This is a genomic window from Paraburkholderia fungorum, from assembly GCF_046026025.1.
Classification (GTDB): Bacteria; Pseudomonadota; Gammaproteobacteria; order Burkholderiales; family Burkholderiaceae; genus Paraburkholderia; species Paraburkholderia fungorum_E.
The window spans coordinates 286,215-343,885 of record NZ_JAQQFL010000002.1; the positions used below are offsets into that span (position 1 = coordinate 286,215).

Below are 57,671 nucleotides of genomic sequence, written 5' to 3' on the forward strand. Positions count from 1 at the left end.
AAGCCATCCAGCAGCCCGATAAGGCTATCGAGCTCGACTTCAAATTCACTGCTCATATCCTCGGCGACGAAGCGGCCAATATCAGCGACATCCGACGCCGTGGCGTTAGGGGTCATCGTTCTCAGCGCGATGAAGAGCGAGCTAAGCTTCGAATAGTTGTCGACCCCGCACGCGCGGAGATCCTGCAGGCGCTTGAGGACAGCGCCGAGCTTCTTAGCGGAGGTGCTCATGATTGCACCTCGCCTGCGATCGTTTGATGAGCGAGGCGCGTGAACACGCGATCGATCCGGTCAGTCTCGGCGTCGGCGAGTTCTCGACCGACCGACGCCAGATCCTCGATTGCCCCGTCAGCGTCGCACGCGAGCCGTGCGATCGCTTCAAAGAGATACGAGACACGGTCGAGCACACGCATCGTTTGATCGGCGGCATCTCGCGCGTCGCAAAACGACTCGTAAGCGTATTGGCCATGCGTCGACGGCCGATCGCCACTCGCGAGGTTTGCAATGTCGATCAGCGCCCCGCCAGCGGCGTCCAGTGCGCTTGCCAAGTCCGGAGCGAGCACGGCAGCACGCAATCCGTCGGCGACGATCTTCGAAACAGATGCGGCCTGTTCGGCGCGATCGGGGCCCGACTGCCCGAGCAACTCGAGCAGTGCCCGCGGCATCCGTTCGTGCGCGAGGCCTTCGGGTTGCGGAACGCCGTCGTCCCAGGCGACGGCCGCTGAACCATCTGGATACACCTTGATTGCGGTTCCGACGCGGCCAGCGTGCACGCTGCGCACACGGTCGCCTTTGTGAAGAGCGGTGAGGGAATTCGGGAGAGATGTTTGCACAGGACGTGCATGGATATGACGCATGATGCGACCTCTTACGTGAGCGGTTATCCCGCATCCCATCGCCAAATGGGGTGAGCGGGCACAAGGCGGGGTTGGCGAACCGGTCACGTAAGCACCCGGCAGACCCGAAGGTCTCCCCACCAAGGCCCGCCCATTGAAAGAGGCGCGCGAAGGCGATACGCACAAAAAAGCCGCTCTGCGCGGCTGTGCGCTTACATGGTCCAGGTCGCCAAACCTGATCGCTGTTGTTTCAGCGACGGTTTCAGGATAGCGCCGTCGGTTTACCCGCGTCAACAGGTTTTTTGAGGGCATCATGCACCTCCCGTCGGCAATTCGCGACCAGCCAGAGCCAACCCGCGCATTACCTCAGCGAGGTGCTCCGGACGAATGGAGACGCCGGCGCGTGACGGTAGGTAGTCGCCAGCCTCATCGACGAACCAGACGCGCAAATCGATGTAAGGGCGCCCTTTGAACGTCGTGTGCGTGATGCGCAGCCTCTCGCGGGCGTTCTTCTGAAGGTCGAGCACTGGCACGTCGCCGTGACGCAATTCGGCAGCGTTAATCATGCCGGCTCTCCCTGCAGCACCTTACGCAGTTCGCCGACGTTCCAACGAGCCGAGCCGCCGATCTTGCGAGGTTTCGGAAGAGCGTTCTTTCGAGAACGTTCCCAGACGGTGGAAATGGTGCAGCCGCAGAGCGCGGCTACGGTATGGACATCAACACCGGCCGCATTCGGCAGCCTGTCGAAGTTGCTAAGCTTGTCTGCTGATTTCATCCGTATCGACTTGATAGACGCCCGGGATTGGGCGGGTCGACACGTATTAAATATGGATCAATCCGAAGGACATAGGCGTATGCCCGGCAAACGCATGCGCGTGCCAACAATACGCGCACGCGTGCTCGCTATTCGTGTGCGTTTGCTCGGCACCCGCGTGGTCAGCTAGCCGAGCGCTTCAGCTCGTCGCGGATCCATTCGTAGACCGTATCGAAGACGCGATCCTCGCTCAAGTCGCGCTCTTTTGCCTTTGACAATTCGAGTGCTTCAGGTGCTAGAGCCTTTGCTGCCTGGCGAGGAGACGACCATAGGTTTCCTTTGAATTGCTCAATCACCCACTCGCGGACTTCGCGGTAGCGATCGCCCCTAGCTCGGCCACCTTTGGCCGAGATGTGGGCTTTTCGTCGAGTCTCAGACGTGCGGGCGTCGCGCTCGCACTCAATGTAGGACGCCAAGCCGCTTGCCATGGAAATCGATTCGCTGGCGCGCGCGATATGCTTGACGGACTGGGTGGCTCGATTGTCCTTTAGCAAAGAAATGGCTTCGTCGAGCTGACCAAGAGCCTGTGCTCCCAGCAGCATGGGAACGATCGGCTCGAGCATCGTGCGTTCCTGCGATAGATCGAGGCAGCCGACGAAGGGATCAGGAAGATACTCGTATGCATCGCGATCGCTCAGGTATGAGAGAAGCAGGATCGGCAATCCAAAGCCCGGCGAAAAGTCATCGCCGGCCTCGGCCATCATCAATTCATTCCCACGCTCCTCAACCAGTCGCACAAACAGAGAAAGCTCGGCAATCTGCTCGGGAGTCGCTCGCGCTTCAAGTCCGTACCACTCAGGCTGGCAAAACTTGAGTGCTTCTGCAACCATGCCCCCAAGGCCTAACTCGTAAAGTTCCTTCTCGCCTGCCTGATCCTCGTCGAAGCGCGGAATGTATTTGTACATGCTGCCCTCTAGCAAAACACCATTTGAAATGCGTGCTGACCGGCCACGGTGCCCGCCTCTGATCCTGCTGGGCTAAGCACAGCAGACCGGCTACGCGTGCTTGTGCAGCGGAATGACGGCGCCGGGCTCTCGCGGCGTCGCGATGAAATCGGCCCAATCGATCATCATGCGTCGACGTTTTTCCAGTACATCACCTCGCCAATAGGCTGCCTCGGTCGCGTCGCCCTTGAGGTGGGCGAGCGCGACCTCCGCCAGTTCGCGCGGATAGTTCGTGTATTCGCTTGCCCAATCCCGAAAGGTCGATCGGAATCCATGCGCGGTGACGCCGAGCTTTTGCCGCCGCAAGAGCATCGTCAACGTCATGTCGGATAGCACGTTGCCGCGGACGCCTGGGAATATGAAGTCGTCGGGATCGCCGGCCGGAAGTGATTTGAACAGCGCTATAGCGGCCGGCGACAAGGGTACGCGGTGTTCCTTCTTCGCCTTCATGCGCTCCGCCGGAACGGACCAAATGCCCCGATCGAGGTCGAACTCGCTGCGCCGCGCGAACCGTGCCTCGCCAGAGCGCGCCGCCGTGAGAATGACAAATTCAAGACAGCGTGGTCCCATCCCTTCGGTGGCTCGCAACGTCATCATGAAGGTTCCCATCTGCTCAATCGGTAGTGCTGGGTGATTGCGAACGCGTCTGGTCTTGCTGGGTGCAGAGAGGATCTTGTCGAGATTTCCCTTCCAGGCGGCGGGGTTGATCCCCTCCTCCCGGAAGCCTTTCACGCGAGCCCAGTCAAGGATCGATTCGAGACGACCGCGAACGCGCGACGCGGTTTCTGTTTTGGTCGTCCAAATGGGCTCGAGTATCTCGACGACGTGCGCTCGCGTCACGTGCCGAACCTGCAGCTTCCCGATGATCGGGTTGGCGTATTCGCGCAGAGTGTATTTCCATTGCTCCGCGTGCTTCAGATTGCTCCACTCCGGCGATTTGGCCTTGATGAAGCGGCGAGCTGCTTCCTCGAAGGTCACTTCCATTGTCTGATCGGCGCGGAGGCGACTGGCGGCCTCTTTGCGCGCGAGCACCGGATCGACGCCATCGGCGATCTCGTTCCGTTTCACCTGGGCCATTTCCTGGGCCGCTTTCAGTGAGACGCCGGGATACGCACCTAGGCCTATCTCACGGCGCCCCTTCCCTACCGTTACCCGCAGCACCCACGAGCGCGCGCCGCTGGGGGTAATTTGCAGCGCAAGGCCGGCGACATGGCCGACCGCATGCCTGCCCGGCGCGGACAAACGCGACACGGCCAGAGCTCCCAGTTCTTTCGCAATTTTCGGCATTGGCGCTACCCACCAAAAGACCCACCAAAGAATTTACGACTGAACCGGACTATTTGCAACGAATTTGGATGGTTTGGATTTCAGGCGATGCGCTCAAAGCCTTACTGCATATGGCTTTGAGCGATCTATTCTGGACAGTTCCGGACGGAACCTTTTAGATAATCTGGCGGAGCGGACGGGACTCGAACCCGCGACCCCCGGCGTGACAGGCCGGTATTCTAACCAACTGAACTACCGCTCCAGATTTTTGCACCGTGGCTTGTGAGCCTGGCTCACTCACCACCTGCACCGCTCATACTACTCACCAAGCGACGCTGATGTTGCTGGCGTCCCCTAGGGGATTCGAACCCCTGTACTCACCGTGAAAGGGTGATGTCCTAGGCCTCTAGACGAAGGGGACAACGTACTGCTTACACATTTAATGAAAAAGCCCGTTCAGGTTTGTATGAACGGGCTTTGTCTGGCGGAGTGGACGGGACTCGAACCCGCGACCCCCGGCGTGACAGGCCGGTATTCTAACCAACTGAACTACCACTCCAGTTTGCCTATCATGACTTGCGAGCGTTGGTTTTTTCTCTGCAAGCTGCGCTGCTTTACTGCTACCAAGCGACGCTGATGTTTGGCGTCCCCTAGGGGATTCGAACCCCTGTACTCACCGTGAAAGGGTGATGTCCTAGGCCTCTAGACGAAGGGGACATAATCTTTTCAGATCTGTCTTTATCTTGCTGCTAACTCAGCCTAACTTTCGGCTAATTTCGTTTCGTTTGCAGCAAAGACCGATATTCTAACTACGTTACAACTGTTTGTGAAGTCTTTTTTGCTACAAGCTCCAGACTTCGGAACCACTTCACTCTGCTCTGATGGTGGAGGTAAGCGGGATCGAACCGCTGACCTCTTGCATGCCATGCAAGCGCTCTCCCAGCTGAGCTATACCCCCCTTGCAGAACAGAAACGAGATTTTAGAGGCCAATTTGCGCTTTGTAAATACCCTTTGAGCAATTGCATGCGACTTTTTTCGCAAGTCGCATGCAAACCCTCTCAAGGCAGGCGCGAATACGCTCAAGCCAACGCTTTTTCGATACGGCTCACGACAACATCACGGCCAAACAGCATCAGCACGCTGTCGATCGACGGTGTGTGCGTCGTGCCCGCCACCAGCAGACGAACCGGCATGGCCAGTTGCGGCATCTTCAGCTTGTGTGCGCCGAGCGTTGCCTTCAACGTTGCAGCGATCGCCTCCTTGGTCCACTCCACCGTCTTGAGCGATGCAGCCAGATCGGCAAGCGCCGGACGCACAATATCCGTGACGTGCTGCGCGAGCGCCTCGGCTTCAGGCGCCGGCACGCGATAGAACATCGCGGCGTTCTCCGCGATCTCCTTCACCGTGGACGCGCGGTCCTTCAGCAACCCCACCACCGAAGTCAGATCGGCGCCTTGCGCAATAGCGGCTTCGTCGATGCCGAGTTCGGCGAAGAAAGGCTCGGCGAGCGCCGCGAGGCGCGCGTTGTCCGCTTCCTTGATGTAATGCGCATTGAGCCAGTTCAGCTTGTCGTGGTCGTACTGAGCCGGTGACTTGCCCAGATGCTCCAGATCGAACCATTCGACGAACTGCTCACGCGTGAAGATTTCCGCGTCGCCATGCGACCAGCCCAGACGCGCCAGATAATTGACCACCGCTTCCGGCAGAAAGCCGGCGTCGCGATAACCCATCACGCTCATCGCGCCGTGACGCTTGCTCATCTTCTCGCCCTGCTCGTTCAACACGGTCGGCAAGTGCGCGTAAACCGGCGGTTCCGCGCCGAGCGCACGCAGGATGTTGATCTGGCGCGGCGTATTGTTCACGTGATCGTCGCCGCGAATCACGTGGGTGATGCGCATGTCCAGATCGTCGACCACCACGCAGAAGTTGTAAGTCGGCGTACCGTCCGGGCGCGCGATCACGAGGTCGTCGAGTTCCTCGTTCGAGATTTCGATGCGGCCCTTCACGGCGTCGTCCCACGCAACCACACCCGTGAGCGGATTGCGAAAGCGCAGCACGGGCTGCACGCCCGCCGGCGGCTCCGGCAAGACCTTGCCGGGTTCCGGACGCCACGTGCCGTCATAGCGCGGCTTTTCACCGGCCTCCCGTTGACGCTCGCGCAGTGCGTCCAGTTCTTCCGTAGACATGTAGCACGGGTACACGAGCCCCGCGTCCTGCATCTGTTTAAGCACTTCGCCGTAACGGTCCATGCGCTGCATCTGGTAGAACGGGCCTTCGTCGATGTCGAGGCCGAGCCACGCCATGCCGTCGAGAATCGCGTCGACAGCTTCGGTACTGGAGCGCTCGACGTCGGTGTCCTCGATCCGCAGCACGAAGGTCCCTTTCATCTTGCGCGCGAACGCCCACGGATAAAGCGCGGAGCGAATGTTGCCGAGGTGGATGAAGCCGGTGGGACTCGGTGCGAAACGGGTACGGACGGAGGTGGTCATTAGCGGTTACTCGGAAGACAGGCGCCGGCGCCGTGACAGACATTGCCAGTAAAGCGCGGCAGCGGAGCGCGCCCGTGCAGCAGAAAACGCCGTGCACGGACACGAAGGAAATAAATGCGCGAGCCGAATTATACCTTCCGAACCCGCGTTGCCTGCCCTCGTCCGAATGGCCAACGGCAGCACAACGGCAGCACACAAGACGCACGGGAAGCATGCTTCAAGCCGTCCGGGAATTTCCTCTGCAACGTTTCATTACCGGGCCGACGCGCACCCTGAGCTTTGATTTATGATGTGCGCGCGCTGCGAGTGGGGATAGAACCACAGCGCATGGGATCGCCGCCGGCGGCCCGTCCGTTTGACTATCCGCCTGATCGCGGCACAGGTTGCGCCGTTTGTTCCGATCGCGCCGCCCATGCCGTTGCTGGAGAACCCGTTGAAACCGTCATCCCCTCGCCTCGCCCGTCGCAACTTCTCATTGGCGGCCGCCTCCGCGGTGCTGGCCGCCTGCACCACAACCGGCAACGGCAAGACCGACAGCACGCCGGTTGCCGCTACGCCCACCGCCAACACGCCGCCGCTCGACAAACCGCAGCGGCCGATTCGCGTCGGCCTTGCGCTGGGTGGCGGCGCCGCGCGCGGCTTCGCGCACATCGGTGTGATCAAGGCGCTGGAAGCTCGCAATATCCAGGTCGACCTGGTGGCCGGCACCAGTGCGGGCTCGGTAGTCGGTGCGCTGTACGCCTCGGGGATGAACGGCTTTGCGCTGAACAAGCTCGCGCTCTCCATGGACGAAGCGTCGATCAGCGACTGGGCCATGCCGTTTCGCACACGCGGTTTTCTGCAAGGCATCGCGCTGCAAAACTACCTGAATACGACCCTCAACAACCGTCCGATCGAGAAGATGGTCAAGCCGCTCGGCGTGGTTGCCACGGACCTGAAAACCGGCCAGCCGATCCTGTTCCAACGCGGCAACACCGGCGTTGCGGTGCGCGCTTCGTGCAGCGTGCCGTCGATTTTCGAGCCGGTGAAGATCGGCGGGCATGAATACGTGGACGGCGGCCTGGTGAGTCCGGTGCCGGCCTCGTTTGCGCGCAAGATGGGCGCGGATTTCGTGATCGCGGTGGACATCTCGCAGCGCCCGGAAAGCGGCCTCACCGCCAGTTCTTTTGATGTGCTGATGCAGACCTTCACGATCATGGGCCAGACGATCAAGACCTATGAGCTCGACAAGTACGCCGACATCGTGATCCGGCCGAATCTGGCCGCCATGAGCGGCAGCGATTTCTCGCAACGCAACGCCGCGATTCTGGCGGGAGAGGAAGCTGTAGCGAAGATAATGCCCGAGTTGCAGCGCAAGCTGGCCGCGAGCCGCGCCACGGCTTGACCGGCCTCGCAGGCAACGCCGGTTAAGCCGACCGGCACGCTCGGGCTGCCGTCACGGGCACAGCGCCGATGCAGGCTGGAGGGTACGGCGCGGAGGATTCACCGACATCCCGGCAAGCGCCCGACACCAGGCGCTCAAACGCAAAAAGCCTGCTTCAAACGAAGCAGGCTTTTTTCACACCAGAACTTTCAGCGCGGGCCGATCGGTTACTGATTACCGCCGATCGAAGCATTCACGCGCTTGCGCAGATCTTCACCATCCTGATAGGAGGTCTCGATCCGGCGTGCACCCGTGAAGCGTTTTTCCCAGTAGCCGCTATCCATATCGTCGACACGGATCGTGCTGCCCGTGGAAGGCGAATGCACGAACTTGTTGTCACCGATGTAGATGCCGACGTGCGAGAACGTGCGGCGCATTGTATTGAAGAACACCAGATCGCCCGGCTTCAGGTCGCTGACGCGAACCTTCTCGCCGACGCGGCTCATTTCCTCAGCGCGGCGCGGCAGCGCCATACCGAGCGTGTCCTGGAACACGTAGCGAACGAAGCCGCTGCAATCGAGGCCTGAATCGGGCGTATTACCACCCCAACGGTAGCGAACGCCGATCATGTTCAGCGCGCCGACCACCACGTCGCCCGCTTTGCCGGCCATGCCGGACAGGAACGATTTGGCACCGCCGTCGCTGTCGGGAGCGGCCGATTGCGAACCCAGAGGGGACAAAGAATTCGACCCGCTGGGGGTCGAATATGAGGCATTCTGATTAAAACTGCTTACTTCGTCGGCGAACGCGCCGGGAGCTGCTGCCATCAAGACGCCAATGAACATCCCGGCGACGACGCGCGTGCAAGCCTGGGTTAGGTTTCTGTGCTGCATTGGTCGGTATTTTTTGCCTAAAAATCAGTGGGCTACGAAAAAAAGTTTGGTCGATACTAGCCAGTAAGTATTCGTGTGTCAAAACAAATAGAAAAATACAATCGAGACACGCACCCAATTGGTGAAAGAGTGCAAAATCAGTATTCAAGCGCCGCTTTCAGCAGCTTTCGAGTGTAAGGGTGCGCCGGTGTCGCAAAAATCTGCTCAACGTCACCGCTTTCGACGATCGAACCGTTTTGCATGACCGCGACTCGATGCGCCATTGCCCCGATCACGGCCAGATCGTGACTGATGAAAATGAAGCCGAGGTTGTACTTCTGCTGCAATCCGGCGAGCAGTTTCAGCACCTGCTGCTGAATCGACACGTCGAGCGCACTCGTCGGCTCGTCGAGGATCAGGATGCGCGGCTCCAGCACCAGTGCACGCGCGATTGCAATCCGCTGACGCTGGCCGCCAGAGAACTCATGCGGATAGCGGTACAGCACCGTGCGGTCCAGACCGACTTCGCGCAGCACCGACACCACCTTGTCGCGCCGCGCCTCCTGGCTCATCTGCGGCCGATGCAGCGCGAGTCCTTCGCCGACGATCCGCTCAATGGTCTGGCGTGGCGACAGCGAACTGAACGGATCCTGAAAGACGACTTGCATATTCGAGCGTAAGGCGGTCTGTTCGGGGCCGCGATAGCTGCCGAGCGCCCTGCCCTGAAACTCGATCTCGCCGTGCGCCGTGCGTTGCAGACCGAGCAAGGCCATCGCCAGCGTCGATTTGCCCGAGCCCGATTCGCCGACGATCCCTAACGTCTCGCCTTGACGCACCGACACATTTGCACCGGCGACCGCGCGAAAATGCCCCGAACGAAACCAGCCGCTCAAACCCGGCAGTTTCGTTTTGAAGTCGACCGAGACATCGCGCGCTTCGAGCAGCACGGGTGAAATCGGCAGCACGGGGACCACCGTGCGCTCCGGACGGCTCGCCAGCAGGCGTTGTGTGTAGGGATGCTGCGGCGCCTCGAACACCTGCTCGACAGGCCCGCTCTCCACGAGTACGCCCTTTTCCATCACCGCGATGCGTTGCGCGAAATGGCGCACCAGATTCAGGTCGTGCGTGATCAGCAGCACGGCCATGCCACGCTTTTCGGCTTCGTCGCGTTGCAACTCCAGCAGCAGTTCGACGATCTGTGCGCGGATCGTTACGTCGAGCGCCGTGGTCGGCTCATCGGCCAGCAACAGACGGGGGCGGCACGCAAGCGCCATCGCGATCATCGCGCGCTGCCGCTGACCGCCCGAGAGCTGATGCGGATAGCTGTTCACGCGCTTGCCAGGCTCGGCGATGCCCGTGCGCCCCAGCAGCGCCACGGCGCGCTTACGCGCCTCGTTCGCCGCGACGCCATCGTGCACGACGATCGTCTCCGCAATCTGGTCACCGACCGTATAGAGCGGATTGAGGGCCGTCATCGGCTCCTGGAAGATCATCGCGATGTCCGATCCGCGTATGCCGCGCATCGCACGCTCGCTTTTGACGAGCATATCCTCGCCGTCGAAACGGATCGTGCCGCTCACCTGCGCATCGCTCAACAGACGCAGGATCGACAGCGCGGTCACACTCTTGCCCGAGCCCGATTCGCCGACCAGCGCGACCCGCTCGCCGCGGTGAATCGCGAGCGTTACATCGTTTACCGCGACGGTCTCGCCGAAGGCCACGCGCAGACGATCGATCTCCAGCAGCGGCGGCGTCGCGCCTTGTTTGACGTCTTTCTCCACCATGGCGCTCACTGGCTGCCTCCCGCGCGCATGGCGTCGGCGATGCGGGTGTCCAGCGCATTGCGCAGCGCATCGCCCATGAAGGTCAGAAGCAATAGCAACACGACCAGCACACCGAACGTGGACATCGAGATCCACCACGCGTCGAGATTCGCCTTGCCTTGCGCGAGCAGCTCGCCGAGGCTTGGCGTCGGCGACGGCACGCCGAGGCCGAGAAAGTCGAGGCTGGTGAGCGCGAGAATCGAGCCGCTCATGGTGAACGGCAGGAACGTGATCACCGGCGTCAGGCTGTTCGGCAAGATATGCCGCCACATGATCTGCCAGTTCGACAGGCCGATCGCCCGTGCCGCGCGCACGTAGTCCTGCTGGCGATTGCGCAGAAACTCCGCGCGCACATAGGCCGCGAGGCCGACCCAGCCAAACAGCGACAGCAGCACGATCAACAGAATGAAGCCCGGCTCGAATATGGAAGCAAAAATGATCAGAAGATACAACTGAGGCATGGCGGTCCAGATTTCGATCAGCCGCTGCCCGACAAGGTCGATACGTCCTCCGAAATATCCCTGTACCGCGCCGGCGGCAACCCCGAGTACCGTACCAATCAGGGTCAGCACCAGACCGAACTCGACCGACACGCGAAAACCATACAGAAGACGCGCGAACAGATCGCGCCCGCGGTCGTCGGTACCGAGCCAGTTGTCCGGCGACGGCGGCGCCGGGTTCGGCTGCTTCGAGAAATAGTTCAGCGTGTCGTAGTAGTACCGGTTCGGTGGATACACCGCGAAATTACCCGGCGCGTCAAAACGATGCTTGATATACGGGTCGAGATAATCGGCCGGCGTCGGGAAGTCGCCGCCGAAAGTGGTCTCCGCGTAGGTCTTGAACAACGGAAAATACAACTGCCCTTCGTAGCGCACAACGAGCGGTTTGTCGTTCGACCACAGCGGACCGGCAAGGCTCGCTGCAAACGCGACGACGAAAATGATCAGACTCCAGTAGCCAAGCCGCTGCTGGCGAAAACGCTGCCACACGCGTCGCGCAGGCGTTGGCGAGACGAATGCGCGAACCAGTTCGGTGCGTGCCGTCGCATCGGCTGAAAGGCGGGCTCGATTCATCTGCGCTCCAGTTGTTCGAATTGGATGCGGGGATCGACCCACACATAGCAAAGATCGGAAATCAGATTGGTTGCGAGACCGATCAGCGTGAACAGATACAACGTGCCGAGCACGACCGGATAGTCGCGCCGCACGACCGATTCGTACGACAGCAGGCCGAGTCCGTCGAGCGAAAACAGCGTCTCGATCAGCAGACTGCCGGTGAAAAATGCAGCGATGAACGCCGACGGAAAACCGACGATCAACGGCAGCATCGCGTTGCGAAACACGTGCTTCCACAGCACGCGCTTTTCGGACAAACCTTTGGCGCGCGCGGTGAGCACGTACTGTTTGCGGATCTCGTCGAGGAAGGCGTTTTTCGTGAGCATCGTGACGACAGCGAAGCTGCCCACCACCGAGGCCGTGATCGGCAACGTGATATGCCACAGGTAATCAAGGATCTTGCCGCCCAGACTCAATTGCGCCCAGTTGTCCGAGGTGAGATTGCGCAGCGGAAAGAGCTGCAGGAAGCTGCCGCCGCCAAACAGCACCAGCAACAGCACGCCCAGCACAAAGCCCGGAATCGCATACCCGACCAACACCACAAGGCTCGTCGCGACATCGAAGTGCGAGCCGTTGCGCACCGCCTTGGCAATTCCAAGCGGCACCGATATCAGATAGGTCAGGAAGAAGGTCCATAAGCCGATGCTGATCGACACCGGCAACTTCGAAACGATCAGCGACCACACGCTTTGGTGACGGAAATAGCTCTGGCCAAGGTCGAATGTCGCGAAGCGTTTCAGCATCAGGACATAGCGTTCGAGCGGCGGTTTATCGAAGCCGTACAGCACTTTCAGTTGCGCGATCTGCTGTGCATCGACGCCGGCATGCGCGCGCAGACCGAACGGCGCGCCGTTCTCCGCGCCTTTGCGCAACTCGTGCTGCATCTGTTCGACCGGGCCGCCCGGGACGAACTGGATCACGGCGAAGGTCAGCGTCAGCACGCCGAGCAAGGTCGGGATCATCAACAGCAGGCGTTTGAGGATGTAGCTCCACATGGCGTCGGTTCCGGTGCGAAGGCAGTGAATGAATGACGCTTTAATGCGCCTCAGATTGCGGCTGCGGCTGCGCATACCACCACATCGTCGTGATCCAGCCTTCCGCGCCATAGTACAGAGGCAAGGTTTTGGGCCACGCGAGACCGCGCTTGAACGCCACCCGGTGCGTCGCGCTGTACCACTGCGGAATCACATAGTAGCCATGCATCAGCACACGGTCGAGCGCGTGTGTCGCGTCGATCAGTTGCTCCTGCGTCTGAGCATGCACGAGCGCGCTCAGGATCGCGTCGACGGCCGGCGACTTGAGTCCGATTATGTTGTCCGAGCCCGGCGTGTCCGCAGCCTTGCTGCCGAACCGCTCGATCTGCTCCGAACCGGGCACCTGTACGTCCGGCATGCGGATCGTAGTCGTGTCGAAGTCGAATGCATCGAGACGTTTCTGATAAACCGCAAAGTCGGAAACGCGAAAGGTCGCCTTGATGCCCAGCTTCTGCAGGTTACGGATCATCGTCGCGACGATTGGCGCCATTGCTGCTTCGGAACTGGAGTCGTCGAAAATTTCGAATTCGAATGGCTGGCCCTGGGCGTTACGCAACGCATTGTCGCGGTAGGTCCATCCGGCCTGCTGCAACAAGGCCCGTGCCTGAAGCAGATTGGCCCGCAACGAACCCGGCGGATCCGTGTCCGGCTGCGTGGGCGGCGGACCGAATACCGCCGGATCGAGTTTTGCGCGCCATGGCCCGAGAAGCGCGAGTTCACCCGGCGACGGCAGACCCTTCGCCTGCAAATCCGTGTTGGCAAAGAAGCTGTCGATGCGGGTGTACTGATTGAAGAACAACTGGCGGTTCAGCCACTGAAAATCGAACGCGAGATCGAGCGCCTTGCGCACTCGCACGTCCTGGAACAACGGCCGGCGCAAATTGAGTATGAAGCCCTGCATGCCGGTGCCGTTATGTTGCGGAAATTCGCGTTTGATCAGCTCGCCGCTGTCGAACTTCTTGCCGATGTCGCGCCGCACCCAGTTGCGCGCAATGTATTCGACCATGGCATCGTATTCGCCTGCCTTGAACGCTTCCAGCCGCGCGACGCTATCCGAATACAGCTTGTAGACAATCCGGTCGAAGTTGTTCGTACCGACCCGCACCGGCAACGTCGCCCCCCAATAATTCGGATCGCGCCGATACGTGATGGTGCGCCCGTTATCGTACTGATCAATCAGATAAGGCCCGCTGGCAATCGGCTTCTCGAACGCCAACTGATCGAATGCAATCCGGCTGCCGTCCGGTTTCACGCCCCACTTGCGCGAGAACACCGGCATGCTGCCCACCAGCAGCGGCAACTCGCGATTGCGTTGATGGAACTCGAAGCGGATCGTCTGCGGATCGACGACTACGGCGCGTGTGATCTCGCCGAAAGCCGACGCGAACTGCGGCGCGGCCTGCGGGCTCTTCAGCGTGTCGAGTGAAAACTTGACGTCGTCCGCGGTGACCGGATAGCCGTTCGAAAAACGGGCGCGCGGATTGATATGGAAAGTGGTCGACAAGCCGTCGGGCGCAATATTGATGTCGTCGGCAAGCAGCCCATAGGCGCTGGCCACTTCGTCGCCGCTGCCGACGGTCAGGCTTTCGAACAGCATCTCGAGGCCCGGTGCGGGGTTACCGCGCAGCGTGAACGGATTGAATTTATCGAAACTGGTGAGCCGGCTCGGATTGGCCATGACCAGCGTGCCGCCTTTGGGCGCATCCGGGTTGACGTAGTCGAAGTGCTTGAAATCCGCGGGATACTTCGGCTCGCCGTATTGCGCGATCGCATAGACCGCCTGGGCCTCGGGCGCCGCGAGCAGACCGGCGAGGACGAAGACGCCGCACAGCGCACTGGCGCATCCCGAGCACCAGCGACGTGGCACAACCGAAAGACCAGCACGCGATAGCCTGTGAATCACGCGACACCAAAGTGCACGAGGCGTTTGAACCCATCGCGAGCCAGTTGTCATAGGGGTCTTGGTGGTCAGTGGGCAATTGCAAGGTGAGAGAATTCTACCCAATAAACTCGCGCAATCCGCACATCTCATCGGCATGACGTTCACGTGTGGGGTGAGCAGACCTCATTGGGGAAATTCATGGTTGACAGGTTTCGCGAGCGCAATAAAAAACCGCCCAGATCCGGGCGGTTTTTTTTCGATGCGGCAGCCACGTCGACTGCGGCTTCTTGACGACTCAATGCCAGCCGCGGCGATTGTCGTAGTGGTCACGGCCATAATCGTAGCGGCCCGGGGGATGACGGCGGTACCAGTCGTCACGCCCCCAGTAACGGCGGCCGTCCCAGTAGCGGTCGCCGTGCCAGCCGATCACGATCGCCGGACCGCCGTAGTACACAGGAGCCGGTTGGTAGATCACGGGCGGCGGAGGCGGAGGCGGCGGTGCATAAATCGGAGCCGGCGCCACGTAGACCGGCGCGGGGATACCGATGTTGACGCCTACGCTGAGCCCGCCGGCCATTGCAGCACCCGACGCAGCCAACCCGAGAACCCCGATCAGAAATGGAACAATACGTGCGGACTTCATTGATCACCCTTTTGAAGAATGTGTTGTTGGCCGAAATATAGCGCAAGGCAACCGTCCGCGTATTTCAACTTTGTAATAACTGATGCATAACATCGCACTGTTGGCCGCCCGGTTACGTCTCGTTACATTGGACAAAGGTTTGGTGAAAAAGTAGCGGCGATGTAATTGAGCCGCCTCACTATGAGACGCCCACAAGTCGCGCATAAGTCGTCCATCTGCCGGCAAGTTGCCCCTCGTTTCCCCTCGCCGCTGCGGGACAATTCTGCCCGCCGTGCTCGCACGCGCCAGGTCATCCAGTTGCCGACTCCTCGATCACTTTTGCGGGTGAGGCGCCGCCAGTGCATCCACATCAGTAGGATATCGAAATATTTTTTCGATACACAACGCGCCCAGACAAGCACCGAAACCCGCCTGCTCCACCCCACTCGCTCACGTTGCCTTTCCCGCGCTTCCGCGCCGCCGCTCCCCGTAGACGACGCACTTCGGATCGTAAGACCACAGGGCGCGGCAAAGCGTTATCCGTTGCCAACCACTCCCCCGCCGCGATCGCCACGACACCCCGCCCGGTTCATTCGCCCAGACCACCAAACGAACATTTGATGTTCGAAAGAACATTTTGATCATTTTCCATGGTCACCGGTCGTCCGACCTCAATATCATGCAAACCCCCCCAAGAGAGCCAAATTTAACGAATATTTCAAGAAACTCAACCACTTAAACCATGGTTTTCCCTGGTGCAACGGCGCTCAACCAGTGATACGATGACTGACACTAAATGTCGATAAATGTTCGAATTCGCGCATGCCAGCCGCCCTGCGGCCAGTCAGCGGACACATTGGGTACGGAGACAGATTTTGAAAACAATCATTGGTTTGCGCTGGTGGATCATCGCCCTCGTGTGTGCCGGGACGATCGTCAACTACCTGTCGCGCAACGCCCTCGGTGTGATGGCGCCTCAGTTGACGCAGCTGTTGCACATGAGCACCAAGCAGTACTCATACGTGGTCGGGGCGTTCCAGGTCGGCTATACGATCATGCAGCCGGTGTGCGGCCTGATCATCGATCTGATCGGTTTGCGTCTCGGCTTTGCGCTGTTCGCCTGCCTTTGGTCGCTGACGGGCGTACTGCACGGCTTCGCAAGCGGCTGGCTCTCGCTGGCTGCCTTGCGCGGACTCATGGGATTGACGGAGGCCGTCGCCATTCCGGCAGGCATGAAGGTGGTCGCCGAATGGTTTCCCAATCGCGAGAAATCCGTGGCGGTGGGTTATTTCAATGCCGGCACGTCGCTCGGTTCGCTGCTTGCCCCGCCGCTCGTCGTCTTCCTGTCGCTGCGATATGGCTGGCAAAGCGCGTTTGCGGTGACCGGTGCGCTCGGCTTCGTCTGGGCCGCCGTCTGGTATGTGCTGTACCGCTCGCCGGCCGATCACCCCCGCATCGGCGAGGCCGAGCGTGAGGCGATTGTCAGCGGACAAACGCCCGGCGCGCCGTAACGGCGCAGCATCCGCGAAGTACTGCGCACGCGCCGCTTCTGGGCAATCGCCCAGGCGCGTTTCTTCGCGGAACCCGCGTGGCAGACCTTCAGCTTCTGGATTCCCCTTTACCTCGCGACGCAACGTCACATGGATCTGAAGCAGATCGCGATGTTCGCGTGGCTGCCGTTTCTGGCAGCCGACCTCGGCGGCCTCTTCGGCGGCTACCTGTCGCCGTTCCTGATGAAGCATTTCCGCATGCCGCTGATCGCGTCGCGAATCGCGGGTGTCGTGCTCGGCGCGTTCATGATGCTCGGACCGGCATGCATCGGCCTCGTCGCCTCCCCGTATCAAGCAATCGCACTGTTCTGCGTCGGCGGCTTCGCGCATCAGATGATCTCGGCGCTCGTCAACACATTGGCCGCCGACGTGTTCGACCCCGGCGAAGTCGGCACCGTCGCCGGATTTGCGGGGATGTCCGCGTGGATCGGCGGTCTGGGCTTTTCGTTGCTGGTCGGCGCGCTGGCCGATTCGATCGGCTACACGCCGCTATTCGGCGCCCTCGGCGCGTTCGACCTGATCGGCGCCACGTTGCTGATCATTCTGATGCGCGGCGTCTCGCGCGACGCGCGTCCGCATCAAGTCGACAACAATGCCAGCCCGGCTGCGTGACCTCACTCGAAGACACATCATGCGTTCACTGACGAATCTGAAACACCCGCCGCGTTTTTCGCTGTCTTCTCATGCCGGCAATCACATCGTTCTCACCGCGCAGGAAAACTGCCGGATCGAACTGTTCGTTCTCGCCGAAGACATCATCCGGGTACTCGTGCTGCCGGACGGCGAAACGCACGGCCCGCGAACCTGGTCTATCGCGCCGGGCGCAGACGACGTTCCGCTCGAAGGCCGCGAGCGCCGCGACGTAAGCGATTTCACACCCCCCAGGTTTGACGTATCGGCCGACGCTGAACACGTTGTCGTCGAAACGGCGCGCATCCGTTTGACGATTACGCTGGACGGCGGATTCTGCGCGTGGGACATCCTGCACGACGCCGCGTGGCATCGCGCGATGACCGATCGGAAGACGCAGGCGTACAACTTTGGCTGGTGGGACGAGCGTGTGTATCACTACGTCGAGCGTCGCAAGGATGAAATTTATGTCGGCCTGGGCGAGCGCGCCGGTTCGCTCAATCGCGCGGACCAGTCCTACGAAATGCGCAATATCGACGCGATGGGCTATAGCGCACGCACCACCGACCCGCTCTACAAGCACATCCCTTTCTACGTGACGTGGCAGCCGCACACGTCGACGGGCTTCGGCCTGTTCTACGACACGCTTGCCGACTGCCGCTTCGACATGGGCCGCGAGCTCGACAATTATCACGGTCACTACCGGCACTTTGTCGCCGAGCATGGCGATCTCGACGATTACTTCATCGCGTCGGCGGGTACGCCCTTGCATGCAGTGCGCCGCTTTACATGGCTGACCGGGCGCCCGGCCTGGATGCCGAAATGGGGACTAGGCTACTCCGGCTCGACAATGAGCTATACCGATGCGCCCGACGCCCAGCAGCGCATGGGCGAATTCATCGAACGATGCAGCGAACACGACGTGCTGTGCGATTCATTTCATCTGTCGTCGGGCTATACGTCGATCGGTGCGAAGCGTTATGTGTTCAACTGGAACCACGAGAAGTTTCCCGATATCGACGGCTTCGTGCGGGGTTATCTCGAGCATGGCGTGCGTCTGTGCGCGAACATCAAGCCGTGCCTGTTGCAGGATCATCCGGCGTTCGACGAAGTGGCGCGCGCCGGCTTGCTGATTGCGTCGAGCGACGGCGATCCGGCATGGGTGCAGTTCTGGGACGAAGTGGGCGCCTATCTGGACTTCACGAATCCCGCCACCATCGACTGGTGGAAAGCACGCGTGAAAGACAGCCTGTTGAAGCACGGTATCGCCGCAACCTGGAACGACAACAACGAATTCGAAATCTGGTCGCCCGACGCGATCGCTCAGGGTTTCGGCCAGCCGTATCCGGCACGCGAGGCAAAGGTACTGCAAACGCAGTTGATGATGCGTGCATCGCACGATGCGCAGCGCGAATACGCGCCCGAGCGTCGACCGTTCCTCGTGTCCCGCTCGGGCGGCGTCGGCATGCAGCGCTACGTGCAAACATGGTCCGGCGACAACTACACCTCGTGGGAAACGCTGCGCTTCAATCTGAAGATGGGCCTCGGGCTCGCCATGTCGGGCGTGTCGAATAGCGGTCACGATATCGGCGGATTCTCGGGTCCGGCCCCGGGTCCGGAGTTGTTCGCCCGCTGGGTCGCCTTCGGCATCTTTCTGCCGCGTTTCAGCATTCACTCCTGGAACGACGACGGCACGGTCAACGAGCCCTGGATGCATCCCGAAGTCACGCCCCAGGTGGCGGATCTGATCAAACTGCGCTACAGGCTGATTCCCTACCTGTACGAGTTGTTATGGCAATCGCACAGCGCCTACGAGCCTGTCTTGCGTCCGATGTTCGCCGAGTTTCCGCACGATCCGCGCTGTCTCACGGATGGCGACGACATGATGCTGGGTTCATCAATGCTGGTTGCACCGGTGGTCGAAGCGGGTCAGTCGACGCGTGAGGTTTATCTGCCGGCCGGCACGCATTGGGTGTCGTACTGGAGTGGCGAGGTGTTCGCAGGCGGTCAGACGGTGAACCTGCCTGCCCCACTCGAGCGGCCGGTGACCTTGCTGCGTGCGGGCAGCGTGATTCCGTTGAACATCGCGGAACAACACTTTGGCCGTCCCGCCGACGAACGTGCGTTCATCGGCGTGCCGCACGCCGGCACGGGCGTCGCGCGCGGCGGTTGCGTCGAGGACGATGGCGAAAGCGAAGCCTGGCGTGCAGGCGCGCAAGGCCGCTGGCGCGTCGCGATTACAAGCGACGCGAGCACGTTGCACATTTCGATCCTGCGAGAAGGCTGGGTCCACCAGCCGCAGCAAGAAGTTCGGCTGTTCGTGCCCGCAAGCGAAGTACGCACGGCCGTCTGCATCGACGACACCCTGGTCGCCGACCACACGGTCGACGGCTGGCGGTGTCTGACGATTTCCATCGCCCACTAACACAGCATGCATCACTGACCCGAGCTGGCCGTAAGTGCAACGCTCAATATCTATTCCGGAGACCTGCTAGCCATGAACTCATCAAAGCGCGCGCGAACACGCGCACTCGTCCTCTCGTGCCTGCCGTTTGCGGGCGCCGTGCTGTCAACCGGCGCGTCGGCGCAAAGCAGCGTGACGCTGTATGGGGTTGTCGATAACGCCTTCGCCTATTCCAGCAACCAGAAGGGGCACTCCAACTTCTACATGAGCCAGGGCAACCTGCAGGCAAGCAAGTTCGGCCTGCTCGGTGCGGAAGACATTGGCGGTGGCACCAAGGCGATTTTCCGGCTCGAAAGCGGCTTCAACTCGCTGACCGGCGCGCAAAGCAGCTCGGGCTTCATTTTCAATCGACAGGCGTACGTCGGGCTGAGCAACGACAAATACGGAACGGTGACACTCGGCCGCCAGTACACACCTTACTTCCAGATGGTCGGATCCCTCGGGCCAACAGGTGTACTAACGGGTGCGACAGGCGCTCACCCGGGTGACCTCGATTCACTCGACACCACGTTGCGTCTTAACAATTCGGTGACCTACCTGTCGCCGAACCTCGCCGGTCTGCAATTCAGCGCGCAGTACGGTCTCGGCGGTGTGCCGGGTAGCGTGGCGAGCGGCAGCCAGTTCAGTGCGGCGGCTCGCTACGACTACCAGCCGTTTGCGATCGCGGTGGGTTATGTGAAGCTGAAAGACATCGCCACGAGCCAGGCGCTCGGCACTTACGCCGTCAACTCGCCAGTGAACAGCGGCTATGCAACGGCACGCAGTGCGCAGTTGTTCGCTGCGGCGGCTCGCTACACGCACCAGGACCTGATGGTCGGCCTGAACTATTCGAACGTGCAGTACGCACCGGGCTCCGGTTCGCTGTTCACCGACGAGGGTGTGTTCAATACGTACGGCGTAATTTCCACGTACCGGATCACGCCGGCCGTGACTGTCGGCGCAGGCTACAGCTACACGCAGGCAAGTAAGGCGAATGGCATCAACGATGCGGCGCGCTATCACCAGATCTCGCTCGAGCAGACGTACAACCTCTCGACCCGCACCACGGTGTATTTGCTGGAGGCGTATCAACACGCACGCGGCAAGACGTTGGTTGCGGCGGGCACCGGGACGGGCATTACCGACGCAGTCGCGGTGGTCGGCGACTCGCAGAATACGACGCCGTCGTCAGGGCCGTCGCAATTCGTTGGCATGGTGGGACTACGGCACGCATTTTGATGCCGGTACCAGGTTGGGTGCCGCTGCTGAATGAAGGAAATTCTGCAGCGGAAAAAACAAAACCCCGCAGAGCCTAGACTCTGCGGGGTTCTCTCTACCACTTCTGGCGGAGACGGAGGGATTCGAACCCTCGATCCAGGTTTTGGCCCAGATGCTCCCTTAGCAGGGGAGTGCCTTCGACCTCTCGGCCACGTCTCCCAAACTTTCGGTTGCGCAGGGAGTCAGCGCAACGAAGCCAAGATAATAGCGGGCCGAACCGCGAAGGTCAATGTCTACCGGCCATTTTTTGTGCCAGTTTTGTCACCGACGACGCAATTTATTCACATTGGCCGGGCACACCGTCGAGCATTCAGAGATCAAAAGCTCCGGCCTCTCCCGGCTCATGCAACAAATTACGCTTGATCCAATTCGAACGCTTTATGCAGCGCGCGCACGGCGAGCTCCATGTACTTCTCGTCGATCAGCACCGAGATCTTGATTTCGGAGGTCGAGATCATCTGGATATTGATGCCCTCTTCCGACAGCGTGCGGAACATCGTGCTCGCGATACCCACGTGCGAACGCATGCCAACGCCGACCACCGACACCTTCGACACCTTCGGATCGCCCAGCACCTGCTCAGCCTGCACGTGGCCCTTCACCTGGCTCGTGAGGATGTCCATCGCGCGCTGATAGTCGCCGCGGCCGACCGTGAACGTGAAAGCGGTTTTACCTTCGACGCTCTGGTTCTGAATGATCATGTCGACGTCGATATTCGCGTCCGCCACCGGGCCGAGAATCTGATACGCGATGCCCGGCTTGTCGGGCACACCCATCACGGCGATACGAGCTTCGTCGCGCTGGAACGCGATGCCTGAGATGACTGCTTTTTCCATGGTCTCGTCTTCTTCAAAAGTAATCAGGGTGCCCGACTTCATTTCGGTGTCGAGCGGGATGAGCGGATCGGTCAGGCTCGACAGCACGCGCGTCTTCACCTGATATTTGCCGGCGAATTCCACCGAGCGGATCTGCAGCACCTTGGAACCCAGGCTTGCCATTTCCAGCATTTCTTCGAACGTCACGCGATCGAGGCGACGCGCGCCATCCACCACGCGCGGGTCGGTCGTGTAGACGCCGTCGACGTCCGTGTAAATCAGGCACTCGTCGGCTTTCAATGCGGCAGCGACTGCGACAGCGGACGTATCCGAACCGCCACGGCCGAGCGTGGTGATGTTGCCCTCAGGGTCGATACCCTGGAAGCCTGTGATCACCACCACTTTGCCCGCGTCGAGATCGCGCAGCACGCGCTCGCCGTCGATTTCGCTGATGCGCGCTTTCGTGAACGCGCTATCCGTTTTGACCGGCACTTGCCAGCCCGCGTAGCTGACCGCGTCGACGCCGGCTTCCTGCAGCGCGATGGCGAGCAGTCCTGAGCTCACCTGCTCGCCGGTGGCTGCAATCATGTCGAGTTCGCGCGGGCTCGGCTGGCCCGTGATTTCTTTCGCGAGACCGAGCAAGCGGTTGGTTTCGCCGGACATCGCCGACGGCACGACGACCATCTTGTGGCCGGCCTTGTGCCATTTCGCGACGCGCTTGGCGACGTTCTTGATGCGCTCGACCGAGCCCATCGAAGTGCCGCCGTATTTATGTACGATGAGTGCCATTGTCGTTCTGAACTGGAGGATAAACCGCGCTGGCGCGCTGGAGACGACCGCACAAAAGCACAGGGAGCGCAACGTCTTGTGAACGACGGCAAAGTGTGTGGCGGCGTAAATGCAGCACGCGTGCAGCACGCGCGGATTTGCCCGGAAATGATCGCTAGTGGCTTACCGGATACGACGGATCACGCTCGCAAACCGGCTATGGCGACGACAGCGAAGGCGAAATCGGGTCGGGCAAACGAGTTAAATTACCCGATCGAGCGCAAAAAGACAAGCCGAAATGCCCGTCGAATGGTCCATATTTTCGGCTGAAAAGGCGTATCCGGCGTGGTTTTGCGCCCTTTAGCGTCATCTTCCGCAGATTCACCGGATAGATAAACCGCCTGTCCGACTGGCCGGTCAGGCGATCAGCAAATCGTCGCGCCAGATGATCCTGACGCGTTGCTCCGTCGCATCGACATGCGCCGGCAACGCTGCGCGGTTCAGGCCGAGCAAGGGCACGAACAGCAGATCGTCGCCCACGTAAAGCAGCGGCACGTCGCGCTTCCATGCGGGAATGCCGCGCTCCTGGAACAGATTCTTCAGCGTGCGGCTCGGGCTGCCTGGTGCCGCATGAGTGCGCATTCGCTCGCCGCCGCTGCGCGAGCGCGCGCTCAACAATGCGCGGCGCAAAACGCTCACGGGAAGCGTATCGGGATCGTTCGGTGTCGGGTCGGTATGGCCACAGACATCGACATCGGCATCGGCCGCACCGGAAACAGCGCCGGCAGCGTCGCCCGGATTCGCCTCGACCGCGGCAAACACAAAAGTGCCCCGCCACTGCGGCAAACGCCAGATCGCTTCACCCTGCCACGTGAATTCGCTGACTGCGCGCTCGGTGAGCGCGGTTTCATCGGCGGCTTCGCTGCTATCACCCGCTTCCCAATAGACAAGGCCGCGATAACTGCGCAATGCCTGCCCGGCATGATCGATGCGCAGCCTATGGCCCTCGCCGGCCTCCCCGACTTCGCGCAACTGACGCAAGGCGTCGGTAAGGCGCGCGGTCGATGCCGCGACGAGACCCCTGCTGCGCATCCAGTAGCGCAGCAGGTTGAGCGCACGATCGTCGTCGAGCGCGAGCAGCGCGTCATGCGATAACGCACGGCCTTCATCACACCCTGCCGCATCCAGATCGATGCGCGCCAGATCGTCGAGCAGACGTTGCGCGGATGCCGCATGCGTCGCCGTGCGCGCAAGGGCGTCGCGAAAACCAGGAAAGTGGACGGCCAACGCCGGCGTCACCTCGTGGCGCAAAGCGTTGCGCGCGTAACGGGTGTCCGCATTCGATTCGTCGTCGATCCAGCGCAGCGCGCGTGCGCTCGCATACTGCTCGAGTTGTGCGCGCAACAGATGCAGCAAAGGCCTCACGCGCACTGCGGCCGCACCGGCCGGCAAGTATTCGGGTGCCATCGCGGCAAGACCCGCGAGACCGGCGCCGCGCAGCAACTGCAACAGCACGGTCTCCGCCTGATCGTCCGCATGTTGCGCGAGCCATAGCGTGTGGACGGCGCGTGTTGCGCACATGGCGTCCAGCGCGCGATAACGCGCAGCGCGCGCCGCGGCCTCGACACTCACACCCGCGTCACGCGGCACCTCGACGCGCTGCGCCGCGAATTCAACGCCGCGTTCCTGCGCAGATCCTTCGCAGTGCGCGAGCCACTCGTCGGCATACGCGCTCAAGCCGTGATGCACATGCAGCGCGACGCAACGCGACGCTCCCGCGACGCGCACCACAGCATCGAGCAGCACGCTCGAATCGACGCCGCCACTGAACGCCACCGCAATGCGCGCGTTCGCAGGCAACGCGGACAGCGCCACGCCGACCGCCTCGAGAACGAGGCGGTCGGCGGGAGAATCGGCGGTGAGAGTCACGTCGCTAGCGCGGGAAGCGCGAAGGACGAAAGAAAACGCGCGCGGGTTCAAGCACCCGGCGTCGTTTCCTTGAACTTGCCGTACGCCATCAACCGTTCGAAACGGCGTTGACGCAGGTCGGTGATGCTCATGCCCTGGAATTGACGCAGCGAATCGGCGAGCGCGCGGCGCAACATGGCGGCCATGCCCTTCGGATCGCGATGCGCGCCGCCGAGCGGCTCGTTGACGATCTTGTCGATCAGACCGAGCGCTTTCAGACGATGCGCGGTCAGGCCGAGCGCTTCCGCGGCTTCTGGCGCTTTTGCGGCGCTCTTCCACAGGATCGATGCGCAGCCTTCCGGCGAAATCACCGAGTAGGTCGAGAACTGCAGCATCAGCACGCTGTCGCCAACTGCAATCGCAAGCGCGCCGCCCGAGCCGCCTTCACCGATGATCGTGGCGATCAGCGGCGTCTTCAGTTCAGCCATCACATACAGATTGCGGCCGATCGCCTCGGACTGGCCACGCTCTTCGGCGCCGATGCCAGGATACGCGCCCGGCGTATCGATGAACGTGAAAATCGGCAAGCCGAACTTCTCGGCGAGACGCATCAGGCGTTCAGCCTTGCGATAGCCTTCCGGACGCGGCATGCCGAAATTGCGCAGCGCGCGCTCCTTGGTGTCGCGGCCCTTCTGATGACCGATCACCATGCAGGCCTGGCCGTTGAAACGCGCGAGGCCGCCGACGATCGACAGGTCGTCCGCATAGTTGCGGTCGCCGTGCAGCTCGTGGAAATCGGTGAACAGCTCGCTCACGTAATCGAACGTGTACGGGCGTTGGGGGTGTCGGGCAATTTGCGAAACCTGCCACGGGGTGAGGTTCGCGTACAGATCTTTGGTGAGCTGTTGACTCTTCTTGGACAGCCGCTCGATCTCTTCCGAAATATCGACGGCCGAATCGTCCTGCACGAAGCGCAATTCTTCGATCTTCGCTTCGAGTTCAGCGATCGGCTGTTCGAAATCCAGAAAGGTGGTCTTCATTGGTTGTAATCCTTGGACTTACCGGCAGCGCGTATTCTAACCGCGCTCGCCGATGTCAAAACCATCTCGCAACTATCGATTTTTAACAATTGATAGTTTTCTGAAACAGCATCGTTTCTTGTTCTTCAGTTTCAGTAGTCGATCGGCAACGGATCGAGACTACGCCACATATACCAGGTAGCGACGGTGCGCCACGGCTCCCAGTTTGCCGCAACCTCACGCGCTTCGCTGCGCGTAACCGGCTCGCCGCTAAAGTAGTTGACGCTGATCGCGCGGATCAGACCGAGGTCGTCGAGCGGCAGCACGTCCGGGCGCGACAGATTGAAGATCAGGAACATTTCCGCGGTCCAGCGGCCAATGCCGCGGATCTGCGTCAGTTCGGCGATCACGGCTTCGTCGTCCATCGAGGTCCACTTGCCGACGTGCAACGCGCCCGACACGAAATGCTGCGCGAGATCGAGCACGTACTCGGCCTTACGCTTGGATAGGCCGCACCCGGTCAGCTTGTCCTGACCGAGCTTGATGAACTGCTGCGGTACAAGCTTCGGACAGGCTACCTCGACTTTCGCCCAGACCGCCTGCGCGGACGCCACCGAAATCTGCTGCCCGACCACCGAACGCGCGAGCGTGACGAACGGATCGCCACGGCTCAGCAGATGCACCGGGCCGAACTTTGGAATCAGCTTCTTCAGAATACGGTCACGCTTGACGAGGTCAGCGCAGGCTTTGTCCCAATACGCCGGACGCGTAACCTCAGGCGTGAGGCCGGCGATCTGCACGGGCACCGCGACTTCGGCCGCACCCGCGGCTTCGCCACCGGCACCCGACGACGCGCGCGTCTTGCGCACGACTTCGCCTTCGTGCCCTTCGTGTGCCATGCGCGCGAGCTGCTGCACGTCGCCGGCGAGTTCGGCAGGCAACGCACCATTGCTTTTCGCACGCGGCGCCTTGGCCCGCTTCGAAGCGGGCGCGGGCGCCGACGCGCCGTTCAGCGCGCGTTTGACCGCGGCTTTCTTCGTTGCACCTGCCGCCGCCGTCGACGCTGCGCCCGCCGTAACGCGCGCACCTGTCTTCGCCGCCACCCCGGCGGGTTTCGGCGATGCTTTCTTTACCGCGCCGCTGTCCGCACGAGCCGACGTTCGTGTCGACTTTGCTGCGGCTGCCGCGTTTGTTTGAGACGTGGCTCGTTTAGCCGGCGTCTTCGTGGCCGTTGCCATCCTGCCTCCTGCCTGGCGAGTCGATCAGAGGAAACGTCGAGGTGCGCTCACACGCGCCGCCACTCGGTCAACCCGCCGGGTTTGTCTTCAAGTGCAACGCCGGCCTCGAGCAATTCGGCCCGGATCCGGTCTGCTGCCGCATAGTCTTTCGCCTGCTTGGCGGCCACGCGCGCGGCGATCTTCGCTTCGATCGCGGCGGGCCCGAGCGCGCCTTCTGCGGCGGCGCCCGCAGCCTGCTGCAGGTAGGCACGCGGCTCCCGGCCGAGCAAGCCGAGCAAAGCGCCGAGCAGGCGCAATTGACGGGCCAGCGCGGGGTCGCGCGTGCGGTTCACTTCAGTTGCCAACTCGAACAACACCGACACTGCAACCGGCGTGTTGAAGTCGTCGTTCATTGCTGCCTGGAAACGCTGCGCATGCGCTTCGTTCCAGTCGAGATCCGCGCTGTCCGGCGTGACGTCTTTCAGCGCGGTGTACAAACGTGTGAGCGCACTGCGGGCGTCGTCGATATGGACGTCGCTGTAGTTCAACGGCGAACGGTAATGCGCACGCGCGATGAAAAAACGGACGACCTCGGCATCGTACTGCGCCAACACTTCGCGGATCGTAAAGAAGTTGTTCAACGACTTCGACATCTTCTCATTGTCGATCTGCACGTAGCCGTTGTGCATCCAGTAATTGACGAAGGTTTGTCCGGTCGCAGCTTCGCTTTGTGCAATCTCGTTCTCGTGGTGCGGAAACTGCAGGTCCTGACCGCCGCCATGAATGTCGAAATGTTCGCCGAGCAACGTGCAGCCCATGGCCGAGCATTCGATATGCCAACCCGGACGGCCACGCCCGTACTTCGATTCCCAGCCGGTGTCCGCCGGCTCCTCCGGCTTCGACTGCTTCCACAGTACGAAGTCGAGCGGGTCCTGCTTCGCGTCGTTCGCGGCGACACGCTCACCGGCGCGCAGATCTTCGAGCGATTTGCCCGACAGCTTGCCGTAGCCCGCGAACTTGCGCACCGCGTAGTTCACGTCGCCGTCGGCCGCCTGATACGCGTAGCCGTTCGCCTCGAGCTTCTCGATCATGCCGAGCATCTGCGGGATGAAATCGGTGGCGCGCGGCTCCAGATCGGGACGCGCGATGCCGAGCGCATCCGCGTCTTCATGCAACGCGTTGATGAAGCGATCGGTAAGCGATTTGATCGTTTCGCCGTTCTCGACCGCGCGCCGGATGATCTTGTCGTCGATATCCGTGATGTTGCGCACGTAGGTCACGTCGTAACCGAGCGTGCGCAACCACCGCTGCACGATGTCGAACACGACCATCACGCGCGCGTGGCCGACGTGACAATAGTCGTATACGGTCATCCCGCAGACGTACATCCGCACGACGCCATCTTGCAGCGGCACGAAAGTTTGCTTGTCACGCGCGAGCGTGTTGTAGATGCGCAGTGATTCCATAGAGAACGGTGCGTGGGCCGAAAGAAATCCGCAATGGGTTCGTGCTGTTTCGTGCATGACGCGCCCCGCGAGAAGACGGCGGGTGCGTTCCGTACTGCAACAGACAGAGCAGCAAACCGGTGCACCTGGTGCGGCGTTCAGGCTGCGCTCAGGTTGCAATCAAGGCGGAGACGACCACGAGTGGCGAAAAGACAGTTTGCGGTTCGACGGAACGCGCAGACCTTTTGTTAGAATGGGTCGGAGTATAACATCCAGACCTGAGCCTATGAAACCTTCCAGCGGCCGTGCGCGCAGCGCTGCGACCCTCGCCGCGACGGCATTCTGCGCCGTCGCCCTCACGCTCTTGCCGGGTGCCGCCGCGTACGCGCAGAAAACCTCCACGCTGCCGCAAGGCCCCGCCGTGCGTGACAACACGCCGGAGATCGACACGTCGATTGCGCAGAAAAACTGGCAAGCCGCGCTCACCCAGCTCGACGCGCGCATCGCCTCGAATCCACGCGACGCGCAAGCAAAATTCAAGCGCGGCACGGTGCTGGCCCATCTGAATCGCGACGACGAGGCGATCACCGCATTCACCGAACTCACCCAACTGTATCCCGAGCTGCCCGAGCCGTATAACAACCTGGCGGCGCTCTATGCGAAGCACGGCCGTTATGCCGAAGCGCGCGCCGCGCTCGAAACGGCGACCAAGGTGAATCCCGGCTACGGCCTCGCGTATGAAAATCTCGGCGACCTGTATTTGCGCATGGCCAACGAGGCCTATCGCCGCGCGCAGAGCCTCGGCAAAGCGAGCGCCACGACCACGCAACGCCTCGCGGATATCCAGAACGTCATTTCACCGCCCAAGGGCAAAACGCCGGTGAAGAAAGCCGCCGCACCCGTCGAGGCCAGCGCCCCGCGCGCTACCCCGGAGATGACGCAAACGCCGAGCTTCCAGTACGGCGGCGCAAATGGCTCGCTCGCCATGCCGCCCTACATGGCGCCGTCGCAGTAACACGGTCATCGTTTTCGGCAACACGTTTTTTCCAACCCTGAGGATCTTCATGAAATGGTTGATGTTGGCGCTCGGCAGCGCCGCCCTGATCGCAAATGCCCCCGCCTTTGCCCAGTCCGGTTCGCAGGCCGCGCATCCGTCCGTCCTCTTCAAGACCACGGAAGGCGACATCCGTGTCGAGTTGTATCCTGAGAAGGCGCCGAAAACCGTCGCCAACTTCCTCGACTACGTGAAATCCGGCCAGTACAGCGGCACGATTTTCCATCGTGTGATTCGCGGCTTCATGATTCAGGGCGGCGGTTATACCCAGAGCTTCGCGGAGAAGCCCACGCGCGCGCCGATTCCGCTCGAAAGCCGTAACGGTCTGAAGAACAGCGCCGGCACGCTCGCCATGGCGCGCACCAGCGATCCGAATTCGGCCACCGCGCAATTCTTCATCAACACGGTGGACAACGCCGGCCTCGACTATCCGAATCCGGACGGCAACGGCTACGCGGTGTTCGGCAAGGTCACGGGCGGCATGGACGTCGTGAAGAAGATCGAAGGCACGCCGACCACCACCCGTGGCCCGATGAGCGACGTGCCAGCAAAGCCGGTCGTGATCGAATCGGCTACGGTTGTCGGCAAGTAACAGAACACAGCAGAAAAAAGCAGAACAAAAAAGCAGCACCCGGCACGCTGCATAAGAAGTCAACGATAACTCTACGCACCCGGCGCGGCCCGTCGTCATCGCATCTCACATGACGGGCGGCCACGCCTTTTACTCACCCCGATCATCAAAGGATTCCATCATGGTTGAACTGCACACGAACCACGGCGTCATCAAACTCGAACTGGACGCTGAAAAGGCACCGAAGTCGGTTGAGAACTTCCTCAACTACGTGAAGGCCGGTCACTACGACAACACGGTGTTCCACCGCGTGATCGACGGCTTCATGATCCAGGGCGGCGGTTTCGAACCCGGCATGAAGCAGAAGCCGACGGCTGAGCCGATCGCTAACGAAGCGAACAACGGTCTGAAGAACGTCAACGGCTCCGTCGCGATGGCTCGCACGAACGACCCGCACTCGGCGACCGCGCAATTCTTCATCAACGTGAACGACAACGACTTCCTGAACCACTCGTCGCCGACGCCGCAGGGCTGGGGTTACGCCGTGTTCGGCAAGGTTGTCGAGGGCCTCGACATCGTCGAGAAGATCAAGAAGGTCAAGACGGGCTCGAAGGGCTTCCATCAGGACGTGCCGGCCGACGACGTGGTGATCGAAAAAGCCGTGATCGTCGACTAAACGTCCGACAAGCGCCACCCCGTTTGAACTGAAATCAGGCACCTTCGATGCTGCAAGAAACGCCGCTGCGAAGCGTCGCCGCGGGCGTGCCTGGCGAGGGCAAACGCCCGCACGCCGCACGCCCGTTTTTTTTCCTCTCCGATATTCATCTGAGCGAGGCGATTCCGCGCACGGTCGCCGCGTTCGAGCACTTCATTCGCGTCACGGCCGAGCAGGCGGATTCGGTTTTCATTCTCGGCGATCTGTTCGAATACTGGGTCGGCGACGACATGCTCGTCGAGCCGTTCGTCGCGCGAATGGCGGCGCTGCTGCACACCTTGTCGGAGCGCGGCATCGCGCTCTACATCATGCATGGCAATCGCGATTTTCTGCTCGGCAAGCGCTTCATGAAAGCGGCCGGCGCAATCTGGCTGCCCGATCCGTTCGTGATCACCGCATTCGGCACACGTATCGCCCTCGCGCACGGCGACGGCCTCTGCACCGCGGATCGCGGCTATCAATATTTCCGCCGCCTTACGCGCTGCCGTCTGACGCAGATGCTGTTTCTCGCCTGGCCGTTTCGCTGGCGCCAGGCGCTGGCGGAAAACATGCGTTCGAAAAGCGAGCATGGCCGCTCGCGCCCGGCTTCGCCGAAGTATGACGTGACGCGTAAGGCCGTCGCCGCGTTGTTCAAGTCGTCGAAAACGGCCACGATGATTCACGGGCACACGCATCGGCCGGCGTGCCATCGCGAGCCCGACGGCACGCGCTGGGTTTTACCGGATTGGGATCTGGACCACGGCGAGCGCCGTGGCGGTTATCTGCGAATCGATGCGGAAGGCATTCGGGCCTTGCCGCTGGATTGATCAGCGCTAGGTCGCGACCCCTTCCGCCTTTCCTGCAATCGCGGCCGACAAACGCCGCAAGTCAAGCAGCGCCGCATCGGCGCCTTGCAGCCCTTCCAGACTGGTTCCCAGCCGCTCCAGCGCGTCGACGATTTCGTCGATGCGCTTCGACTGCGTGGCGGCGTGATCGATCAGGCCATGAATCGCCAGCGAGACCGGATCGTCCGCATTCGGCGTGATGCCGTAGGCGCAGAACCCACTGCTTCCGGACGCGCGTTTGGCATCCTGCGCGGCACCGCCTGACTGCGCTCCGGACACGGCGGCTGAAGTCACGGCGGAAGCTGCCGGAACAATGATCCGGGCCGGATTACCCACCGCCGTGCCGCGCGCCGGCACCGGCTTCGTGACCACCGCATTGGAGCCGATTTTCGCATCCGCGCCGATCGTAAAGCCGCCGAGCACCTTTGCGCCCGCCCCGACGATCACGCCGCGCTCGAGCGTCGGATGGCGCTTCGCACCTCGCGTGAGCGACGTGCCGCCGAGCGTCACCCCCTGGTAGATCGTGCAGTCGTCGCCGATTTGCGCCGTCTCGCCAATCACGACGCCCATGCCGTGATCGATGAACACGCGGCGGCCCAGCGTCGCACCGGGATGGATTTCGATGCCGGTCATGAAACGCGCCATCTGCGAAATGAAACGCGCGAGCCAGCGGCGTTTGGCCTGCCAGCATGCGTGCGCGAGCCGGTGCAGCACAAGCGCGTGCAGACCCGGGTAACACGTGATGACTTCCCAGGCGCTGCGGGCGGCGGGATCGCGCTCGCGGATCGTGGCAATGTCTTCGCGAAGTCTCGTGAACATGGCAGGGACTGTGTCGTGGGAGAAAGGACCGCATGCGCGAAAAACCCCGCACGGCGGATGCTTGCCGTATAGCAGATCGGCAGCTTTGCTTAGAACGTTTCGAGCAATTGTAGGGCGATTGCGCGAAACCTGCCGGAAGCCCACGCTGCCGGCAAGGTCGTCGATTGCGAAGCGACGCTTTTATGAAGCGTCGGTGCCCGGCGGTTTGGTCTTCAGCAGGATATGTTTGGCGATGCCGCGCACGATATTCACTTCCTCCCGCTCCAGACCGGAGCGCGCGAACAGCCGCCGCAAACGCGACATCAGCTTTTTCGGATTGGCCGGATCGAGAAACTCGAGCGCAATGAGCGCGCTTTCCAGATGCGTGTACATGCTTTCGATTTCGTCGCTCGCCGCCCGTGCGCCGGCCGGCTCGCCCTGCCCCACCGGCGCTTGAGCCGCTGCAGGCGCCGCAGGAGTGGCCCCGCCGGCGGACAAATACGTGGTGCGCAATTCATACGCCAGCACCTGCACGGCCTGCGCAAGATTGAGCGAACTGTAGGCCGGGTTGGCGGGAATATGGGCGAGCGCGCTGCAACGCTCCACGTCCTCATTCGACAAACCCGTGCGCTCGTTGCCGAACACCAGCGCGATTTCGCCGTGCATCGCCTGCTCATGCGCGGCACCAGCGGCGGCACGCGGCGTCCATTGCGGCGGCCCGTATTCGCGCAGCCGCGCGGTGAGCGCGACCGACCAATGCACGCCGCTCAACGCGTCGGCAAGTGTCGGCACGACGTGCGCGGATGCCAGCACGTCGTCGGCGCCGCTCGCCATGGCAATGGCTTCCGGATCGCTCTGCACGTGCGGCACGCGCGGCGACACCAGCACGAGGCGCGAAAACCCCATGGTTTTCAGCGCGCGCGCCGCGGCGCCGACGTTACCGGGATGGCTGGGCTCGACGAGCACGAAGCGCGTCGACGTGAAACCGCCGCGCAGGTCCGCCACGGCGGGATCGGAGGAATGGTGGGTGTGGTCCACGATGAAACCCGGCAAGCTAAAGAATGCGTATGGTAGCGCCAACCTCGAGCCGGCTCCGAATTGCGTGTGAGTTGCGGGTAATTTGCGGGTGAATTGGACATGACGGCCGGGCATGACGGCCGCATAAAACGCTTGCCAGGCACCTGTCATATCCGCTACCGGGCAGCCACCGCTGCCGCACCGCCCGGACTCAGGTAAAATAGCGCGATTCGCGTCCGGCTTATCGTCTACGAAAAGTCCGGCGCCTCGTTCTTATTCAATTCGTCTCCGTCGGCGGAATCCGCACCAGTCCTTTATCGGGCGTGCGTTCCGTGCTGTTTCCGCGCCCCTCGATGGCGCTCAATTAGCGCTCATCCCGCGCTCATTTACCGGCAAGCAGCCGTGCTGCCCCGGCACAAGGATCCAGTCTCATGCATCCCATGCTCAATATCGCTGTGAAGGCTGCGCGCCGTGCCTCACAGATCATCACCCGCGCGTCGCTCGACCTCGATCTCCTCCAGGTCAGCAAGAAACAGCACAACGATTTCGTCACGGAAGTCGACAAAGCGTCTGAAGCGGCGATCATCGATACGCTCAAGACCGCCTACCCCGATCACGCCATCCTCGCCGAAGAATCCGGCAAGTCGGACAACGAGTCCGAATTCCAGTGGATCATCGATCCGCTCGACGGCACCACCAATTTCATTCACGGTTTTCCGTACTACTGCATCTCGATCGCGCTCGCCCACAAGGGCATCGTGACGCAGGCCGTGATCTACGATCCGACCCGCAACGACCTGTTCACCGCCTCGCGCGGCCGCGGCGCATTCCTGAACGACCGCCGCATCCGCGTCGCCAAGCGCGACCGCCTCGCTGACGGCCTGATCGGCACCGGTTTCCCGTTCCGTGAAAAGGACGGTCTCGAAGCGTACGGCCGCCAGTTCGCTGAAATGACCGAAGCCTGTGCCGGCCTGCGCCGTCCGGGTGCCGCCGCGCTCGATCTGGCCAACGTCGCCGCCGGCCGCATGGACGGCTTCTTCGAGCAAGGCCTGAATCCGTGGGACGTCGCCGCGGGCAGCCTGCTGATCACGGAAGCAGGCGGTCTGGTGGGCAACTACACGGGCGACTCGGATTTTCTGCACGTCGGTGAAATTGTTGCGGGCAATCCGAAGGTCTACGCGCAGATGATCCCGATCCTGTCGCGCTACAGCCGCACGCGTCAACAATCGGCTTAAGGCCTCAGGCCTCCGGTCCGGAGCTCGAGCCCGCCATCCGGGCGGCTCCGCGCCGGCCCCGGCAATACGAAAAAAGCGGCTTCGGCCGCTTTTTCGTTGGCGCGCCTGCATCCGGCAGGCGTTCGTGCTACAAAGCGGAAGGCCGCGCCGGCATGCTCGATTCCCCGCCTGCGTTTCGCGCGTCTTTCACAGCGCCCTGCTTCGCGCCGGACTTGCGCGCAGCTTCCAACCCGCTTCATGAAAAAAGGCTTCTACACCATCATCGCGGCGCAGTTCATTTCGTCGCTCGCGGACAATGCACTGCTGATCGCCGCCATCGCCTTGCTATCGGTGATCCGCTCGGCCGCCTGGGTCACGCCGCTGCTGCAGATTTTCTTCACCGTCTCCTATGTGTTGCTCGCCCCCTTCGTCGGCGCATTCGCTGACGCGATACAAAAGCGGCACGTCATGTTCGTCTCCAACGCGCTCAAGGCGAGCGGTTGCCTGATGATGATCGCCGGCGTTCATCCGATGATCGCGTACGGCGTGGTCGGCTTTGGTGCGGCGGCGTATTCGCCAGCCAAATACGGCATTCTCACCGAGCTCCTGCCCGCGGAAAAACTCGTCAAGGCCAACGCGTGGCTCGAATCGGCCACCGTCCTGTCGACCATTGTCGGCACGATGGTCGGCGGCGCGCTGATCAGCACCCTCGCCGATAAATTCGTCGCCCGCGCGCATCTGCCGCTGATCCGCTCCTCCGCCGATCTGGCCATGTTCGCGGTGATGCTCACGTATGCCATCGCGGCAGGGATCAACATCTTCATTCCCGACACCGGCGCGCGTTATCCGAACCGTTTGGCCGAGCCGAAGCAACTGGTCGGCGACTTCTATCACTGCTTCAACGTGCTGTGGGCCGACAAACTCGCGCAGATCGCGCTGTGGGTTACGACGCTGATGTGGGGCGGCGCGGTCACGCTGCAATTGCTGGTGCTCAAATGGGCGAACGTGAACCTCGGTTTGTCGTTGTCGAAGGCCGCCGTGATGCAAGGGGTCACGGGTCTCGGCATCGCGGTCGGGGCATCTGCCGCGGCCGCGCTGATTCCGTTGCGCCGCTCGTTGCGCGTGCTGCCGATCGGCATCCTCACCGGCGCGGTGGCGATTGCCGTGGCGTTCTACAACAAGGACCTGTTTCCGGCGGGCGCCGGTATTCGTATCGGCTCGTACGTCCTGCCGTTCTATATCCTGTTCGCCTATCCTTTGATGATTCTGCTCGGCGCGCTGTCCGGCTTTTTCATCGTGCCGATGAACGCGATACTGCAGCATCGCGGTGCGACGCTGCTTTCCGCCGGCCATTCGATCGCGGTGCAGAATTTCAACCAGAATCTGGCCGTGCTGCTGATGCTTGGCGTCTACGCGATACTGCTCACCGCGAAGATGCCCGCGCAATGGATCATCGTGGTGTTCGGCAGTTTCATCACCTTCATGATGTGGCTCGCAAAACGGCGCAGCGCGGTGAATGAGCGCACGGTGGATATGCGGGCGCTGGTGGAGGAGTGATGGCATGGCGGTGTGCGAACTGCCTGGCGCCTGGCCGTCCGGCCAGGGTCCGCTCGTCGCGCCGGCAGGTTAAACTCACGCCCTGAACAGCTAACGCAAAAAGACACCACGGATGGGCATTCAAACCGCAGCGGCCAATGACGTCGCACAACACACGCCGATGATGCAGCAGTACCTGCGCATCAAGGCGGATCATCCGGGCACGCTGGTGTTCTACCGGATGGGCGACTTCTACGAACTCTTTTTCGAAGACGCGGAAAAAGCCGCGCGCCTGCTCGATTTAACATTGACGCAGCGCGGCGCGTCGGCGGGCAATCCGATCAAGATGGCCGGTGTGCCCCATCACGCGGTCGAACAGTACCTGGCCAAGCTGGTGAAGCTCGGCGAATCCGTCGCGATTTGCGAACAGATCGGCGATCCGGCTACGTCGAAAGGCCCCGTCGAGCGCAAAGTCATGCGCGTGGTCACGCCGGGCACGCTGACAGACGCAGCACTTCTGTCCGACAAGAGCGACGTCTACCTGATGGCGCTGTGCGTTGCGCATAACCGTCGCGGTGTCGCGACGAGCGTCGGGCTCGCGTGGCTGAATCTGGCGAGCGGCGCTTTGCGCCTCGCCGAAGTTGCACCCGACCAGGTGGCCGCCGCGCTCGAACGGATTCGTCCCGCGGAAATTCTGGTGGCCGATGCACAGACCGACTCAGCGAGCTGGACGCCTCCCGTCAACGCCGGCGCCCTCACCCGCGTGCCGGTCTGGCACTTCGATATCGCCTCGGGCACGCAACGTCTGTGCGACCAACTCGAAGTGGCCGGCCTCGACGGCTTCGGCGCGCATTCGCTGACAGCGGCGTGCGGCGCGGCGGGTGCGCTGCTGCTGTATGCGGCGGCCACGCAAGGCCAGCAACTGCGCCACGTGCGCAGCCTGAAGGTCGAGTACGAATCGGAATATATCGGGCTCGACCCCGCTACGCGCCGCAATCTTGAACTCACGGAAACGCTACGCGGCACCGAATCGCCCACGCTGTGCTCGCTGCTCGACACCTGCTGCACGACGATGGGCAGCCGTCTGTTGCGTCACTGGCTGCACCATCCGCCGCGCGAAGCCGCCGTGGCGCAAGCACGTCAGCAAGCCATCGGCGCATTGCTTGACGCGCCGCCGGGTGCAAGCGTCGATTCTCTGCGCGGTGCGTTGCGGCAGGTCTCAGACATCGAGCGGATTACCGGGCGTCTCGCGCTGCTGTCGGCGCGGCCGCGCGACCTGTCGAGCCTGCGCGATACGTTCATTGCCTTGCCCGAGCTGCGCACGCAACTCGCGGCCGTGTCGTCCAATGCGGATTCGCTGGCGCGTATCGACGCGTCGCTGGAACCGCCGCAAGCGTGCGTCGAGCTGCTTCAGCGTGCAGTCGCGCAGGAGCCGTCCGCCATGGTGCGCGACGGCGGTGTGATCGCTCGCGGCTACGATGCGGAACTCGATGAATTGCGAGACATTTCGGAGAACTGTGGGCAGTTCCTGATCGACCTCGAAACGCGCGAACGCTCCCGCACCGGCATTGGCAATCTGCGCGTCGAGTACAACAAGGTGCACGGCTTCTATATCGAAGTCACGCGCGGCCAGACCGACAAGGTGCCGGACGACTACCGCCGCCGTCAGACGCTGAAAAACGCCGAGCGTTACATCACGCCGGAACTGAAAACGTTCGAAGACAAAGCGCTCTCCGCGCAGGAACGCGCGCTGGCCCGCGAACGCTCGCTTTACGACGCATTGCTGCAAACGCTGCTGCCTTTTATTCCCGACTGCCAACGGGTAGCGGCGGCACTCGCCGAACTCGATCTGCTGGCGGCCTTCGCTGAACGCGCCCGGGCACTCGATTGGGTCGCGCCGACGTTTTCTCCGGATACCGGTATCGAAATCGAACAGGGCCGGCACCCGGTTGTCGAAGCGCAGGTCGAGCAGTTCATCGCTAACGACTGCACGCTCACCCCAGAGCGCAAGCTGCTGCTGATCACCGGTCCGAACATGGGCGGTAAGTCGACCTTCATGCGGCAGACCGCGCTGATCGCCTTGCTGGCGCACGTCGGCAGCTATGTGCCGGCACGGCGCGCCGCATTCGGCCCGATCGATCGCATCTTCACGCGAATCGGCGCCGCGGACGACCTGGCCGGCGGCCGCTCAACCTTCATGGTGGAAATGACGGAAGCGGCGGCGATCCTGAACGACGCGACACCGCAAAGTCTCGTGCTGATGGACGAGATCGGGCGCGGCACGTCGACGTTCGACGGCCTTGCGCTGGCGTGGGCCATCGCGCGGCACCTGCTTTCGCACAACGGCTGTCATACGCTGTTCGCCACCCACTACTTCGAATTGACGCAGTTGCCCGCCGAGTTTCCACACGCGGCCAATGTGCATCTGTCCGCGGTCGAGCATGGGCATGGCATCGTGTTCCTGCATGCGGTCAGCGAAGGTCCCGCGAATCAGAGCTACGGTTTGCAGGTCGCACAACTGGCCGGAGTGCCGAATGCAGTAATCCGCGCAGCCCGCAAGCATCTCGCCCATCTCGAACAGCAATCGGCGGCGCAACCCGCACCGCAACTCGATCTGTTCGCGGCACCGCTGCCCATGCTGCTCGAAGATGCAGACGACGAACGCGGCGACAAGAGAGATTCGGCGGCAGCGTCACCAGCCATGCAGGCGCTCGTCGAACGGCTGCGCGCAATCGATCCGAACGATCTGCGCCCGCGCGAAGCGCTCGATCTGCTGTATGAACTGCACGAGCTGGCCGCCGCGCCGGATGCGGATCATTGACGCACACAGGCCCTCGCAGCACCCGCGCAAATTTTGCGCGGCGCTGAGCGTCGCCCTCACGTTCACGGGCGGCTTTGCGTCGCTCACGGGTCTGGTTTCGCTACTGGCATTTGTCCCGCTCGCGCACGCCGAAACGTCGCGCTATGCGTTCGCGGTCATCGCCAACACGATGCAAAGCCCCGCCGACGAAGCGCCCACGCAACGCCTGATCGAGGCGATCAGCCGCGAGCGCGATATATCGTTCATTGTCTACGACGGTAATCTGAAGGGCGCGAAAGAAGCCTGCCGCGATGCGTTATATGAACGGCGCCATGCGCTGCTCGAAATGGCGCGACCCGCCCTCTTCTTCATTCCGGGCCAGCACGACTGGACTGATTGCGGCACGGCTCAGGCCGGCGGCTTCGACCCGGTCGAGCGGCTCGATCAATTGCGCCAGACCCTGTTCACCGACTCCACGTCGATGGGCCAGAATCCGATCGCATTGACGCGCGAGAGCGAAGTGTCCCGCTTTCGTCCGTTCCGGGAGAACGTGCGCTGGCAAGTCGACGATACCGTGTTTGTCGGTCTGAATGCACCGGGCCCGAACAACCACTACCTGACTGCGGGCGGCCGCAACGGGGAGTTCGAAGATCGCGTGATCGCCAATGCATTCTGGCTCGAGCACGCTGCCGAATACGCTAAACGCCGCGACGCGCGCGCGATTATCGTTTTCATTCAAGGCGACCCCGATCCGGAGCGCTACGAACGGCCCGACCGCTTTGCGTGGCTGCGCTTTACGCGCAACACGCGCCGTGACGGTTTTCTGGAGTTCAAACGTAGCCTCGTCAAACTCGCACAGATTTTTCGCGGACCCGTGCTGGTAATTCATTGCGACGATGAACGCACGAACACCGGCTTCGTGATCGATCAGCCGCTACGCAATGACAAGGGAATGCTGGTGACGAATCTCACGCGTATCGCGATTGCGCCGCATGATCGTCTTAACCAGTGGATTCAGATTGATGCGGATCTCGGCAAGAAACCGCCGTTCCGCGTGAGCGTGCGCGATGTGCCGAGGCAAATGCCGATACCCACGGCACCGCCCGTGCCGCAGCGCGACGAGCCGCCCGCTTCGATGCCGGCGGTACCTGCGTTAGGTCCGGCTTCCGAGTTGCCGCCATTGTTGCCGACACCCGGACAACCGCAATCATTGCAGCAGCAGTCCGGCCAGCCGCAATACAACCCGGCGGACGACGGCAACGGCCAGTATCAACAGTACGGGCCCGCCATGTCCGCCCCGCCCGCTTCAGCCGTCTTGCCGCACACACCGGGCGCGCCTTCAGGCGTTCCCGGCTTGCCCGCAAGCTCAGTGCAGCGTGGGCCCTGATTTTTCGTCGTCGGCTTCGTCGTCATCTTCATCGAGGACTTCGAGGCCGTCGGCGCCATGCGCGTGTTCGTGCTGGATTTCATCTTCGGTAGCCGGACGCACGTCCTTGACGGTCAGCGCAAAACGCAGCGCCATGCCGGCGAGCGGATGGTTGCCGTCGAGCACGACTTTGTCTTCCGCCACGTCGGTCACCACGTAGACGAGCGAATCGAGATCCTCATCGCCTTCTTCCGGCGTGCCTTCGAATTGCATGCCGACTTCAAGCGGTTCCGGGAAGCGATCGCGCGGCTCGATCTTCACGAGATCGGGATCGTACTCACCGAACGCGTCTTGCGGCTCGAGCTGGATCTGGGTCTCGAAGCCGGCCTCATGGCCGTCGAGCTCTTCCTCGATCTTGGGGAACGTGCCATCATAGCCGCCGTGCAGATAGACCATCGGCTCGTCGCTTTCTTCAATCAGATTGCCCTGCGCATCCGACAGCTTGTAAGCGACCGACACGACGGTGTTCTTTGCGATTTTCATTCGATTCTCCAGAATACAACTCACATTATACGATGCCCAAGCGGCCCACTGACCACCCGGCCGATGCAGCTTCGGCACGGAAATCTTCGCCGGCTTCGAAGCCGACGCTCCCTGGCCTGCCGCCCTCTCCCGACACGCCCACGCCGCTGCTCGGCAATCTGACGCCGTCGCAATTCATGCGCCGGTACTGGCAGAAAAAGCCGCTGCTGATCCGTCAGGCGATCCCGAATGTGGAAGCGCCGCTGTCGCGCGACGAGTTTTTCGAGCTCGCCGATCAGGACGAGGTCGAAGCACGTCTGATCACGCACTTTCGCAACAAGTGGCAAATGGAGCACGGCCCGTTCGCGCCGGATGAACTGCCGTCGGTGAAACAGCGCGCCTGGACCCTGCTCGTGCAAGGCGTGGACCTCTACAACGATCGCGCGCGTGCCTTGCTCGATCGCTTCCGTTTCGTGCCGGACGCCCGTCTGGACGACCTGATGATTTCGTATGCGAGCGATGGCGGCGGCGTGGGCCCCCATTTCGATTCCTACGATGTGTTTCTTTTGCAAGTAAAAGGCAAGCGCCGGTGGCGAATCAGTGCGCAGAAAGATCTGACACTCCAGCCCGGTTTGCCTTTGAAAGTTTTACAGCATTTCGAGTCGGAACAGGAATGGCTGCTCGAACCGGGCGACATGTTGTACCTGCCGCCGCATATCGCGCATGACGGTGTTGCCGAAGGTGAATGCATGACCTGCTCGATCGGTTTTCGCGCTCCGTCTGCAGGCGAGTTGACCGCGCAGTTCCTCTACCATCTGGCCGAGCGCGGCGAGTCGGCGGGGCGCCCCAGTGCGCTCTATCGCGACCCGCAACAACCTGCCGTCGACCGTCCGGCGGAGCTGCCCGCTGCATTGGTCGAACGCGTTGGCGCGATCCTTGCTGGCGTTAAATGGAATGAGCAGGACATTGCGTCGTTCCTCGGCACGTACCTTAGCGAACCGAAGCCGAGTGTCGTCTTTGATCCGCCGCAACGACCGCTTAATGAAGCCCGTTTCATCAGTCACGCATCGAAGTCGGGCATCCGGCTCGATCGCAAGACTAATTTGTTGTACAACCGCCGTTTTTTCTTCGTAAATGGAGAGGAAACGCCATTTGATGGCGCAAAAAAGTGGTTGTTTGACCTCGCCGACCATCGGTGTATGAGTGCGAAACGCTTTGTAACACTCTCACACGATTCGTCGGTGACAGCACTACTGCACGAGTGGTATTGTGCGGGCTGGATACAAGTGGGCGAGCTTGCGTAACTCTGCCCGCGTGTTATACCGTACTGTGAAATTTTGTATGAGAAAGACAACGTATTGACCCCGGATTTATGGATTGTCAGTACGAAAGTGCATATAATTTCCGCCCAAGCCGTAGGGAAGATTCTAGCTCGTCAAAAGAGCGTCTCCACCAGCGGCCCAGGTCGGTGTTGGAGCACATTACCGGTATTATTTTGCGCTGTTGCTTACCTTTAACCATAAAAGGACGTGATCATGAAGAAATCCCTCCTCGTAGCATCCCTGTTGGCAGCTGTGGCACTGGCTGCATGCAACAAGAGCAGCGATCAGGCAGCTACGACTGCAGCTAGCGACGCATCGGCTGCTGCCTCGGCACCGGCTGCTGCAGCTTCGGACGCAGCAGTTGCTGCTTCGGGTGCGGCTGCTGCTGCGAGCGATGCTGCTGCTTCGGCTACGGCCGCTGCTTCGGACGCAGGCGCTGCAGCTTCGGCTGCTGCTCCGGCTTCGGGCGCAAGCCAGTAAGCTGTCGCATAGGGTTCGCCTCTGGGCGAAAACTGCATCGGGAAATCACCTCGATTTTCCGGGCAGTAAAGCAAAACGCCACGGATTCACATCCGTGGCGTTTTGTCATTTAAGCGCCGCTTTTACAACGGCATGCATTTAATCGCCTATTGAACAGGCGTTCCGTTCTCTTCGAAGAACTCACGCACGACTTCGATCTCACGTGTGCGCTTGAATGGCGGCAGGCTCTGCCATATACGGCGCCCATACGGCTTGTCGACAAGACGTGTGTCGCAGATCATCAGCACGCCACGATCGGTTTCAGCGCGGATCAGACGGCCCGCGCCCTGCTTGAGCGTAATCACAGCCTGCGGCAACTGATGGACCGCAAACGGGCTCAGTCCCTTCTTCGTCAGTGCATCCAGACGCGCCGACAACACCGGGTCATCGGGCGGCGCAAACGGCAGCTTGTCGATCACGACCAGCGAGAGCGCGTCGCCACGCACGTCCACGCCTTCCCAGAAGCTCTGGCTGCCCACCAGAATCGCATTGCCGTACGCACGGAAGCGGTCGAGCAACTCGGTGCGGCTCGCGTCGCCCTGCACCAGCAGCGGATAGTCCCAACCACGCGCTTCAATGGTGTCGCGCAACTTGGTCGAGATGCGGTCCACCGCGCGCAACGTCGTGCACAACATGAATACGCCACCGCCCGAGGCTTCGATCGCCGGCAATGCGGCGTCGAACACGGCGTCGGTAAACGTCGGCGACGAAGGCTGGGGCAAGTTGCGCGGCACGTACAGGAGCCCTTGCGTCGGATAGTCGAAGGGGCTCGGCAGCGTCATCGAACGTTTTGCGTTCAGGCCCATCTGCGCCGCATAGTGCGTGAAGTCGCCCCGCACCGACAATGTCGCCGACGTGAAGATCCACGCGCGCGGCACGCCGGCACGCTGCTTCGCGAAGATCGGCGCAACCGACAGCGGCGTTTCGTGCAACTGCACCGTGTGCGAGAAGACTTCAATCCAGCGCACCTTTTCGTTCGGATCGGCACGCTCGGCCTTGGCGTCCGCCGGAGCGGCTTCAGCGGCTGCGCGCTCGGTCTCGGTGGGCGGTGTCGTCCAGCCCGCCAGCACGCCTTGCAACTCGCGCGCGCGGCGCAAACAGGCGCCGATCGATTCGGCGCGCTCGGCCTGGCTCGCTAACGCGGAAGTCAATGCGTCGAGCTCGGTCTCGAGTGTTTCGAGCGCGGGGAACAACGGATGATCGTCGGGCAACTGGCCTATCGACAAGCGCACCGAGTCTTCCTTGAAAGCGAGCCGCACGTCGCGCGCCGCGCGCTCGAGCGTCGCGCCGAGCTTCACCCAGTCAACCGACTCGCGCGCGTGGCCGAGACCCTCCGCCACGCAATCGCGCGCGAGCTCGAGAAATTGCGTAGTGGAAAGCGTCTCGCCGAAAAACAGCGTCGCGGTTTCCGGCAGTTGATGCGCTTCGTCGAAGACAATCGTGTTCGCCGTAGGCAGCAATTCAGCCATGCCGGTATCGCGCAACATGATGTCGGCGAAAAACAGATGGTGATTGACCACCACGATGTCGGCCTGCTGCGCCTCGCGGCGCGCCTGCATCACGAAGCACTCCTTGTAGTGCGGGCACTCCTGACCGAGGCAGTTTTCGCGCGTGGACGTGACCATCGACCACACCGCCGCCGTTTCCGGTACGCTCGCGAGCTCCGCCTTGTCACCTGTGCGCGTGATCTTGGCAAAGCGAATGATGTCCTGCAGATACGAGGTTTCCTGGCGCGACGGCAGACGGCCGTTATCCGCCGTGCGCTGCAGATAGTAGTGGCACAGGTAATTCGCGCGTCCCTTGAGCATCGCCACCGAGACCGGTACGGCGAGCGCATCGCGCACAGTCGGAATGTCGCGCTGAAAGAGCTGATCCTGCAAATGCTTGGTGCCGGTGGACACGATCACCTTGCCGCCCCACAACATGGCTGGCACGAGATACGCGTAGGTCTTGCCGGTGCCTGTACCCGCCTCCACGATCAGCGTGTTTTCGCTGCCGTCGAGACCGTTCGATTCCCCGGTTTCGGGGCTATCGGCCGCCGCATCCGCGCCTGGTGCCTGCAAACGCCGCGCTGGACGCTTTTGCGCTTCGAACATAGCAGGTTCGGGCATGGCACGACCCGACGCTTCCATGGCAGCCGCGACGGCGCGCGACATCTCGATCTGCGACGCGCGTGAGCGATAGCCGTCGATCTGACGGGCGAGCAGGCCGTTGTCGGCGAAGATATCGTCCAGTTCGGCGGCGCGGCGCGGATTCAATGACGCGGAGAGCGCCGACGCGGGAGCACGCGGCACCGGAGTGCCGGCCACCGGAGCGCCGGCCGCAGAAGCGTCGTCGCCCGCCGTGGCGCGTGGTGAAGTTTCAAGCGGTGAATTCAAGGCAAGCGTTTCCTGCAAAGTCCGGCGCGCGCGGCGCGACCCGGCGCCTGCCAGGCCGCGAACTCAGGCGCGTGCGTCCGGTTCGAGCTGCAATTGCAGCAAGATGATGGTGTCCTTGACTTTGAGTTTGCGCTTTTTCAGGCGCTGCAACTCGAAGTCGTCGATGCCGGGCTCATCCGACATTCGGTCGATCAAGCGATCGAGCCCACTATGCTCCGATTCCAGTTGCAGGATACGGTCGCGAAGTGTGTCAGCGGTGATGACGTGATGTTGATCGCGCATGCTCGCCTCCTCTCGTAAGCGGCACAGACTGCGTGGCGCAGCCCGATGCCTGAGGTTGCTGTCCGGCTTAAAACGCGTACGACGACTGCCTGGCTACTACCCTACCAGAACCGCTACAGCACACCTACTGTTGTTGCTGTTGCTGCTTCTGCTGTTCTTCAAGTTGCTGTTGCTGTTTCAACTGGTCCTGACGTTTCTGCTCGGCTTTCTCGGCCGCCTGCTTCTGGCGCGCTTCAACGTCGGCTTTGTGCTGCACCGCATCGGCTTGCTTCTTCTCGAAGCTCTGCTGCTTGTCCACCCGCTCCTGCGCCTTTTGCGCACCCTGCTGACGCGCTTCTTCGAGCTTGCGCTGGAAATCGTCCTGCTTCTGATCGTACGCCTGGGTGTTGGCTGCGGCTTGCGACGGGTTGATGCCGCGCTGCGCCTGATCCAGCGCATGCTGTTGCTGCTTCTGCTGATACGCTTGAGCATTGGCGGCGCGTTGCGGCGCCTCGGCCGTACGCTGCGCCTGATCGAGCTGATGCTGGCGCTGCTTTTCCTGGTAGGCTTGTGCGTTACGCGCGTCGTCAGCGGCGCGTTGCGGCGCGCCAGCTTCATCTTGTGCACGTTTGAGAGCTGCCTGCTCGTCACGCTCGCGGGCGCGCTGGACCCGCTGCTCGCCGTCGAGCGCGAGCTGTTCCTTGCGAATGTCGGCCTGCACCGAGCGCATGCTGTCACGCGCCTTGTTCAGACAGTAGTTGACGAGAAACTTACTGTAGCAATCGTGTTCGGCAACCGCGTAACGGTAGTTGTTTTCCTCGGTGCGCTGATCCAGGACCTTCTGCCGCGCGTCGAATGCGCTGTCGGGCGATGTCGCGCTGTCAGCATTTCCGGCGTTGCCGGCATTATCCGCACTAGTCGCACTAGTCCCATTACCTGCACCCGTGCCCGTGCCGTTCATGGTGCCCATTGCTGGCGCAGCGCTTGCTGCCCGCGCAGCCGAAGCGCTTTCCGGCGAGAGACTGCCGGCGGCCTCGAGCGGAGCGGCCGATTGTGCCGCGGCCGGTGCGGACACGGCTAGCGCGGCGGCCATAACGCACGAGGCGCACGACGCAAAAAACATCCCATTGGACGGCAACGCTGACCTGAGCACGGACCGCGACGCCCACACCGACGACATGAGCGGCATCAGCGACCCTATCGACGTAAGCGGCGAGCGCGCCAAACGCGGCGACAAAAAAGACGGCAGTTGTGACAAGCGAGAGACCAAGCGGGAGCCCAGGCGGTTGAGGGACAAGGAGGTAGGCAACGTCGTAAATGGCCAACGGAACATGCCCGAAATTCTATCACCCTGCGGTTGAGCCCTTTGGCATTTATGGCAAAATGCCCCGCTCCAGCAACCTGGTCGCAGCGCGCACGCCCAGCGTGCACCGGCGTGCCCGAGGTGGGCCCGGCCCGTGCCTCGCGTGCCCCATTACCGCGCGACCTTTGATTGAGTAGCAGGAACACCAGGACCTTATGACGGAAACCGTAGCACTCAAGATCGTACAGCGCATCGCCGCCGAACTGTCCGTCCAGCCGCGCCAGGTCGCGGCCGCGGTGCAACTTCTCGACGAAGGAGCGACTGTTCCGTTCATCGCCCGCTACCGGAAGGAAGTGACCGACAATCTCGACGACACGCAACTGCGTAATCTCGAAGAGCGCCTGCTCTATCTGCGCGAGCTGGAAGACCGGCGCGCCACGATCCTCGCGAGTATCGACGAACAGGGCAAGCTCACCGACGAGTTACGCACCGCGATCGAAGGCGCCGACAGCAAGCAGGTGCTGGAAGACCTGTATCTCCCGTATAAACCGAAGCGCCGCACACGCGCGCAGATTGCCCGCGAAGCCGGCCTGCAGCCGCTCGCCGACGCGCTGCTCGCAAATCCGCTGCTCGACCCGCAAACCGAAGCCGCCGCCTACGTGGACGCCGAAAAAGGCGTTGCTGACATCAAGGCCGCGCTCGACGGCGCGCGCGACATCCTCTCGGAACAATTCGGCGAAACCGCGGATCTGCTCGGCAAGCTGCGCGACTACCTGTTCAACCAGGGCGTGGTGTCGTCGAAAGTGGTCGAAGGCAAGGAAAACGCGGAAGAAGAGAAATTCCGCGACTACTACGACTACGCGGAAACCATCCGTACCGTGCCGTCGCATCGCGCGCTGGCCCTGTTCCGCGGCCGCAATGCGGGCGTGCTGATGGTCAAGCTGGGCCTCGGCGAAGAACTGGACGCGCAGGTGCCGCATCCGGGCGAAGCGTTGATCGCGCGCCACTTCGGCATCGCCAATCAGAACCGCCCGGCCGACAAGTGGCTCTCCGACGTGTGCCGCTGGTGCTGGCGCGTGAAGGTGCAGCCGCACATCGAAAACGAATTGCTGACCAATCTGCGCGATGAAGCCGAACACGAAGCAATTCGCGTGTTCGCCCGCAACCTGAAGGACCTGCTGCTCGCCGCGCCCGCCGGGCCGAAGGCCGTGATCGGCCTCGATCCTGGCATGCGCACCGGCGTGAAAGTCGCGGTGGTCGACCGGACCGGCAAGGTGCTCGCCACCGACGTGATCTATCCGCACGAGCCGCGTCGCGACTGGGACGGCTCGATCGCCAAGCTCGCGCGCCTGTGCGCGCAGACGCAGGCCGAGCTGATCAGTATCGGCAACGGCACGGCGTCGCGTGAGACGGACAAGCTCGCGAGCGAACTGATTGCGCGGCATCCGGAATTCAAGCTGCAGAAGATCGTGGTGTCGGAAGCCGGCGCGTCGGTGTACTCGGCGTCCGAGATCGCGGCGAAGGAATTCCCGGACATGGACGTGACGCTGCGTGGCGCGGTATCGATCGCGCGGCGTCTGCAGGACCCGCTCGCGGAGCTGGTGAAGATCGAGCCGAAGGCGATCGGCGTCGGCCAGTATCAGCACGACGTGAATCAGCGCGAACTGGCCCGCTCGCTCGACGCGGTGGTCGAGGATTGTGTAAACGCGGTCGGCGTGGATGCCAATACGGCCTCGGTCGCGTTGCTCGCGCGCGTGTCGGGTCTGAACGCAACGCTGGCGCGCAACATCGTCGATTATCGCGATGCAAATGGTCCGTTCCCCTCGCGCGAACATCTGCGCAAAGTGCCGCGCCTCGGCGACAAGACCTTCGAACAGGCCGCCGGATTCCTACGCATCAACAATGGCGAGAATCCGCTCGACCGCTCGTCGGTTCACCCGGAAGCCTATCCGGTCGTGGAACGCATGCTCGCGCAGATCAGCAAGCATGTCGGCGAAGTGCTCGGTAATCGCGATGCGCTGCGCGGCCTGTCGCCGGCGGAATTCGTCGACGAACGTTTCGGCCTGCCGACCGTGCGCGACATTCTGCTGGAACTCGAAAAACCGGGCCGCGACCCGCGCCCCGAGTTCAAGACCGCGACCTTCCGTGAAGGCGTCGAGAAGGTCAGCGACCTGATGCCGGGCATGGTGCTCGAAGGCGTCGTGACGAACGTGGCGGCCTTCGGTGCGTTTATCGATATCGGCGTGCATCAGGACGGCCTGGTGCACGTGTCGGCCATGTCGACGAAGTTCATCAAAGACCCGCACGAAGTGGTCAAAGCCGGTCAGATCGTCAAGGTGAAGGTGCTGGAAGTCGACGTGAAGCGCCAGCGTATTGCGCTGACCATGCGTCTGGACGACGAGTTCGGCGCGGCAGCGAGCACAGCGCGCAGCGGTGGCGGCGCCCAGCAGGATCGCGGCCGCCCGGGCACCGGTGGACGCGGCGCGCAGCAACAGCGCTCCCGTGAACCGGAAGCAGGCGGCGCAATGGCCGCTGCATTCGCCAAGCTCAAGCAGAAGTAAGCGGGTTCGTCGGTGCGTCGGTGCGTGATGGAATGGCGCGCCGACGTTCGCGAGACTGACTGAGCAGCAAAATGAGCGGCAAAAAAAACCCACGCAATCGCGTGGGTTTTTTTATTACCGGTCGTTTAGCGTGCCTCGCTATGCAAGGCGCTTACGAACCTGCGTCCGTGCTCAAATCTCGATCTTCGTTCCCAATTCCACCACCCGATTGGCGGGAATACTGAAGAAGTCCGTCGGCTTGGCGGCGTTCTGATGCATCCACGCGAACACCCGCTCACGCCACACCGACATGCCCGGCAACTGGGTCGGCACGACCGTTTCACGGGCGAGGAAGAACGACGTATCCATCAACTCGAACGTCATGTCGTGCGTGCGGCCGACTTCCTGCAACACGGCCTTCACGTCAGGCGTTTCGTTGAAACCGTATGCCGCCTTGACGAGGAACAGGCCGCCATCGAGATCCTTCACCGTCACGCGTTCCGCATCTTTCACATACGGGATATCGAGCGTCACGAAGGTCAGGAAAATCGTGCGCTCATGCAGCACCTTGTTGTGCTTCAGGTTGTGCAGCAAGCTCACCGGCACGAGCGAATCGCTGCCCGTCAGATAGATCGCGGTACCCGACACGCGATGCGGTGGATGTGCGAGCAAACCTTGCAGGAAAGGCATCAGCGGAATGCCGTCAGCCGCCGTACGTTCCTTGACGATCATCCTGCCCTTGAACCAGGTCATTAGCAGGAAGAACAGAAGCGCGCCAATGCCAAGCGGCAACCAGCCGCCTTCCGCGACCTTGAGCAGATTGGCGCCGAAAAAGCCCAGGTCGACCACCATGAACACGCCGATGATCATCGCCACGAGGAACTTGTTCCATTTCCACACGTTCACCATCACGACGGCGGCGAGGATCGTGGTGATCACCATGGTCGCCGTCACCGCGATGCCGTACGCGGCGGCGAGGTTATCCGAGCTCTTGAACGCAATCACAATGCACAGAATGATGAACAGCAGCATCCAGTTCACCACCGGCACATAGATCTGGCCGATCGCCAGTTCCGACGTGTGCAGGATCTTCATGCGCGGCACATAGCCGAGCTGGATCGCCTGGCTCGTCAGCGAATAGGCGCCGGAAATCACGGCCTGCGATGCAATCACGGTCGCCACCGTTGACAGCACCACGAGCGGCAGCAGCGCCCAATCCGGCGCGAGCAGGAAGAACGGGTTTTCGATCGCTTTCGGGTCGTGCATCAGCAACGCGCCCTGCCCGAAATAATTCAGTACCAGCGAAGGCATCACGAGGAAGTACCAGGCCATGCGAATTGGCTTGGCGCCAAAGTGCCCCATGTCGGCGTACAGCGCTTCGGCACCGGTCAGCACGAGGACGACCGAGCCGAGCACCACATAGGCCTGCAGCACGTGCGCCGCCATGAAGGTGTAGGCGTAGTACGGGTTCAGTGCGCGAATCACGTTGGGTGACTGCAGGATATGCCACAGGCCCAGTGCGGCAAGCACAAGGAACCACAGCACCATGATCGGACCGAACAGGCGGCCGACGGTGGCCGTTCCGTGCCGCTGAATCCAGAACAGCAGCACGAGGATGACCATTGTGAGCGGCAACACCAGATGGGACAGATTGGGTGCCGCGATCTCCAGACCCTCGACCGCGGAGATCACGGAAATGGCGGGCGTAATCACCGCGTCGCCATAGAACATGCAGGCGCCGAAAATGCCGAGCATCATCAGCAAACCAGCCATCTTCGACTTTTGATCGATCGAGCGCAATGCCAGCGCCATCAACGCGAGGACACCGCCTTCGCCGTTGTTATCGGCACGCATCACGAACAACACGTATTTGACGCCGACCACGATCATGATCGCCCAGAACAGCAGCGAGATCACGCCGAGAATCGATTGATCGGTCAGCGGAATGCCATGTGACGGGCTGAAGGCTTCTTTCAGCGAGTACAACGGGCTCGTGCCGATATCGCCGAATACCACCCCGATCGCGGCAATCGCGAGGGAAGGCAGGGGCTGTTTGTGCACGTGATTGTTATCTGTCATAAACGCGAGAAAATCCGTTCCCTGAGCGGAAAAAACGACCGCTATTTTAAACTGCCCGCCCGGCGCCGCCCGGCTTGTTGTGGATACACCACGTGAATGGTCCGCGAAGTGTAGCACTGCGATTTGGGCACGTCTGCTGCGTCAGATGTTTCACGGGGGCGGATGCGCACGTTCTGCAAGGCACCCTTCGCAAGACACCTACACCGGGCATTGAGCCAAAAAAAAGCGGAGCCCGACCGGGCTCCGCTTTGCAGGCACTGCACGAAATACGACGCGATCGGTACGGCGTCGTAGCTCGCATCACGTACCCGACGACTCCTGCTGCATACCGCGCTTGATCCACGCACCGAGGTTATGCGGACGAACCGTGTCCCATTCCTCGAACGGCTGGTGAATCCACGGATTGGTGGGCAGATACTGCACGTGGTAGTCAGGCTTCACTTTCGAACAGCCCTTGTACCAGAGCACTGCCGAGCGCACTGCGGTAATCGCCGGATAGCGATCTTTCAGATGCTGCTGCACGCGCGCCAGCGTCACGCCGGAATCGACGAGGTCGTCGACCAGCAGCACGTTGCCGTGCAGCTCGCCGCGCGTCATGGTGATGTATTGCGCAATGTCGAGTTCGCCCTGCTCCGTGCCGGCCGCTTCGCGGTACGAACTGGTGGCGAGAATCGCCAGCGGCAGATCGTAAATCCGCGAAAGCTGATCGCCAACGCGCAAACCGCCGCGCGCGAGACACAGGATCTTGTCGAACTTCCAGCCCGACTCGTGCACTTGCAACGCCAGCATTTCGATCAGCCGGTGATACTCGTCCCAGCCGACCCACAGGTTCTTGTCATCGTTGCGCGGATCTTTCATCGCAATCATGGGGACACCCTGAACCATGGCTTAAACCTTGAACGGATGACGAAGCAGAATCGTTTCGTCGCGATCCGGACCAGTCGACACCATGTCGATCGGAATACCCGCGACTTCCTGCACGCGCGTCAGATACGCACGCGCGCTGGCCGGCAGCTTGTCCCATTCGGTGATGCCGACGGTGCTTTCCTTCCAGCCCGCGAAGGTTTCGTACACCGGCACGCAACGCGCGACTTCCGACGCACCACGCGGCAGCAGATCGACAGGCTTGCCGTCGACCGTGTAGCCGACGCACAGCTTCACTTCGTCGACGCCATCGAGCACGTCGAGTTTGGTCATGCACAGCCCCGACACGCCGTTGATCTGAATCGAGCGGCGCAGCGCGGCGGCGTCGAGCCAGCCCGTGCGGCGCGGACGGCCGGTGACCGAACCGAATTCCTTGCCGACGGTGGCCAGTTCGAGACCGATCGCTTCCTGACGCGCGGCGTTATCCGCGTCGTACAGTTCGCTCGGGAACGGGCCCGAACCGACACGCGTGCAGTACGCCTTGGTGATGCCGAGAATGTAGTTCAGCTTTTGCGGACCGACGCCCGCACCCGCGGTGGCCGCACCGGCTACGCAGTTGCTCGACGTGACATACGGATAGGTGCCGTGGTCGATGTCGAGCAGCGTGCCTTGCGCGCCTTCGAACAGCAGGTTGTTGCCCTTGGCGTTTTCGTCATACAAGCGGCGCGACACGTCAGTCACCATCGGCTTCAGACGGTCGGCATAGCTCAGCATCGTGTCGAGCGTTTGCTGGAAATCGACCGCGTCGACGCCCAGGTACTGGGTCAGCACGAAGTTGTGATAATCGAGATTTTCACGCAGACGTTCGGCGAAACTTTCCGGCTCGAACAGGTCCTGCACGCGCAGACCGCGGCGCGCCACCTTGTCTTCGTAGGCCGGGCCGATGCCGCGGCCGGTGGTGCCGATCTTGGCCGCGCCACGGCGCTTTTCGCGGCCCTGGTCGATGGCAACGTGATACGGCAGAATCAGGGTGGTGGCTTCGGAAATGAACAGGCGATTCTGAACATCGACCCCGGCGGCTTCGAGCTCGCCAATTTCCTTGAACAGCGCTTCCGGCGACAACACGACGCCATTGCCGATGTAGCACGCGACGCCAGGATGCATGATGCCCGACGGAATCAGGCGCAAGATGGTTTTCTTGCCGCCGATGATAAGCGTGTGACCGGCATTGTGACCGCCCTGGAAGCGAACGACGCCTTGAGCGTGGTCCGTCAGCCAGTCGACGATCTTGCCCTTGCCTTCATCACCCCACTGGGTCCCCACAACGACGACGTTGCGTCCGGGGTTCACATTCACTGCGCTGGCAGACATGTTGTTTCGTAAGCTGGTTAAAAACGTATTCTACCTATGTTCGCGGAACCTTCCGAATTTTTCCGTTTCCGCTCAACGGTATGCACGTTATGGTGGGAATATCGAAAATAGCGCGGCGAGGGGCCGCGCCGGGGTTCGGCGACGCTTTGGACGCCTTCTGAAATGCCCTTGGGACGCCCCTCAGGCGGCCATCGACTCGCGCTCAGGGACGCGGTTCGACTACCCACGCGCCGTTGCGCTCGACCAACACGCGGTCGCAGGCGAATTCGTCCAGGTCGTGCTCGTGGCCAGGCAGCGCCTGGATCACGACTTCGCCGGCATCGCGCAGTGCGGCGACACTCACGCGTAGCGCGTCGTCGTGTTGCCACGGCGCGAGAATCGCGCTGCTGCGGGCCTCGACGGGCGAAATACGGGCAACCTCGCGCAGATCGAGCGAGAAGCCGGTGGCCGCGCGAGCGCGACCGTAGGCCTGACCAACGTGGTCGTAACGGCCGCCACGCGCAACCGCATTCGGCACACCGTCGACATACGCCGAGAACATCACGCCGCTGTGGTACGCGTAACCGCGCAAATCGGCCAGGTCGATCATGACTTCGGCGCCTTCCACCTGGCTCGCGAGGAACGCGAGGTCGTCGAGCGCGCGCGCGATAGCCGGTGCGTTCGGCAAGCGAGCGCGGGCTTCGTCGAGCACCGAGGCGTCGCCGTAGAGCGTGGGCAGCGAGCGCAATGCGTCGCGCGTGACAGGGGTGAGATCGGCGGTCAGCTCAACGAGGCGCGGCACATCCTTGCCAGCCAACGCGTCGTAGAGCGATTGACCCAGCTCGGCCGCAGCCGGCTCCGCTTCGATCAGCGCGGCGAGCACGCCTGCATGACACAAATCGAGCCGCACCTTCGCGAGGCCGGCCAGACGCAGCGCGTCGAGCATCAACTGCTGGATTTCCAGATCCGCTTCGAGACCGGCGTGACCGTAGATTTCAGCGCCGATCTGGATCTGCTCACGCGTGGCGTGCAGGCCACGCGGACGCGTATGCGCCACATTGCCGGCATAGCAAAGGCGCGTCACGCCCTGACGATTCAGCAAGTGCGCGTCAATCCGCGCGACCTGCGGCGTAATGTCGGCGCGCAGACCGAGCGTACGTCCCGACATCTGATCGACGAGTTTGAACGTGCGCAGATTCAGATCGTGGCCACCGCCGGTGAGCAGCGACTCGATGTATTCGAGCAGCGGCGGCATCACCATCTCGTAGCCGTACGAGCGGAAGCGGTCCAGCAAATGGCGCCGCAACTCTTCGATCTTGCGGGCTTCCGACGGCAGCACGTCGGCGATATTCTCGGGAAGTAACCAGGTCGACATCGATACAGTCCTACGACGTTGAACACGGCGGCTGGGTGCGCCGGTAAGTGAGTGTGAATGGCGGGCGACAGCTCTATTTTGGCGGCTGTGGCGGGCGTGGGGCTGCTCGTCGCAGTCCCTCAGCCGGCCTTGATCCGCGCCGCAGCGCTCGTTATTGCCACGCGGCTCCAGCAGCGCTTATCGCTAATGCAACGGTACGCCGCGAAGCGTGCCGTGCAAGCGCCCCCTCAGGTCACGATGAACAGCAGGATCAATCCGAGCACCATCACGACCAGCCCGCCAACGCGAATCTGATGCGGGGGCCGTTCCGCAATTTTGCGGAAGGTATCGCGCCAGGCGCTCGGAAAAACGAAGGGAAACATCCCTTCGATAATCAGCATCAATGCGATCGCGAGCAGTAACGAGCCGGCTATGTCCATGCGAATGAAGGGGCCGCGATGCGGATGCCGCGGCGTTCCGGTTATCAGTGTTTGCGCGGTGCCGCGGAAGCGTCCGGGGCGGCGCCGCCGGTCGGGCTACGCATGAAGCGGAAGAACTCGCTGCTCGGGTCGACCACGATCACGTCGCCTGGCTTGAAGGTGTTCTTGTACGCCTGCATGCTTTGATAAAACTGGTAGAACTGCGGGTCGCTGCCATATGCCGCGGCCGCGATTTCCGCTGCCTTGGCGTCGCCCTCGCCCTTGATGGTCTGCGCCTGACGATAGCCGTCCGCGAGAATCGCCTGTTGCTGCCCGACGGCGTCCGCCTTGATCTGGTCGGCCTCGGCCGTACCCTTCGCACGCTCGTCGGCCGCCGCCTGCTCGCGTGCGGCGATCATGCGCTTGTAGACCGAGTCGGCCATCGCCGCCGGAAAGTCGACGCGCGTGAGTTGCACGTCGAGTACCGAAACGCCCAGCGACGCGGCGGCTTTGTCCATCGCGCCACGGGCTTCATCGGCAACGGCTTGTTGCTTCGCCAGCGCGTCGGTCAGCGTGACCTTGCCGAATGCGTCGCCGAGTGCGCCACGCGACAGCAGCGCGAGGCGATCCGACAGGCTTTGCACATCGCCCTTGGTTTCGGCGAGCAGCTTCAGCGGGTCGGTCACGCGGTATTTGATGACCGGGTTGGCCAGCAGATCTGTTTTGTCCGACGTGACGTAGCGATCTTCATCCGGCGCGTCGAGTGACTGGATGCGGTTATCGACCAGCGTGACAGTTTGCAACGGCGGCGGCAGCTTCACGTGGAGGCCCGGGCCCAGCAATTCGGGCGCTGTGTCGCCATGCGAGGACAGCACGGCCATATGCCGCTGGTCGACCACGAATACCATCGACGACGCGGCAAACAGCACGATGACTAAGGCAACGACGAGCGCAATGATCTTGTTCATGATGTGCGCTCCTTATTGAACGTCGTCTTCACGCATACGGCTGCGGAAGGAGTCGCGTGAACGGAGTGCGTCGCTGCTGGCTGCAGCCTGGCTGGCAGGCGTCGCAACCGCGGCGGGTGTGGAAGCAGCGGCAGAAGGCGCGGCGGCCGACGGTGCAGCCGTGCTTGTGTCTTGCGGGGCGGCAGCACCCGCCGCAGTGGCAGTGGCGGCGCCGGAGGCGGCCGCTGCAGCGTCGGCAACGCGCTGACGCGTCTGCTCGACCAGCTTGTCGAGCGGCAGATACAGCACGTTGTTGCCGCTCTTGCTGTCCACAAACACCTTGGTCGTATTCGAATAGATCTGCTGCATGGTTTCCAGGTACATACGCTCGCGAATCACAGCGGGCGCTTTCGAGTACTGCGCGTAGACCTGCTTGAAGCGTTCAGCGTCGCCTTGCGCCTGGGCCACGGTCTTGTCGCTATACGTTTTCGCTTCGTCGATCTGACGCGCGACGTCGGCTTGTGCGCGCGGCAGCAGTTCGGCCGCGTAAGCCTGCGCCTCACGTTTGGCGCGCTCGTTGTCCTGACGCACCTTGGCGGCATTGTCGAAAGCGGCTTGCACCTGGTCTGGCACCTGCACGCCCTGAATCGTGACACCCGTCACGGTAAGGCCGGACTGGTCTTCATCCAGGGATTGCTGAATCGACGCCGTCAGTTGCTGGCGAATTGCTTCGCGATCCTGATAGAGGATGTCGTTGGTGCTACGCGCGCCGACGATGCCGCGCACCGCTGCCTGCGCAGCCTGCATGACGCTCTGATCGGGATCGACGCTGCGGAAAAGGTAATCGGTCGGTTTGCTCACCTGGTACTGCACGGCAAAGCGCACGTCGACGATATCGGCGTCGTGCGTGAGCATCGACGCATCCTTCACGTTGGCAAGACGCACCACGTTGTTACGGCCGATCTCCACCTGGCGGATCTGGCTGATATTGACGAGCTCATGTGCTTCGAACGGATACGGCAGGCGCCAATGCACGCCCTGCCCCGCCGTATAGCGATACTTGCCGAACTGCATCACGACGCCGGCCTGGCCATCCTGCACGACGAACACGCCGCTGCCGAGATAGATCGCGATCAACACGCCGATCACAATGCCCACGCCGATGCGCGCACCGCGACCGTTGTCCGGGCGGCCACCGCCCCCTGCACCGCCGCCCTTGCGACCGAACACCCGGCTCAAACGGCGGTTGAAATCGCGCCACATCTCGTCGAGATCGGGCGGTCCTTCACCGTCCTTGGTCGGCGGACGCTTGGGTTCGTTGGGCCGTTGGCGCTCGCCATTGCCATTGCCGTCGCCCCGGCCCCAGCGCGGATCGTTCAGTGAAAACATGGCGCGCATGCGCAGCCAGATACTCCGCTCGTTGTAATCGTTCACCTGTGTTCGTTCACCAGAGTAGACAGCGGGTCAGTGCAATTGGAGCGGGTCAGTGCCCGAGTTCTGGGACCTTGCGGTCCTCGCGCGGTGCTGCCGACCGGTCTTCTTCCGATAGATCGACCAGCGTATCGGAGAGAGGTTCGGCAGTAGCGATTTCAGCGATGGCAGCGCGCAATGTATCCAGCCCTTGCCCCGTGCGCGCGCTCAAAAAGACGCGCGAAATATTACCATACTCATCCCGCTCGACCGTGTCGCCACGAGCCGCCAGCTCCGGCACGGCATCGATCTTGTTGAACACCAGCACCTGACGGATCGTGTCCGCACCGATTGCGTGCAGCACCTCGTTCACCT

At 62.0% G+C, this 57,671-nt stretch carries 47 protein-coding genes, 6 tRNA genes and 1 pseudogene (2 of these 54 cut by a window edge); 16 read left to right on the plus strand and 38 right to left on the minus strand.

Going from position 1 to position 57,671, the window contains the following annotated elements:
• The 12 genes from PQR67_RS03445 to gltX all read right to left on the minus strand — a co-directional run.
• Positions 1–230: the 5' portion of a hypothetical protein gene (locus PQR67_RS03445; RefSeq protein WP_408454470.1), read on the minus strand. Its footprint begins 31 nt before the window's first position; 230 of the gene's 261 nt are visible here — the first part of the coding sequence; the start codon lies at positions 228–230; its stop codon lies beyond the left edge, outside the window.
• Positions 227–781 carry a hypothetical protein gene (locus PQR67_RS03450; protein WP_408454473.1) on the minus strand — a complete coding sequence of 185 codons (555 nt, stop codon included), beginning with the start codon at positions 779–781 and terminating at the stop codon, positions 227–229. Before PQR67_RS03450 ends, PQR67_RS03445 begins: the two co-directional genes overlap by 4 nt.
• A gap of 365 nt (positions 782–1,146) precedes the next feature.
• Positions 1,147–1,401: a transcriptional coactivator p15/PC4 family protein gene (locus tag PQR67_RS03455; RefSeq protein WP_408454475.1), complete on the minus strand. Its 255-nt coding sequence runs from the start codon at positions 1,399–1,401 to the stop codon at positions 1,147–1,149.
• Positions 1,398–1,610 carry a helix-turn-helix transcriptional regulator gene (locus PQR67_RS03460; RefSeq protein ID WP_408454478.1) on the minus strand — a complete coding sequence of 71 codons (213 nt, stop codon included), beginning with the start codon at positions 1,608–1,610 and terminating at the stop codon, positions 1,398–1,400. The genes PQR67_RS03455 and PQR67_RS03460 overlap by 4 nt, the downstream gene beginning before the upstream one ends.
• Before the next feature lie 161 nt (positions 1,611–1,771).
• Entirely contained in the window at positions 1,772–2,554 is a 783-nt protein-coding gene (locus PQR67_RS03465; RefSeq protein WP_408454480.1) for a hypothetical protein, read from the minus strand.
• Between the two features lie 90 nt (positions 2,555–2,644).
• On the minus strand, positions 2,645–3,880 hold the full coding sequence (locus PQR67_RS03470; protein WP_408454482.1) for a tyrosine-type recombinase/integrase: 1,236 nt from the start codon (positions 3,878–3,880) through the stop codon (positions 2,645–2,647).
• Between the two features lie 164 nt (positions 3,881–4,044).
• Positions 4,045–4,121: transfer RNA gene (locus tag PQR67_RS03475), tRNA-Asp, on the minus strand.
• Positions 4,122–4,204: 83 nt separating this feature from the next.
• Positions 4,205–4,280 (minus strand) — tRNA-Glu (locus PQR67_RS03480).
• Positions 4,281–4,341: 61 nt separating this feature from the next.
• Positions 4,342–4,418: transfer RNA gene (locus PQR67_RS03485), tRNA-Asp, on the minus strand.
• Positions 4,419–4,500: 82 nt separating this feature from the next.
• A tRNA-Glu gene (locus tag PQR67_RS03490) sits at positions 4,501–4,576 on the minus strand.
• A 165-nt stretch (positions 4,577–4,741) separates the two neighbouring features.
• Positions 4,742–4,817 (minus strand) — tRNA-Ala (locus PQR67_RS03495).
• 122 nt (positions 4,818–4,939) lie between these two features.
• On the minus strand, positions 4,940–6,349 hold the full coding sequence (gene gltX, locus PQR67_RS03500) for a glutamate--tRNA ligase (RefSeq protein ID WP_408454485.1): 1,410 nt from the start codon (positions 6,347–6,349) through the stop codon (positions 4,940–4,942).
• A 412-nt stretch (positions 6,350–6,761) separates the two neighbouring features.
• Here gltX and PQR67_RS03505 point away from each other — a divergent pair, with 412 nt between their 5' ends.
• A complete protein-coding gene (locus PQR67_RS03505; RefSeq protein ID WP_408454821.1) occupies positions 6,762–7,733 on the plus strand; it encodes a patatin-like phospholipase family protein in 972 nt (323 codons plus the stop codon).
• 206 nt (positions 7,734–7,939) lie between these two features.
• Here the strand turns inward: PQR67_RS03505 and PQR67_RS03510 are convergent, their stop codons facing one another.
• The 6 genes from PQR67_RS03510 to PQR67_RS03535 form a co-directional block, all read right to left on the minus strand.
• On the minus strand, positions 7,940–8,605 hold the full coding sequence (locus PQR67_RS03510; protein ID WP_408454487.1) for a C40 family peptidase: 666 nt from the start codon (positions 8,603–8,605) through the stop codon (positions 7,940–7,942).
• A gap of 137 nt (positions 8,606–8,742) precedes the next feature.
• The gene (locus tag PQR67_RS03515) at positions 8,743–10,368 is read right to left on the minus strand and encodes an ABC transporter ATP-binding protein (RefSeq protein WP_408454824.1); all 1,626 of its coding nucleotides are present in this window, start codon (positions 10,366–10,368) and stop codon (positions 8,743–8,745) included.
• Between the two features lie 5 nt (positions 10,369–10,373).
• Positions 10,374–11,480, minus strand: coding sequence for an ABC transporter permease (locus PQR67_RS03520; protein ID WP_408454489.1), 1,107 nt, complete (start codon positions 11,478–11,480; stop codon positions 10,374–10,376).
• A complete protein-coding gene (locus tag PQR67_RS03525; protein WP_408454492.1) occupies positions 11,477–12,517 on the minus strand; it encodes a microcin C ABC transporter permease YejB in 1,041 nt (346 codons plus the stop codon). Before PQR67_RS03525 ends, PQR67_RS03520 begins: the two co-directional genes overlap by 4 nt.
• Positions 12,518–12,557: 40 nt before the next feature.
• Positions 12,558–14,510 (minus strand): extracellular solute-binding protein, encoded by a 1,953-nt coding sequence (locus PQR67_RS03530; RefSeq protein WP_408454495.1) that lies wholly within the window; start codon positions 14,508–14,510, stop codon positions 12,558–12,560.
• A gap of 223 nt (positions 14,511–14,733) precedes the next feature.
• Entirely contained in the window at positions 14,734–15,081 is a 348-nt protein-coding gene (locus tag PQR67_RS03535) for a hypothetical protein (protein WP_408454498.1), read from the minus strand.
• An 854-nt stretch (positions 15,082–15,935) separates the two neighbouring features.
• Between PQR67_RS03535 and PQR67_RS03540 the strand changes: the two are divergent.
• The 3 genes and pseudogenes from PQR67_RS03540 to PQR67_RS03550 all read left to right on the plus strand — a co-directional run bounded on the left by PQR67_RS03540 (position 15,936) and on the right by PQR67_RS03550 (position 20,922).
• Positions 15,936–17,222 (plus strand): annotated as a pseudogene (locus PQR67_RS03540) (MFS transporter).
• Between the two features lie 19 nt (positions 17,223–17,241).
• On the plus strand, positions 17,242–19,665 hold the full coding sequence (locus PQR67_RS03545) for a TIM-barrel domain-containing protein (protein ID WP_408454501.1): 2,424 nt from the start codon (positions 17,242–17,244) through the stop codon (positions 19,663–19,665).
• Between the two features lie 72 nt (positions 19,666–19,737).
• A complete protein-coding gene (locus tag PQR67_RS03550) occupies positions 19,738–20,922 on the plus strand; it encodes a porin (protein WP_408454504.1) in 1,185 nt (394 codons plus the stop codon).
• A 104-nt stretch (positions 20,923–21,026) separates the two neighbouring features.
• Here PQR67_RS03550 and PQR67_RS03555 read toward each other — a convergent pair.
• The 6 genes from PQR67_RS03555 to cysS all read right to left on the minus strand — a co-directional run bounded on the left by PQR67_RS03555 (position 21,027) and on the right by cysS (position 28,154).
• Positions 21,027–21,120, minus strand: a tRNA-Ser gene (locus PQR67_RS03555).
• Between the two features lie 194 nt (positions 21,121–21,314).
• Positions 21,315–22,565, minus strand: a complete 1,251-nt coding sequence (locus tag PQR67_RS03560) for an aspartate kinase (RefSeq protein ID WP_408454507.1) — start codon at positions 22,563–22,565, stop codon at positions 21,315–21,317.
• Positions 22,566–22,961: 396 nt separating this feature from the next.
• Positions 22,962–24,473, minus strand: a complete 1,512-nt coding sequence (gene tilS / locus PQR67_RS03565) for a tRNA lysidine(34) synthetase TilS (protein ID WP_408454511.1) — start codon at positions 24,471–24,473, stop codon at positions 22,962–22,964.
• A gap of 47 nt (positions 24,474–24,520) precedes the next feature.
• Positions 24,521–25,492: an acetyl-CoA carboxylase carboxyltransferase subunit alpha gene (locus tag PQR67_RS03570; protein WP_408454514.1), complete on the minus strand. Its 972-nt coding sequence runs from the start codon at positions 25,490–25,492 to the stop codon at positions 24,521–24,523.
• Between the two features lie 131 nt (positions 25,493–25,623).
• Positions 25,624–26,709, minus strand: coding sequence for an endonuclease III domain-containing protein (locus PQR67_RS03575; protein ID WP_408454517.1), 1,086 nt, complete (start codon positions 26,707–26,709; stop codon positions 25,624–25,626).
• A gap of 47 nt (positions 26,710–26,756) precedes the next feature.
• Entirely contained in the window at positions 26,757–28,154 is a 1,398-nt protein-coding gene (cysS, locus tag PQR67_RS03580) for a cysteine--tRNA ligase (protein WP_408454520.1), read from the minus strand.
• A gap of 265 nt (positions 28,155–28,419) precedes the next feature.
• Between cysS and PQR67_RS03585 the strand changes: the two genes are divergently transcribed.
• The 4 genes from PQR67_RS03585 (at position 28,420) to PQR67_RS03600 (ending at position 31,279) form a co-directional block, all read left to right on the plus strand.
• Positions 28,420–29,148 carry a tetratricopeptide repeat protein gene (locus tag PQR67_RS03585; protein WP_408454523.1) on the plus strand — a complete coding sequence of 243 codons (729 nt, stop codon included), beginning with the start codon at positions 28,420–28,422 and terminating at the stop codon, positions 29,146–29,148.
• 49 nt (positions 29,149–29,197) lie between these two features.
• Positions 29,198–29,779 carry a peptidylprolyl isomerase gene (locus tag PQR67_RS03590; RefSeq protein WP_408454526.1) on the plus strand — a complete coding sequence of 194 codons (582 nt, stop codon included), beginning with the start codon at positions 29,198–29,200 and terminating at the stop codon, positions 29,777–29,779.
• Between the two features lie 160 nt (positions 29,780–29,939).
• The gene (locus PQR67_RS03595; RefSeq protein ID WP_408454529.1) at positions 29,940–30,434 is read left to right on the plus strand and encodes a peptidylprolyl isomerase; all 495 of its coding nucleotides are present in this window, start codon (positions 29,940–29,942) and stop codon (positions 30,432–30,434) included.
• 47 nt (positions 30,435–30,481) lie between these two features.
• Complete coding sequence (locus PQR67_RS03600) at positions 30,482–31,279, plus strand: UDP-2,3-diacylglucosamine diphosphatase (RefSeq protein WP_408454531.1); 798 nt, start codon at positions 30,482–30,484, stop codon at positions 31,277–31,279.
• A gap of 6 nt (positions 31,280–31,285) precedes the next feature.
• Here PQR67_RS03600 and cysE read toward each other — a convergent pair whose 3' ends face one another.
• Positions 31,286–32,116 carry a serine O-acetyltransferase gene (gene cysE, locus PQR67_RS03605; RefSeq protein ID WP_408454534.1) on the minus strand — a complete coding sequence of 277 codons (831 nt, stop codon included), beginning with the start codon at positions 32,114–32,116 and terminating at the stop codon, positions 31,286–31,288.
• A 180-nt stretch (positions 32,117–32,296) separates the two neighbouring features.
• Entirely contained in the window at positions 32,297–33,133 is an 837-nt protein-coding gene (locus tag PQR67_RS03610) for an RNA methyltransferase (RefSeq protein WP_408454536.1), read from the minus strand.
• 410 nt (positions 33,134–33,543) lie between these two features.
• Between PQR67_RS03610 and PQR67_RS03615 the strand changes: the two genes are divergently transcribed.
• The 4 genes from PQR67_RS03615 (at position 33,544) to PQR67_RS03630 (ending at position 40,049) form a co-directional block, all read left to right on the plus strand.
• Positions 33,544–34,347, plus strand: coding sequence for an inositol monophosphatase family protein (locus PQR67_RS03615; protein ID WP_408454538.1), 804 nt, complete (start codon positions 33,544–33,546; stop codon positions 34,345–34,347).
• A gap of 237 nt (positions 34,348–34,584) precedes the next feature.
• Positions 34,585–35,883, plus strand: coding sequence for a lysophospholipid transporter LplT (gene lplT / locus PQR67_RS03620; RefSeq protein ID WP_408454541.1), 1,299 nt, complete (start codon positions 34,585–34,587; stop codon positions 35,881–35,883).
• A 112-nt stretch (positions 35,884–35,995) separates the two neighbouring features.
• Positions 35,996–38,683 (plus strand): DNA mismatch repair protein MutS, encoded by a 2,688-nt coding sequence (gene mutS, locus PQR67_RS03625; protein WP_408454544.1) that lies wholly within the window; start codon positions 35,996–35,998, stop codon positions 38,681–38,683.
• Positions 38,670–40,049, plus strand: coding sequence for a hypothetical protein (locus PQR67_RS03630; RefSeq protein ID WP_408454827.1), 1,380 nt, complete (start codon positions 38,670–38,672; stop codon positions 40,047–40,049). Before mutS ends, PQR67_RS03630 begins: the two co-directional genes overlap by 14 nt.
• Here the strand turns inward: PQR67_RS03630 and PQR67_RS03635 are convergent.
• Positions 40,029–40,571: an FKBP-type peptidyl-prolyl cis-trans isomerase gene (locus PQR67_RS03635; RefSeq protein WP_120343684.1), complete on the minus strand. Its 543-nt coding sequence runs from the start codon at positions 40,569–40,571 to the stop codon at positions 40,029–40,031. The genes PQR67_RS03630 and PQR67_RS03635 overlap by 21 nt on opposite strands.
• A 32-nt stretch (positions 40,572–40,603) precedes the next feature.
• Between PQR67_RS03635 and PQR67_RS03640 the strand changes: the two genes are divergently transcribed.
• Both PQR67_RS03640 and PQR67_RS03645 read left to right on the plus strand, forming a co-directional pair.
• Positions 40,604–41,854, plus strand: a complete 1,251-nt coding sequence (locus PQR67_RS03640; protein ID WP_408454547.1) for a JmjC domain-containing protein — start codon at positions 40,604–40,606, stop codon at positions 41,852–41,854.
• Positions 41,855–42,085: 231 nt separating this feature from the next.
• Positions 42,086–42,352 carry a hypothetical protein gene (locus PQR67_RS03645; RefSeq protein WP_408454550.1) on the plus strand — a complete coding sequence of 89 codons (267 nt, stop codon included), beginning with the start codon at positions 42,086–42,088 and terminating at the stop codon, positions 42,350–42,352.
• 146 nt (positions 42,353–42,498) lie between these two features.
• Here the strand turns inward: PQR67_RS03645 and yoaA are convergent, their stop codons facing one another.
• The 3 genes from yoaA to PQR67_RS03660 all read right to left on the minus strand — a co-directional run bounded on the left by yoaA (position 42,499) and on the right by PQR67_RS03660 (position 46,105).
• Positions 42,499–44,769 (minus strand): DNA repair helicase YoaA, encoded by a 2,271-nt coding sequence (gene yoaA, locus PQR67_RS03650; RefSeq protein ID WP_408454552.1) that lies wholly within the window; start codon positions 44,767–44,769, stop codon positions 42,499–42,501.
• Positions 44,770–44,832: 63 nt separating this feature from the next.
• Positions 44,833–45,051, minus strand: a complete 219-nt coding sequence (locus tag PQR67_RS03655; RefSeq protein WP_028199545.1) for a DUF465 domain-containing protein — start codon at positions 45,049–45,051, stop codon at positions 44,833–44,835.
• 124 nt (positions 45,052–45,175) lie between these two features.
• Complete coding sequence (locus PQR67_RS03660; RefSeq protein WP_408454555.1) at positions 45,176–46,105, minus strand: hypothetical protein; 930 nt, start codon at positions 46,103–46,105, stop codon at positions 45,176–45,178.
• Here PQR67_RS03660 and PQR67_RS03665 point away from each other — a divergent pair.
• Both PQR67_RS03665 and PQR67_RS03670 read left to right on the plus strand, forming a co-directional pair.
• On the plus strand, positions 45,990–46,391 hold the full coding sequence (locus PQR67_RS03665; RefSeq protein ID WP_408454833.1) for a hypothetical protein: 402 nt from the start codon (positions 45,990–45,992) through the stop codon (positions 46,389–46,391). The genes PQR67_RS03660 and PQR67_RS03665 overlap by 116 nt on opposite strands.
• Positions 46,392–46,548: 157 nt before the next feature.
• Positions 46,549–48,894 (plus strand): Tex family protein, encoded by a 2,346-nt coding sequence (locus PQR67_RS03670; protein WP_408454558.1) that lies wholly within the window; start codon positions 46,549–46,551, stop codon positions 48,892–48,894.
• A 171-nt stretch (positions 48,895–49,065) separates the two neighbouring features.
• On the opposite strand, the gene PQR67_RS03675 is transcribed toward PQR67_RS03670, so the two are convergent.
• The 8 genes from PQR67_RS03675 to hflX all read right to left on the minus strand — a co-directional run.
• Positions 49,066–50,952 (minus strand): potassium transporter Kup, encoded by a 1,887-nt coding sequence (locus PQR67_RS03675; protein WP_408454561.1) that lies wholly within the window; start codon positions 50,950–50,952, stop codon positions 49,066–49,068.
• Positions 50,953–51,252: 300 nt separating this feature from the next.
• Entirely contained in the window at positions 51,253–51,837 is a 585-nt protein-coding gene (locus PQR67_RS03680; RefSeq protein ID WP_408454563.1) for a phosphoribosyltransferase, read from the minus strand.
• 3 nt (positions 51,838–51,840) lie between these two features.
• Positions 51,841–53,187 (minus strand): adenylosuccinate synthase, encoded by a 1,347-nt coding sequence (locus PQR67_RS03685; protein WP_408454566.1) that lies wholly within the window; start codon positions 53,185–53,187, stop codon positions 51,841–51,843.
• A gap of 202 nt (positions 53,188–53,389) precedes the next feature.
• A complete protein-coding gene (locus PQR67_RS03690; protein ID WP_408454568.1) occupies positions 53,390–54,541 on the minus strand; it encodes an ATP phosphoribosyltransferase regulatory subunit in 1,152 nt (383 codons plus the stop codon).
• 227 nt (positions 54,542–54,768) lie between these two features.
• A complete protein-coding gene (locus PQR67_RS03695) occupies positions 54,769–54,960 on the minus strand; it encodes a DUF2065 domain-containing protein (RefSeq protein WP_054041860.1) in 192 nt (63 codons plus the stop codon).
• Between the two features lie 44 nt (positions 54,961–55,004).
• A complete protein-coding gene (hflC, locus tag PQR67_RS03700) occupies positions 55,005–55,907 on the minus strand; it encodes a protease modulator HflC (protein ID WP_408454571.1) in 903 nt (300 codons plus the stop codon).
• A 12-nt stretch (positions 55,908–55,919) separates the two neighbouring features.
• Entirely contained in the window at positions 55,920–57,320 is a 1,401-nt protein-coding gene (hflK, locus tag PQR67_RS03705; RefSeq protein ID WP_408454574.1) for an FtsH protease activity modulator HflK, read from the minus strand.
• Positions 57,321–57,369: 49 nt separating this feature from the next.
• On the minus strand, positions 57,370–57,671 hold the 3' portion of the coding sequence (gene hflX / locus PQR67_RS03710) for a GTPase HflX (protein ID WP_120343671.1). 886 nt of this gene lie beyond the right edge of the window; 302 of the gene's 1,188 nt are visible here — the last part of the coding sequence; the start codon falls outside the window, past its right edge; it ends in the stop codon at positions 57,370–57,372.

Coding starts and splice junctions, on each gene's coding strand:
- PQR67_RS03455 (WP_408454475.1), bottom strand. CDS start 1,401: ATGATTAACGCTGCCGAATTGCGTCACGGCGACGTGCCAGTGCTCGAC.
- PQR67_RS03460 (WP_408454478.1), bottom strand. CDS start 1,610: ATGAAATCAGCAGACAAGCTTAGCAACTTCGACAGGCTGCCGAATGCG.
- PQR67_RS03465 (WP_408454480.1), bottom strand. CDS start 2,554: ATGTACAAATACATTCCGCGCTTCGACGAGGATCAGGCAGGCGAGAAG.
- PQR67_RS03470 (WP_408454482.1), bottom strand. CDS start 3,880: ATGCCGAAAATTGCGAAAGAACTGGGAGCTCTGGCCGTGTCGCGTTTG.
- gltX (WP_408454485.1), bottom strand. CDS start 6,349: ATGACCACCTCCGTCCGTACCCGTTTCGCACCGAGTCCCACCGGCTTC.
- PQR67_RS03505 (WP_408454821.1), top strand. CDS start 6,762: ATGCCGTTGCTGGAGAACCCGTTGAAACCGTCATCCCCTCGCCTCGCC.
- PQR67_RS03510 (WP_408454487.1), bottom strand. CDS start 8,605: ATGCAGCACAGAAACCTAACCCAGGCTTGCACGCGCGTCGTCGCCGGG.
- PQR67_RS03515 (WP_408454824.1), bottom strand. CDS start 10,368: ATGGTGGAGAAAGACGTCAAACAAGGCGCGACGCCGCCGCTGCTGGAG.
- PQR67_RS03520 (WP_408454489.1), bottom strand. CDS start 11,480: ATGAATCGAGCCCGCCTTTCAGCCGATGCGACGGCACGCACCGAACTG.
- PQR67_RS03525 (WP_408454492.1), bottom strand. CDS start 12,517: ATGTGGAGCTACATCCTCAAACGCCTGCTGTTGATGATCCCGACCTTG.
- PQR67_RS03530 (WP_408454495.1), bottom strand. CDS start 14,510: ATGACAACTGGCTCGCGATGGGTTCAAACGCCTCGTGCACTTTGGTGT.
- PQR67_RS03535 (WP_408454498.1), bottom strand. CDS start 15,081: ATGAAGTCCGCACGTATTGTTCCATTTCTGATCGGGGTTCTCGGGTTG.
- PQR67_RS03545 (WP_408454501.1), top strand. CDS start 17,242: ATGCGTTCACTGACGAATCTGAAACACCCGCCGCGTTTTTCGCTGTCT.
- PQR67_RS03550 (WP_408454504.1), top strand. CDS start 19,738: ATGAACTCATCAAAGCGCGCGCGAACACGCGCACTCGTCCTCTCGTGC.
- PQR67_RS03560 (WP_408454507.1), bottom strand. CDS start 22,565: ATGGCACTCATCGTACATAAATACGGCGGCACTTCGATGGGCTCGGTC.
- PQR67_RS03570 (WP_408454514.1), bottom strand. CDS start 25,492: ATGAAGACCACCTTTCTGGATTTCGAACAGCCGATCGCTGAACTCGAA.
- PQR67_RS03575 (WP_408454517.1), bottom strand. CDS start 26,709: ATGGCAACGGCCACGAAGACGCCGGCTAAACGAGCCACGTCTCAAACA.
- cysS (WP_408454520.1), bottom strand. CDS start 28,154: ATGGAATCACTGCGCATCTACAACACGCTCGCGCGTGACAAGCAAACT.
- PQR67_RS03585 (WP_408454523.1), top strand. CDS start 28,420: ATGAAACCTTCCAGCGGCCGTGCGCGCAGCGCTGCGACCCTCGCCGCG.
- PQR67_RS03590 (WP_408454526.1), top strand. CDS start 29,198: ATGAAATGGTTGATGTTGGCGCTCGGCAGCGCCGCCCTGATCGCAAAT.
- PQR67_RS03595 (WP_408454529.1), top strand. CDS start 29,940: ATGGTTGAACTGCACACGAACCACGGCGTCATCAAACTCGAACTGGAC.
- PQR67_RS03600 (WP_408454531.1), top strand. CDS start 30,482: ATGCTGCAAGAAACGCCGCTGCGAAGCGTCGCCGCGGGCGTGCCTGGC.
- cysE (WP_408454534.1), bottom strand. CDS start 32,116: ATGTTCACGAGACTTCGCGAAGACATTGCCACGATCCGCGAGCGCGAT.
- PQR67_RS03615 (WP_408454538.1), top strand. CDS start 33,544: ATGCATCCCATGCTCAATATCGCTGTGAAGGCTGCGCGCCGTGCCTCA.
- lplT (WP_408454541.1), top strand. CDS start 34,585: ATGAAAAAAGGCTTCTACACCATCATCGCGGCGCAGTTCATTTCGTCG.
- mutS (WP_408454544.1), top strand. CDS start 35,996: ATGGGCATTCAAACCGCAGCGGCCAATGACGTCGCACAACACACGCCG.
- PQR67_RS03630 (WP_408454827.1), top strand. CDS start 38,670: ATGCGGATCATTGACGCACACAGGCCCTCGCAGCACCCGCGCAAATTT.
- PQR67_RS03635 (WP_120343684.1), bottom strand. CDS start 40,571: ATGAAAATCGCAAAGAACACCGTCGTGTCGGTCGCTTACAAGCTGTCG.
- PQR67_RS03640 (WP_408454547.1), top strand. CDS start 40,604: ATGCCCAAGCGGCCCACTGACCACCCGGCCGATGCAGCTTCGGCACGG.
- PQR67_RS03645 (WP_408454550.1), top strand. CDS start 42,086: ATGAAGAAATCCCTCCTCGTAGCATCCCTGTTGGCAGCTGTGGCACTG.
- PQR67_RS03655 (WP_028199545.1), bottom strand. CDS start 45,051: ATGCGCGATCAACATCACGTCATCACCGCTGACACACTTCGCGACCGT.
- PQR67_RS03665 (WP_408454833.1), top strand. CDS start 45,990: ATGGTGCCCATTGCTGGCGCAGCGCTTGCTGCCCGCGCAGCCGAAGCG.
- PQR67_RS03670 (WP_408454558.1), top strand. CDS start 46,549: ATGACGGAAACCGTAGCACTCAAGATCGTACAGCGCATCGCCGCCGAA.
- PQR67_RS03675 (WP_408454561.1), bottom strand. CDS start 50,952: ATGACAGATAACAATCACGTGCACAAACAGCCCCTGCCTTCCCTCGCG.
- PQR67_RS03680 (WP_408454563.1), bottom strand. CDS start 51,837: ATGGTTCAGGGTGTCCCCATGATTGCGATGAAAGATCCGCGCAACGAT.
- PQR67_RS03685 (WP_408454566.1), bottom strand. CDS start 53,187: ATGTCTGCCAGCGCAGTGAATGTGAACCCCGGACGCAACGTCGTCGTT.
- PQR67_RS03690 (WP_408454568.1), bottom strand. CDS start 54,541: ATGTCGACCTGGTTACTTCCCGAGAATATCGCCGACGTGCTGCCGTCG.
- PQR67_RS03695 (WP_054041860.1), bottom strand. CDS start 54,960: ATGGACATAGCCGGCTCGTTACTGCTCGCGATCGCATTGATGCTGATT.
- hflC (WP_408454571.1), bottom strand. CDS start 55,907: ATGAACAAGATCATTGCGCTCGTCGTTGCCTTAGTCATCGTGCTGTTT.